The 57,130-nt window shown below is 52.8% G+C and carries 54 protein-coding genes and 3 tRNA genes (2 of these 57 only partly in view); 17 read left to right on the top strand and 40 right to left on the bottom strand.

Annotation, left to right across the window (positions count from 1 at the left end; all coding sequences use genetic code 11):
* The 10 genes from lpxI to WHS46_04290 form a co-directional block, all read right to left on the bottom strand.
* Nucleotides 1-896 carry the 5' end (the start) of a UDP-2,3-diacylglucosamine diphosphatase LpxI gene (lpxI, locus tag WHS46_04335; GenBank protein MEJ5347900.1) on the bottom strand. Its footprint begins 994 nt before the window's first position, so the window shows 896 of its 1,890 coding nt (coding positions 1-896); it begins with the start codon at nt 894-896; its stop codon lies beyond the left edge, outside the window.
* Nucleotides 897-949: 53 nt separating this feature from the next.
* Complete coding sequence (gene lpxA / locus WHS46_04330; GenBank protein MEJ5347899.1) at nt 950-1,723, bottom strand: acyl-ACP--UDP-N-acetylglucosamine O-acyltransferase; 774 nt, start codon at nt 1,721-1,723, stop codon at nt 950-952.
* Between the two features lie 45 nt (nt 1,724-1,768).
* Nucleotides 1,769-2,197: a 3-hydroxyacyl-ACP dehydratase FabZ gene (gene fabZ / locus WHS46_04325; GenBank protein MEJ5347898.1), complete on the bottom strand. Its 429-nt coding sequence runs from the start codon at nt 2,195-2,197 to the stop codon at nt 1,769-1,771.
* Complete coding sequence (gene lpxD, locus WHS46_04320) at nt 2,181-3,284, bottom strand: UDP-3-O-(3-hydroxymyristoyl)glucosamine N-acyltransferase (protein MEJ5347897.1); 1,104 nt, start codon at nt 3,282-3,284, stop codon at nt 2,181-2,183. Before lpxD ends, fabZ begins: the two co-directional genes overlap by 17 nt.
* A gap of 5 nt (nt 3,285-3,289) precedes the next feature.
* On the bottom strand, nt 3,290-3,814 hold the full coding sequence (locus tag WHS46_04315) for an OmpH family outer membrane protein (GenBank protein MEJ5347896.1): 525 nt from the start codon (nt 3,812-3,814) through the stop codon (nt 3,290-3,292).
* A gap of 154 nt (nt 3,815-3,968) precedes the next feature.
* The gene (gene bamA, locus WHS46_04310) at nt 3,969-6,626 is read right to left on the bottom strand and encodes an outer membrane protein assembly factor BamA (protein ID MEJ5347895.1); all 2,658 of its coding nucleotides are present in this window, start codon (nt 6,624-6,626) and stop codon (nt 3,969-3,971) included.
* Nucleotides 6,627-6,667: 41 nt separating this feature from the next.
* Nucleotides 6,668-7,372 (bottom strand): ABC transporter ATP-binding protein, encoded by a 705-nt coding sequence (locus tag WHS46_04305; GenBank protein MEJ5347894.1) that lies wholly within the window; start codon nt 7,370-7,372, stop codon nt 6,668-6,670.
* Nucleotides 7,365-8,612, bottom strand: a complete 1,248-nt coding sequence (locus WHS46_04300; GenBank protein ID MEJ5347893.1) for a lipoprotein-releasing ABC transporter permease subunit — start codon at nt 8,610-8,612, stop codon at nt 7,365-7,367. Before WHS46_04300 ends, WHS46_04305 begins: the two co-directional genes overlap by 8 nt.
* Nucleotides 8,613-8,622: 10 nt before the next feature.
* Nucleotides 8,623-10,116 (bottom strand): lysine--tRNA ligase, encoded by a 1,494-nt coding sequence (gene lysS, locus WHS46_04295; GenBank protein MEJ5347892.1) that lies wholly within the window; start codon nt 10,114-10,116, stop codon nt 8,623-8,625.
* Between the two features lie 127 nt (nt 10,117-10,243).
* On the bottom strand, nt 10,244-10,408 hold the full coding sequence (locus WHS46_04290; GenBank protein MEJ5347891.1) for a hypothetical protein: 165 nt from the start codon (nt 10,406-10,408) through the stop codon (nt 10,244-10,246).
* 511 nt (nt 10,409-10,919) lie between these two features.
* Here WHS46_04290 and WHS46_04285 point away from each other — a divergent pair.
* From WHS46_04285 to WHS46_04245, 9 genes are all read left to right on the top strand, one after another.
* Nucleotides 10,920-10,996, top strand: a tRNA-Arg gene (locus WHS46_04285).
* 808 nt (nt 10,997-11,804) lie between these two features.
* A complete protein-coding gene (locus WHS46_04280; GenBank protein ID MEJ5347890.1) occupies nt 11,805-13,076 on the top strand; it encodes a double-cubane-cluster-containing anaerobic reductase in 1,272 nt (423 codons plus the stop codon).
* 454 nt (nt 13,077-13,530) lie between these two features.
* Nucleotides 13,531-14,295: an acyl-CoA dehydratase activase gene (locus WHS46_04275; GenBank protein ID MEJ5347889.1), complete on the top strand. Its 765-nt coding sequence runs from the start codon at nt 13,531-13,533 to the stop codon at nt 14,293-14,295.
* Nucleotides 14,296-14,431: 136 nt separating this feature from the next.
* Nucleotides 14,432-15,433 carry a hypothetical protein gene (locus tag WHS46_04270; GenBank protein ID MEJ5347888.1) on the top strand — a complete coding sequence of 334 codons (1,002 nt, stop codon included), beginning with the start codon at nt 14,432-14,434 and terminating at the stop codon, nt 15,431-15,433.
* Between the two features lie 218 nt (nt 15,434-15,651).
* Entirely contained in the window at nt 15,652-16,980 is a 1,329-nt protein-coding gene (locus WHS46_04265; protein ID MEJ5347887.1) for a (Fe-S)-binding protein, read from the top strand.
* 293 nt (nt 16,981-17,273) lie between these two features.
* On the top strand, nt 17,274-18,116 hold the full coding sequence (locus WHS46_04260) for a phosphate ABC transporter substrate-binding protein (protein MEJ5347886.1): 843 nt from the start codon (nt 17,274-17,276) through the stop codon (nt 18,114-18,116).
* A gap of 17 nt (nt 18,117-18,133) precedes the next feature.
* Entirely contained in the window at nt 18,134-18,973 is an 840-nt protein-coding gene (locus WHS46_04255; protein ID MEJ5347885.1) for an ABC transporter permease subunit, read from the top strand.
* A complete protein-coding gene (locus tag WHS46_04250) occupies nt 18,970-19,851 on the top strand; it encodes an ABC transporter permease subunit (GenBank protein ID MEJ5347884.1) in 882 nt (293 codons plus the stop codon). The genes WHS46_04255 and WHS46_04250 overlap by 4 nt, the downstream gene beginning before the upstream one ends.
* 6 nt (nt 19,852-19,857) lie before the next feature.
* Nucleotides 19,858-20,562, top strand: a complete 705-nt coding sequence (locus tag WHS46_04245; GenBank protein ID MEJ5347883.1) for an ATP-binding cassette domain-containing protein — start codon at nt 19,858-19,860, stop codon at nt 20,560-20,562.
* 325 nt (nt 20,563-20,887) lie between these two features.
* On the opposite strand, the gene selB is transcribed toward WHS46_04245, so the two are convergent.
* The 5 genes from selB to WHS46_04220 form a co-directional block, all read right to left on the bottom strand.
* Nucleotides 20,888-22,849: a selenocysteine-specific translation elongation factor gene (gene selB, locus WHS46_04240; protein MEJ5347882.1), complete on the bottom strand. Its 1,962-nt coding sequence runs from the start codon at nt 22,847-22,849 to the stop codon at nt 20,888-20,890.
* Nucleotides 22,767-23,435, bottom strand: a complete 669-nt coding sequence (locus WHS46_04235; protein MEJ5347881.1) for a hypothetical protein — start codon at nt 23,433-23,435, stop codon at nt 22,767-22,769. Before WHS46_04235 ends, selB begins: the two co-directional genes overlap by 83 nt.
* Before the next feature lie 40 nt (nt 23,436-23,475).
* Nucleotides 23,476-23,937, bottom strand: coding sequence for a hydrogenase iron-sulfur subunit (locus tag WHS46_04230; protein ID MEJ5347880.1), 462 nt, complete (start codon nt 23,935-23,937; stop codon nt 23,476-23,478).
* 57 nt (nt 23,938-23,994) lie between these two features.
* Nucleotides 23,995-24,086 (bottom strand) — tRNA-Cys (locus tag WHS46_04225).
* 394 nt (nt 24,087-24,480) lie between these two features.
* A complete protein-coding gene (locus WHS46_04220; GenBank protein ID MEJ5347879.1) occupies nt 24,481-24,825 on the bottom strand; it encodes a CGGC domain-containing protein in 345 nt (114 codons plus the stop codon).
* A 434-nt stretch (nt 24,826-25,259) separates the two neighbouring features.
* On the opposite strand from WHS46_04220, the gene WHS46_04215 reads away from it, so the two are divergent.
* The 4 genes from WHS46_04215 to WHS46_04200 all read left to right on the top strand — a co-directional run bounded on the left by WHS46_04215 (nt 25,260) and on the right by WHS46_04200 (nt 30,222).
* A complete protein-coding gene (locus WHS46_04215) occupies nt 25,260-27,284 on the top strand; it encodes a TonB-dependent receptor (protein MEJ5347878.1) in 2,025 nt (674 codons plus the stop codon).
* A 70-nt stretch (nt 27,285-27,354) separates the two neighbouring features.
* Entirely contained in the window at nt 27,355-28,425 is a 1,071-nt protein-coding gene (locus WHS46_04210; protein ID MEJ5347877.1) for an ABC transporter substrate-binding protein, read from the top strand.
* Nucleotides 28,415-29,419 (top strand): iron ABC transporter permease, encoded by a 1,005-nt coding sequence (locus tag WHS46_04205; GenBank protein MEJ5347876.1) that lies wholly within the window; start codon nt 28,415-28,417, stop codon nt 29,417-29,419. The genes WHS46_04210 and WHS46_04205 overlap by 11 nt, the downstream gene beginning before the upstream one ends.
* The gene (locus WHS46_04200; GenBank protein MEJ5347875.1) at nt 29,416-30,222 is read left to right on the top strand and encodes an ABC transporter ATP-binding protein; all 807 of its coding nucleotides are present in this window, start codon (nt 29,416-29,418) and stop codon (nt 30,220-30,222) included. The genes WHS46_04205 and WHS46_04200 overlap by 4 nt, the downstream gene beginning before the upstream one ends.
* 127 nt (nt 30,223-30,349) lie before the next feature.
* On the opposite strand, the gene WHS46_04195 is transcribed toward WHS46_04200, so the two are convergent.
* From WHS46_04195 to WHS46_04100, 20 genes are all read right to left on the bottom strand, one after another.
* A tRNA-Cys gene (locus tag WHS46_04195) sits at nt 30,350-30,424 on the bottom strand.
* A 39-nt stretch (nt 30,425-30,463) separates the two neighbouring features.
* Complete coding sequence (gene pgsA, locus WHS46_04190; GenBank protein ID MEJ5347874.1) at nt 30,464-31,090, bottom strand: CDP-diacylglycerol--glycerol-3-phosphate 3-phosphatidyltransferase; 627 nt, start codon at nt 31,088-31,090, stop codon at nt 30,464-30,466.
* Nucleotides 31,087-31,707, bottom strand: coding sequence for a lytic transglycosylase domain-containing protein (locus tag WHS46_04185; GenBank protein ID MEJ5347873.1), 621 nt, complete (start codon nt 31,705-31,707; stop codon nt 31,087-31,089). Before WHS46_04185 ends, pgsA begins: the two co-directional genes overlap by 4 nt.
* A gap of 32 nt (nt 31,708-31,739) precedes the next feature.
* A complete protein-coding gene (fsa, locus tag WHS46_04180; protein ID MEJ5347872.1) occupies nt 31,740-32,399 on the bottom strand; it encodes a fructose-6-phosphate aldolase in 660 nt (219 codons plus the stop codon).
* Entirely contained in the window at nt 32,396-32,659 is a 264-nt protein-coding gene (locus tag WHS46_04175; GenBank protein MEJ5347871.1) for a hypothetical protein, read from the bottom strand. The genes fsa and WHS46_04175 overlap by 4 nt, the downstream gene beginning before the upstream one ends.
* Nucleotides 32,656-33,192 (bottom strand): 2-amino-4-hydroxy-6-hydroxymethyldihydropteridine diphosphokinase, encoded by a 537-nt coding sequence (gene folK, locus WHS46_04170; protein ID MEJ5347870.1) that lies wholly within the window; start codon nt 33,190-33,192, stop codon nt 32,656-32,658. The genes WHS46_04175 and folK overlap by 4 nt, the downstream gene beginning before the upstream one ends.
* Before the next feature lie 48 nt (nt 33,193-33,240).
* Entirely contained in the window at nt 33,241-34,407 is a 1,167-nt protein-coding gene (locus tag WHS46_04165) for an LL-diaminopimelate aminotransferase (protein MEJ5347869.1), read from the bottom strand.
* A 16-nt stretch (nt 34,408-34,423) separates the two neighbouring features.
* Nucleotides 34,424-35,230, bottom strand: coding sequence for a 4-hydroxy-tetrahydrodipicolinate reductase (gene dapB, locus WHS46_04160; GenBank protein MEJ5347868.1), 807 nt, complete (start codon nt 35,228-35,230; stop codon nt 34,424-34,426).
* A 20-nt stretch (nt 35,231-35,250) separates the two neighbouring features.
* Nucleotides 35,251-36,126 carry a 4-hydroxy-tetrahydrodipicolinate synthase gene (dapA, locus tag WHS46_04155; GenBank protein ID MEJ5347867.1) on the bottom strand — a complete coding sequence of 292 codons (876 nt, stop codon included), beginning with the start codon at nt 36,124-36,126 and terminating at the stop codon, nt 35,251-35,253.
* A gap of 32 nt (nt 36,127-36,158) precedes the next feature.
* Nucleotides 36,159-37,019 carry a diaminopimelate epimerase gene (gene dapF / locus WHS46_04150; GenBank protein ID MEJ5347866.1) on the bottom strand — a complete coding sequence of 287 codons (861 nt, stop codon included), beginning with the start codon at nt 37,017-37,019 and terminating at the stop codon, nt 36,159-36,161.
* 9 nt (nt 37,020-37,028) lie between these two features.
* Nucleotides 37,029-38,279, bottom strand: a complete 1,251-nt coding sequence (lysA, locus tag WHS46_04145; protein MEJ5347865.1) for a diaminopimelate decarboxylase — start codon at nt 38,277-38,279, stop codon at nt 37,029-37,031.
* A 36-nt stretch (nt 38,280-38,315) separates the two neighbouring features.
* Nucleotides 38,316-39,404 (bottom strand): hypothetical protein, encoded by a 1,089-nt coding sequence (locus WHS46_04140; protein MEJ5347864.1) that lies wholly within the window; start codon nt 39,402-39,404, stop codon nt 38,316-38,318.
* 58 nt (nt 39,405-39,462) lie between these two features.
* A complete protein-coding gene (gene argH / locus WHS46_04135) occupies nt 39,463-40,881 on the bottom strand; it encodes an argininosuccinate lyase (GenBank protein MEJ5347863.1) in 1,419 nt (472 codons plus the stop codon).
* Nucleotides 40,874-42,094 (bottom strand): argininosuccinate synthase, encoded by a 1,221-nt coding sequence (locus tag WHS46_04130; protein MEJ5347862.1) that lies wholly within the window; start codon nt 42,092-42,094, stop codon nt 40,874-40,876. Before WHS46_04130 ends, argH begins: the two co-directional genes overlap by 8 nt.
* 124 nt (nt 42,095-42,218) lie before the next feature.
* Entirely contained in the window at nt 42,219-43,133 is a 915-nt protein-coding gene (gene argF / locus WHS46_04125; protein MEJ5347861.1) for an ornithine carbamoyltransferase, read from the bottom strand.
* A complete protein-coding gene (locus WHS46_04120) occupies nt 43,130-44,326 on the bottom strand; it encodes an aspartate aminotransferase family protein (protein ID MEJ5347860.1) in 1,197 nt (398 codons plus the stop codon). The genes argF and WHS46_04120 overlap by 4 nt, the downstream gene beginning before the upstream one ends.
* Nucleotides 44,323-45,234: an acetylglutamate kinase gene (gene argB, locus WHS46_04115; protein MEJ5347859.1), complete on the bottom strand. Its 912-nt coding sequence runs from the start codon at nt 45,232-45,234 to the stop codon at nt 44,323-44,325. Before argB ends, WHS46_04120 begins: the two co-directional genes overlap by 4 nt.
* Before the next feature lie 36 nt (nt 45,235-45,270).
* Nucleotides 45,271-46,647, bottom strand: coding sequence for an ATP-dependent protease ATPase subunit HslU (gene hslU, locus WHS46_04110; GenBank protein ID MEJ5347858.1), 1,377 nt, complete (start codon nt 46,645-46,647; stop codon nt 45,271-45,273).
* A 4-nt stretch (nt 46,648-46,651) separates the two neighbouring features.
* Nucleotides 46,652-47,215, bottom strand: coding sequence for an ATP-dependent protease subunit HslV (gene hslV / locus WHS46_04105; GenBank protein MEJ5347857.1), 564 nt, complete (start codon nt 47,213-47,215; stop codon nt 46,652-46,654).
* A gap of 191 nt (nt 47,216-47,406) precedes the next feature.
* Nucleotides 47,407-48,390, bottom strand: a complete 984-nt coding sequence (locus WHS46_04100; protein MEJ5347856.1) for a tyrosine-type recombinase/integrase — start codon at nt 48,388-48,390, stop codon at nt 47,407-47,409.
* A gap of 342 nt (nt 48,391-48,732) precedes the next feature.
* Here WHS46_04100 and fusA point away from each other — a divergent pair, with 342 nt between their 5' ends.
* The 3 genes from fusA to WHS46_04085 all read left to right on the top strand — a co-directional run bounded on the left by fusA (nt 48,733) and on the right by WHS46_04085 (nt 52,062).
* Nucleotides 48,733-50,820, top strand: coding sequence for an elongation factor G (fusA, locus tag WHS46_04095; GenBank protein ID MEJ5347855.1), 2,088 nt, complete (start codon nt 48,733-48,735; stop codon nt 50,818-50,820).
* 258 nt (nt 50,821-51,078) lie between these two features.
* Entirely contained in the window at nt 51,079-51,537 is a 459-nt protein-coding gene (locus WHS46_04090) for a hypothetical protein (GenBank protein MEJ5347854.1), read from the top strand.
* A gap of 24 nt (nt 51,538-51,561) precedes the next feature.
* Nucleotides 51,562-52,062 carry a MogA/MoaB family molybdenum cofactor biosynthesis protein gene (locus tag WHS46_04085; GenBank protein MEJ5347853.1) on the top strand — a complete coding sequence of 167 codons (501 nt, stop codon included), beginning with the start codon at nt 51,562-51,564 and terminating at the stop codon, nt 52,060-52,062.
* A 68-nt stretch (nt 52,063-52,130) separates the two neighbouring features.
* Here the strand turns inward: WHS46_04085 and WHS46_04080 are convergent, their stop codons facing one another.
* The 4 genes from WHS46_04080 to WHS46_04065 form a co-directional block, all read right to left on the bottom strand.
* Nucleotides 52,131-52,532, bottom strand: a complete 402-nt coding sequence (locus WHS46_04080) for a hypothetical protein (protein ID MEJ5347852.1) — start codon at nt 52,530-52,532, stop codon at nt 52,131-52,133.
* On the bottom strand, nt 52,520-53,020 hold the full coding sequence (locus tag WHS46_04075) for a Mut7-C RNAse domain-containing protein (protein ID MEJ5347851.1): 501 nt from the start codon (nt 53,018-53,020) through the stop codon (nt 52,520-52,522). The genes WHS46_04080 and WHS46_04075 overlap by 13 nt, the downstream gene beginning before the upstream one ends.
* An 82-nt stretch (nt 53,021-53,102) precedes the next feature.
* The gene (locus WHS46_04070; GenBank protein ID MEJ5347850.1) at nt 53,103-53,906 is read right to left on the bottom strand and encodes a hypothetical protein; all 804 of its coding nucleotides are present in this window, start codon (nt 53,904-53,906) and stop codon (nt 53,103-53,105) included.
* Nucleotides 53,903-55,609 carry a tetratricopeptide repeat protein gene (locus WHS46_04065; GenBank protein ID MEJ5347849.1) on the bottom strand — a complete coding sequence of 569 codons (1,707 nt, stop codon included), beginning with the start codon at nt 55,607-55,609 and terminating at the stop codon, nt 53,903-53,905. The genes WHS46_04070 and WHS46_04065 overlap by 4 nt, the downstream gene beginning before the upstream one ends.
* A 102-nt stretch (nt 55,610-55,711) precedes the next feature.
* Between WHS46_04065 and amrB the strand changes: the two genes are divergently transcribed.
* Complete coding sequence (gene amrB / locus WHS46_04060; GenBank protein MEJ5347848.1) at nt 55,712-56,932, top strand: AmmeMemoRadiSam system protein B; 1,221 nt, start codon at nt 55,712-55,714, stop codon at nt 56,930-56,932.
* A 150-nt stretch (nt 56,933-57,082) separates the two neighbouring features.
* Here the strand turns inward: amrB and epmA are convergent, their stop codons facing one another.
* Nucleotides 57,083-57,130, bottom strand: partial view of an EF-P lysine aminoacylase EpmA gene (epmA, locus tag WHS46_04055; protein ID MEJ5347847.1) — the final stretch only. It continues 882 nt past the right edge of the window; only the last 48 of its 930 coding nucleotides appear in the window; the start codon falls outside the window, past its right edge — the gene reads right to left on this strand; it ends in the stop codon at nt 57,083-57,085.

Raw genomic sequence — 57,130 nt, 5'->3', positions numbered from 1 at the left:
GGCTTAAGGGGCCGAAGGGTTTCGGATGTGGTGGAACCGGAGGCGTTTTCCTTAGAAGTTTTTGCATCCGCTGTGGCTAGAGGGTCAGAGATGGCCACAAGGCTCATGCCATAACGATCGGCGGCTTCCACCACCTTTTCTCGATCAAAGATCAAGGTTTTACCAGCTTCCACCACCAGAACACGGGCCTTGACCGAACGCATGGTTTCAATGGTCTGTAGACCGACCGCGGGAACATCAAAGCGCAAATCCTGAATAGGCTTGCTGACCTTGATCACCACAGCTCCTTCTCGGCATAGACGCCCTCCACGAAGAATGGTCTCGTCTGTTCCATCGATACCCTCCACGGCCAGCACCGCCTGATCCTTAACGACCAAGCATTGACCGATGTCCAAGTGTCCCACAGCCTTGGCCATTTCCCACCCGAATATCACATCTCGCTGTTCTCGAGCGTTGAGATGCCGCCGCGTCAACAATCCTTCAGGGGCCAGAAGCCCAGGAAGAAACAGAGTGGAGGGCTCAACACGAATCCCCTCCTTTTCCAACTCCGCGGCCAGGGCCCTTAGAAGGTGATCGTCTTTCTTGTTGCGCAAGGCCGCCAATAGCTTGAAGGCCCTCCAATCCGGTCGAATCTTGGTGTAAAGCCGCGTCTTGTTGATGGATCCGGCCATAGCGACCCGCTGAATGTCCGCCTTTTGAAAAATGCGAATGAGCTTGTTGAGCTGGCCCAGTTTGAGGCTATGAAAAGAGTCGACGCGGGTTGCAAGGGCCGGGTCCGTTTCTCCGTCAAACCCTACGGCCACCACCCTGTAGCCTGCTTCTTTGGCGCCTTCAGCAAAAAGGAGCGGAAACTGCCCGCCCCCTGCAATAAGTCCGATGAAAGTATCGTTTGGCATAAGGCTCTTGGTCTCTAAGTTGATCCTTTTTGTGTCCCAAGGTTCGGGGCTTATCAGCGTGTGATCCCTCTCTGAGTGCCTTCGATAAATCGCAGAAGGATTTCCACCTCCACCACGTTGCCAACTTCTCGGCGCACTTCTTCCATAGCTTCCGACAGTGTCATGGCGCTACGAAAAATGATTTTGTAAGCTTTTTTCAACCCGTGAATGGCTTCGCTGGAAAAGCCCTTTCTTTTCAAACCTACCAGGTTAGGGCCGTAAAGCTTCGCAGGATATCCAGTAGCCAGCATGTACGGAGGAATATCTTTCTTGACGCCGGCTTTGGCTCCAATATAAGCGTGCGTGCCGATTCGAGAAAATTGATGAATGGCCGCGAGACCTCCGATGACGGCATCGTCTTCGATGATCACATGTCCCGCCAGCATAGCCGCGTTGGCCATAATCACTCGGTTATGCAAAATGCAATCGTGAGCCACGTGCACGTAGGCCATGATCAGATTGTAATTGCCGATTTGTGTTACGCCTCCGCCATGTTCCGTACCCCGATGAATGGTGGCGTATTCTCGAATGGTGTTACCGTCTCCTATGACGAGCCGGGTGGGGCTTCCTTTGTATTTCAGATCTTGGGGCGGAAAACCCACGGAGACAAAAGAGCTGATGCGATTGTTACGACCGATTTCGGTCCAGCCGTCGATAACCGTATGGGAGCCGATGGATGTGCCGGAGCCGATCCGCACATGAGGGCCGATGACAGCGTAGGGACCAATCGTCACGTCGTCGGCCAGTTCCGCCTTGGGATCGACAAGAGCTGTCGGATGAATGTCCATGGGAAGGTTGCGTCCTCCTTTGATCGAGATTCGATCTTGAGCTTTCTAAGGTTCAATGGTTGCCAGCAGTTCACCTTCGGCTGCCAGTTCATCGCCCACGTAGGCTTCCCCTTTCATCTTAAACACAGGACCTTTGCGTCGTAAAAGTTTCATTTTCAAAATCAATTGATCTCCGGGCCGAACAGGTCTACGAAACCGCACCTTGTCCATACCCATGAAATACACGGGGCCCCCAGAGCCCACCTCTCCGAGTGCGAAAGCCAGAACACCCCCCGTTTGCGCCAGGGCTTCCATGATGAGCACGCCGGGCATGACAGGATGGCCTGGAAAATGTCCTTGAAAGAAGGGTTCATTGATGGTGACGTTTTTCAGCCCCGTGATCTCTTCGTCGCCCATTTCCAGAATGCGATCCACCAGGAGAAAAGGGTATCGATGGGGCAATTTCCTGAGGATTTCTTCAGCATTCATTTCCATGGCTCGCGTCCTCGGTTGGGTTCCGGGTTCTCGTCAAGGCTTCTTCCAAAAAACGCACACGTTCTTTAAGCGATGCCAGTTCTTGCTGCCATCGAGGCAATCTCAACCATGCCGCGTAATGACGAAGCCACTGTTTGTGCGGCATGGCGGGAATACCCAGAAGATCCTGGCCGGGTTCCACTGAATGGGAAATGGCGGATTTGGCTCCGATGCGGACACGGTCACCGACGGTAAGATGCCCCGCAATGCCGGCTTGACCTCCTAAAACCACGTGACTTCCAAGTGTGGTACTGCCGGCGATGCCAACTTGAGCCACAATGATACTGTGCTGACCGATGGTGACATTATGGGCGATCTGCACCAGATTATCGATCTTGACACCTTCCTGAATCCAGGTGCGTCCAAAGGTGGCTCGATCCACGGCGCAATTGGCTCCGATTTCCACATCGTCGTCGATTTGAACGATACCCATCTGAGGAATCTTTGTGGAACGCCCCTCAGCGTCCTGGGCGAATCCGAAACCGTCACTTCCGATGACCGTTCCCGAATGAACGATGACTCGATTCCCCAGTCGGCATCCGTCGAGAATGGTCACATGAGGGTAGATCAGACATTGCTGCCCAATAGTCACGTTGGCTCCCACGTAGGTATGCCCATAGAGGCGGGTCCCGGGACCTACGCAAGAGCCGGGCCCCACATGCACCCAGGGACCGATGGCGGCCTCAGGATGCACCAGCGCTTCCGGGGAAACCAAAGCACTGGGATGAATGCCGGGATCCAGAGCAGGGGGATTGTAAAAGAGCTGGGCGGCTTTGGCCATCGTCCAATACGGGTTCCGGGACAGCAAGACAGGACGCCCGATGTCTTCCAAGTTTGGATCCACGATGACCGCGGCGGCGCGGCTTCCTTGCAGTTTAGCCTTATATTTAGGATTCGCCAAAAAGGTAAGATGCGTCGGGCCAGCCGCTTCCAGAGGGCCGACGCCGTCAATCCACACATCCCCGTCTCCCTTGAAGGGTACTTGAAGAAGATGCGCGATTTCCGAGAGCCGATAACCTTTTTTGTCCACGCCACAGGGCCTTTTCATGAAGACTAGCGCTTCGCCATGTCCAGTTCTTTGATGATGGTTTGCGTCAAGTCCGTCTTTTCATTCGCGTACACCAAACCAGCTTTTTGCACTTCAAATATGTAATCGTATTTTTCTTTCTTGCCGATGTTCTGGACAATGTCCATAACCTTATCGATGAGAGGCTTGCTCAGTTGCTGGGAGAGTTTGTTAAGCTCCGCATTGCTTTCCATGAGCAGCTTTTCACCTTCCATCTGCATCTTGCGAAGTTCTTCGGCTTTCTGTTTCTTGGACTTCTCATCCATCATCTTTATTTGTTTTTCATAGGATTCTCTCGATTCCTGGAATTCTTTTGCCTTGGCTTGCACTTCGGCTTCCAATTGGCTCTTTTTGGCGTTGAATTCCTTTTTCACTTCCTGGCCCCACTGGGAACGTTCCAAAACGGCTTGCAGGTCGAAGTATCCGATTTTGAGATCCGCCCCGTGGGAAGGTGTGGTCCATGCAGAAAAGGCAAGCAAGCACAACATGGCGGTGAACAGACGATGTTTCATAAAGGTTTAAACCTCCTTGGTGAAAAAAGTTGAGTGCATGAAAGACCCCATAGGTTAATCGCTGGAGCCTTGAAGCCCCATGGGGGCCGACACATCGGTCCGCCCCTACAGATTTTGGCGGACACGTGGGTCCGGCCCTGCTACCCCGTGAATCTTAGAAAAACACGCCCATGGAAAATTGCCATTTGCTGGCATCTTCTCCCGGTTTTCGATCCGGGTTGTAACCCCATTCGATGCGAAGCGGTCCCATGGGAGAATTCCATCGCACACCGGTTCCAACGGCGGTTCGAAACTCACCGATATCAAAGTTCTCGCCTTTGTCAAAGGCGTTCCCGGCATCAAAAAAGAGCACACCTCGCATACCTATCTTTTCGACCAAAGGAAAGAGCAATTCCAAGTTCACCTGGCCGAACTTGATGCCGCCGATTGTGTCTCCCGTTGCCTCGTCTTTGGGACCCACATCTCCCCAGTCAAAGGCGCGAATCGAGTTGATACCGCCCAGGAAGAATCTTTCATAGATGGGGACAGGTTTGTCCGAGTCCAACTCAAAAAGGTAGCCGCCTTTCACGTGAGCGAATCCGACAAATTTCCAGAATATGGGGAAATATCTTCCATATCCGGCCACGACGCTCAGAAAATTGGAATCACTTCCTAAGTAAGGAATGGAATACTCCGTTGAGATGGTGAGAGTGGATCCTCGAGTGGGCAGGAAAGGATGATCCGTGCTGTCTCGCTCAATGGAGGCCATAAAACCGCTTTTAATCTGACGACCTTCTTGGTCTTTGATGATCAAAGCGGCGTCTTCATCCACATCGGAAACTTTAGCATTTTCAAAAACATAAGCCAGATGCCAGCGGCTCCAGGTGCCAAAGGGATGGCTGATTCTCAACTTTCCACCCGCGGCGTCTTTGGTAAAGTCGTTGTATTCCCTGTACCAATCGTAGATGTCAAAGCCGGCGGAGAGAGGGGTGTCAAACAACCAAGGTTCGGTGAAACTCAGGGAGTACCGCGATGTTTCCCCACCCAGATAGGCCTTAAGCGCCAGGTATTGACCACGACCGAAAAGGTTGCGTTGCATAATGTTGCCCCCGACGAAAACCCCGTCTTCCGAAGAATAACCGCCTCCCACACTGAGGGCCCCCGTGGGCTTTTCCTTGACTTTCACATTCAGGTTCATGGCTTCAGGGCTGGATCCTTGAGACGTCTGAATGTCCACTTCTTCAAAGTAGTCCACACGTCGAAGGTTCAATTGGCTGCGTTCCATGGCCGATGCACTGAAGCGGTCTCCTTCGGCCAATTGAATTTGGCGACGAATGACATTGTCTCGGGTTCGCGTATTTCCCGTGATGGTAATCCTTTCTATGTGAACCATGGGCCCTTTACGCAGTTGATAGACCACGGATGTTGTGAGCTTTTCAGCGTTTTTGGTAACGGATGGATCGACTTCCGCGTAGGCATACCCCGCATCCATAAGGTGTTTGGTGAGAGTGTCCAAGTCTTTTCGAAGTTTTTCACGGCTGAAATATTTATTTTCCTTAAGTTCGAGTTTTTCGACGACCTTTGGAGTAGAGTCCAACAGATCCCCTTGGACATTCACGGTAGCCACTCGATAGCGCTGACCTTCCACGACGGGTACGGTCACATGAAAACCGTCCTCCTTCTTTTCCACAGAAGGGGTGCCCACACGAGCGTCCATGAATCCGTTATCGTGATAAAAAGCGGTCACACGGTCCAGATCGGTATCCAACACTTCTCGATCCAAAACCCCCTTGTCAGAAAACCAGGAAAAAATTCCACGGGACTTGGTTTCCATCACACCGCGAAGTTTGCGGTCTGAAAAATGATCGTTGCCGGTAAAGTCGATGTGTTTCACATAAATCTTTTTGCCTTCTTTGATACGAAAGGTCACAACGGCCTTGCGAGGGTCCTGAGGAAAATCGATGGAGGGAGTCACTTCCGCGTTGAAGAAAGCCTTCTGGTGATAAAGTTTCACAATGCGGTTGGCGTCGTCATTGACCACATTCATGCGTAGGACCGTAAACGGTCTTGTGGAAATAGCAGCAAGAATGTCTTTTTCTTTGATCTTGTCGTTTCCTTGAATCTTGACTTCCACGACGGAAGGCTTTTCGCGCACAACGAAGGTTACCTTTTTGCCTCTGTCCGTATCTGTCACGTCGGCGGCTACGGTTTCAAAAAAGCCCATTTTGTAGATGGTCCGAATGTCTTCCTGAAGGGTATCGTCGCTTAGGAGTTCCCCTTTTTTTGTTTTTACCTGAACCAAAACGGCGTCAGGTTCGATCCTTTCCGTACCCCGCACCGTAACCTCGGCGACCACAGCTTTGGCGAGCACATGCACGGTCACTTGTTGAGCCATTTGTTGGGTGGCTTCCACCAAATTGGCCAAATCCCCTTCTGCAAAAAGGACTCGAGTCGGAACCAGCCCTTCAGCGTCCACCAATCGCCCGTCCAGGCTTGCTTTTTCCCCCAACTGCGTGAGGCTTCCCCAGATGAGGTATCGGGCTTTAAGACGTTTCGCCACCTCAACGGCTTGAGTTTCACTGGTTACAGGTCGGTTGCCTGTGGCGCGTTGCACCTCAGGAAGAGGCACCAGATCCACACCGAGGTTCAAAAGATTTTGCGCCACCAGTTCTTGAAGGCTCGTGCTCAATTGAGGTTGAGGCTGGGCTGTGTGGATGGCAAAGGGAGCCACAGCGACCACCACACGCTCAGGCGTGGCTGTTTGCTGTCCCTGAGCGCTCAGAGCCCACACCAGCAGTAGTCCCAAAGCATAGCCGAGCTTTTTGAGCATCATGAACCTCCTCATGGGTGTTCGAAGAAAGCCCCTTTGCATCCTCAATGAAAAGTTTCCAGCGGCCGAAGCTGCCCGTCCGAAAGCTGCAAAGTGCGATGCATAATGGCGGCCAGTTCCTGGTTGTGAGTGACCACGACCATGGTAATACCCAAGTCCTGGTTCAAGGCCACCAATAGATCATGGAAACGCCGAGCCGTTTTTGTGTCCAGATTTCCGGTGGGCTCATCCGCAAGGAGAAGGGACGGTCCCAAGACCAAGGCCCGGGCAATGGCTACTCTTTGTTGTTCTCCTCCAGAAAGTTCCGCAGGTTTGTGAAAACGCCGATGGCTCAGCTGGAGCTTGTCCAGAAGATCTTCCGCGCGTTCTCGAAGATTCTTTCTGGAAAGGCCGGCAATCAGTCCAGGCATCATCACGTTTTCCAGAGCTGTGAATTCCGGTAGCAGGTAATGGAATTGAAACACGAAGCCGATATGTCGATTGCGGAAGGCGGCCAATTGGTCTTCCGGCCAAAGGAACACATCGTTTCCCCCGAAAAGAACCTTACCGGCCGTTGGTCGATCCAGAGTTCCAAGAATGTGCAACAGCGTGGATTTGCCCACTCCGGAAGCTCCAACCACCGCTACCATTTCCCCTCGAGAAACGGTCAGGTCCACATCCCGAAAAAGCTCCACTCGGTGCGGGCCATTGTTGAAAACCTTGGAAATGCCCACAGCGTGAATCTGCAAACCCTGCGCTCGCTCATTCATAGCGCAACGCCTCCGCGGGGTGGAGCTTGGCGGCCTGTTTGGACGGGTAAAAGGTTGCGGCTAAACAAATGACTACGGCGGCACACGCGATGATGACCACATCCATGGGTTCCATGAGCACAGGCAGTGTGGAAATGTAATAAACGTCCCGGGGGAGTTCAATGAACTGGTAGCGTTTGAGAAGTTCACATAGGGTAAAGCCGCCCACAAGCCCGAGAACGGTTCCGACGACACCGATGAGAAGCCCTTCGAGCACGAAGATACGCCGCACTTTGTGCGTGGTCGCTCCCATGGCCTTAAGGATAGCGATGTCTTTGGTTTTTTCCATGACCATCATGATTAAAGAACTCACGATGTTAAAGGCCGCCACCAGAATAATGAGTGTCAAAATGATAAACATCACTACCTTTTCTAATTTGAGCGCCGAAAAGAGGTTGTGGTTCATTTGCATCCAATCTCGAACCCAGTAGGGATAACCCAGTTTTTTTTGCAGTCGCTCGGCCACCTGGGAGGCTGCGTAAATATCCTTGACCTTTACCTCGATGCCGTTGACGGCATCACCGATACCCAAAAGCTTTTGAGCGTCCTGCAGATGAACGTAGGCCAAAGTGTTGTCATATTCATACATGCCGGATTTAAACAGTCCGACCACTCGAAAGAGCTGGCTTTTGGGGACTCGCCCTGCCGGTGTGGTCTGGCCCGTCGGGGAAATCAAGGTGACATAGTCGTTGGTTTGAACACCTAAACGTGCGGCTAGTTCCACGCCAAAAAGGATTCCTGGTAGGGAACGTTCCGATGTGGAAAGGGTTTGCCGAGGGGTCAGCAGGCTGGCAAGTGTTCCCTGAAGAAGACTTTGTTCCAGACGTGTCACCTTGGAAGCCGTTTGCGGGTCGATGCCGCGAAGAATGGCGCCTGAAATGGATTTTCCGGAATTGACCATGACCTGTGTGAGCACGAAAGGAGTAGCGGCTTCAACCCCGTCTTCATGCTGTATTTCCTGCACCAGATCGCCGTAAGATCCGAAACTTCCTTGAAAATGGCCGACGACAGCATGGGACGTGACCCCGAGGATTCGATCCCGCAAATCATGCTGAAAGCCGTTCATGACCGCCAAAACCACAATGAGTGCCATAACACCTACGGCCACGCCGGCTACTGAAATGAGGGTAATGAGTGAGATGAAAGCGTGCCGCCTTTTAGCCAACAGGTAGCGGAGGCTGACAAAAAACTCAAAGTACATACCGACTCCGCTATTGCTTCTTTTCGGGGCGAAGATGAGGAAACAAAATAACATCTCGAATACTTGGGGAATCGGTAAAAAGCATGACCATGCGATCGATACCTATCCCTTCCCCGGCGGCCGGCGGCATGCCGTATTCCAGGGCCCGAATGTAGTCTTCATCCATCAAGTGCGCTTCCTCGTCTCCGGCATCCCGTGCTTCCACCTGACGCCGAAACCGCTCCCTTTGATCTCGAGGATCATTGAGTTCCGAAAAGGCATTGGCCATTTCGCGTCCGGCGATAAAGAGTTCAAAACGATCGGTAAGATGGGGTTCTTGATCATTTTTACGGGACAAGGGGGACACTTCAAGCGGGTAGTGGGTGATAAAGGTGGGCTGCACCAGTTTGGGTTCCACCACAAGGTCGAAAATTTTGGTCAACAATTTACCGTGGCCCTCGTACTTTTCCACGGGCAGTCCAAGAGATCGGGCCGCTTCGGCGGTAGCCTCTGGATTTTCAACAGATTCCTCCGAGAGGCCTCCGATTTCGACAAGAGCTTTCGAGAGTCGATAACGGCGCCACGGGGGTGTAAGATCGATGGGGGTTCCCTGATAGGTCAGCTGAAGGCTTCCGCCGTTCACCTGTCGAGCGACATGGGTGAAGAGTTCCTCGGTGAGCGCCATGAGGTCTTCGTAAGTGGCATAGGCCTGGTAGAATTCCAACATGGTGAATTCGGGATTATGCTGCGTGGAAATGCCCTCGTTTCGAAAGTTGCGGTTCAACTCAAAGACCCGCTCAAAGCCGCCCACAAGAAGTCTTTTAAGGTAAAGTTCCGGAGCGATACGCAGATAGAGATCGATTCCCAAAGCATTATGAAAGGTTTTGAAAGGCTTAGCGGTAGCCCCACCAGGAATGAGCTGCATCATGGGTGTTTCTACTTCCAAAAAACCGCGGCTGGAAAGGAATTGCCGCACCGCCTGAACAATCTGGGTTCTCTTGACAAAAGTGTCTCGGACCGAAGGATTGACAATGAGATCCACATACCTCTGACGGTAACGGGTTTCCACATCCTTGAGCCCGTGGTACTTTTCAGGAAGCGGTCGAAGATTCTTTGTGAGAAGCACCACCTCCTGGGCCAGCAGCGTCAGTTCTTGGGTCTTGGTGCGAAAAAGAATGCCGCGAACGCGAATGATATCCCCCAGATCGAATTTCTTGACCAGGGCATAGGCTTCCTTGCCCAGCGTGTTTTGCTGGCAATAAACCTGAATGCGGCCGGATCCATCCTGAATGTGCATGAAAATGGATCGCCCAAAAGAGCGTAGAGCCATGATGCGTCCGGCCACAAGAAAAGGGGATGGCGGGTGGATTTCCAGTTCTTCTTGGCTTGTGTGGGCATAATCATTGACGATGGAGCCAATGGCATGATCGACGGCATATCCGTTTGGGTAAAGGCAGATGCCTTCCCGTTCCATTTCTTCCGCTTTTGCAAGGCGCTCTCGCAGTACCTGACTGAGTTCCTCCATGAAGACTGTTGTCCTTTCCCCTTGAGCGATAAACGGCCGCTCCAGCGGCCGAAAAATGCGGGTGAACCGTAGATGATTTATGCCGTGGCGTCAAGCACGGACCGTGCCGAGGCCGCAAGAAGAGAGCCTATTTACGGGCTTTGTGTTTCATGAGAGCAGAAATACTGAAAGCCCCGATGAGGACACTGAGGATCAGCAACGCCCAATCACCATGCTGCCATAGTCGCTGCACACCCAGCGCGAAAAGGATGACGCCGCCTCCCAAACACATCCATGCGGTACTTCGATTCATGGCCCCCTCCGTGACGAATCTTGCCGCCTCCTGACACGCGCTTTTTCCACCATCCACGTCACGTACCTGTATCTATTTTTCAAAGCCATGGCAAAGAAAAAGGAATTGCGGACCGCCGGCCCGACATTTATGCGGGTGGGATGCCAGCACTCTCAGAAAGAACTTCGTTCTGACATACGCTCTTAGGAGCGAGTCCGAAAATCTAAAATCATCGATGCGGCGAGTGCTTTTTCTGCACAGGGGCGACGTGATGCGTCGCCCATACAAGGTGGGTCTTGCCATACCTAAAGGGGAAGACGGAGGGGGTGCCTAGCCCGTACATTTTGAGGTGGAATGGCTTATCGTAGGTACTAGGACAAAGTCTAGGAGGGTATCAGGCAAGTTTGAGGCTTCCTTATGAGGCGCTGCACGGTCGGCTCGTAATACTATTGACAGCATCGGGGCTTTACGTAAAGTAGGGCGCATCATAATTTGAGGCCGAGGCACGCCCTCGGCCTTTGGGTACACATGGGCGCCTGTAGCTCAGGAGGACAGAGCAGCGGACTTCTAATCCGCGGGTCGGGGGTTCGAATCCTCCCAGGCGCGCCAGAAAAATTAAGGGGCTGTGGTCACGTGAGTTAACCCCTTTTGTCAATCGGCTTTCCTTTAGAATATAAGCTAAGTTTCCCATAATTCTTTCGTGAATACCACCTCATTCTGCAATTTTGCAGAGGTCAAGCATCAGACTCCAAAAGCTTTGTTTGGAGGCATGAGGACCCGTTTCCTTCAAGCCGACGGGCTTCGCTTCTTTTGGAAGAAATCGTTTTCAGTCTACCGACGGTTATCGAAGACCCGCGAGCCTGCGCATGGGAAAAGCCATGTTTAACCGCAAAGGCACACTAAGGAAACCATCTTGCCGGAGCAACGACACGGCTCCGCACCTTCCCCGACAGTTCACCGTGAAAGGTTAAGGTGGGCCAGGTGGGAGTAAGCGACTTTAAGATCCAGAGGATTACGGCGCTTCGGCTCTTTAGGGAGACGGTGTGAAAGAAAATTTGACCCTGGAAGTGTGGTTCCCCCTCCGCACAAAAAAGCGGGCTGGAGACCCGCTCCTTGGTTGAAGAGCCAGTTTTAAGGTTTGTAGGGGTTGGCGCAGCCTTGCCCGCCCTTTGAGAGACCTTGATGCCGCGATCTTTGTCGTTCCTACAGTGTCTCCTGGGTTTTCTTCGGCGGGATTCAGCCGGAATTTGATGCAGAAGTTGTATAGGAATCCCCGATCCGTGGCATCCAGAAAATCCAGGATTTCCTATTTGTTTGCCGATGGTGCATGTCTTACAAACAAAGCACTAAAAGATTACTGGGACAATCTATCGAAAATCGAGAAGGCAAAGCACGGAAACTGTCGAGGAGGAGTTGAATGACGGGACGGTACGAAGCCATGTGGGAAAAGTTGAATCTCGATCTGGATGCTCATGCATCCCTGCTGGAGGTTTTAGGAAAGTTTTATGGAGATATCTACCTGAACCAGCAGGGACGACTTCGAGGCATGGAGTATTTGGATTTTGTCCTGTCCGAGATTCACGGGTTGCGTATTCAAGAACTGCAGGAAGCACGCGCTCAAGGACGAAAGGTTATCGGGACCTTTTGTGTTTTTGTTCCTGAAGAAATCGTGTGGGCCGCCGATGCTATTCAGGTAGGGCTATGTGCAGGAGCGGAAGCCGGAACGGAAGCCGCCGAAAAGATCCTTCCTCGTAACACGTGCGCTCTTATCAAATCTTTTGTGGGATTCAAACTCTCACGTCTGTGCCCTTTCATTGAATCGTGCGACATGGTGGTGGGAGAAACAACGTGTGACGGCAAGAAGAAGGCTTATGAAATTTTTTCAGACTATGCGCCGGTTTACGTGATGGAAATTCCCCAGATGAAGGGCGCCGCCGACAGAGCGTTATGGAAAGAGGAGGTTTTGCGTTTCAAGCAAGCCGTAGAGAATTTGACCGGCGTTACAATCACGGCGGAAAGATTACGGAAAGCCATTGAGCTTATCAATCGGCGTCGGCGGGTGCTTCAACGGCTTAATCAATTGCGGGCCGCTAAGCCTGTGCCTATTTCTGGTCGCGATGTGCTGCTCATTAACCAAGTGAGTTTTTACGACGACCCGGAGCGATTCACCCAGAAGATCGAAGAGCTTTGTAACGAATTGGAAGAAAAAGTTCGGCGCGGTGAAGGGGTGGCGGATGGCGCCGTTCGAGTTATGCTCTCCGGATGTCCTATGGCCATACCCAACTGGAAACTTCCCTATATCATCGAATCCTCCGGAGCCGTGGTGGTGGGTGAAGAATCCTGTATCGGGACTCGAAACACTCGGGATCTCGTAGACGAATCGGGCACGACGCTTGAAGAACTTCTCGACGCTCTGGTGGACCGCTACATGAAAATCGATTGTGCGTGTTTTACACCCAATACGGAGCGGCTGGACCATATCGTGGACATGGCGCGGGAATTGGAGGTAAAGGGCGTCATTCATTATGGTCTATCTTTTTGTCAGCCCTATGCCATAGAGAGCTACAAGGTTGAAAAGGCTCTTAGTAAGGCGGGCATACCCATGCTGGCCATCGAAACGGATTACAGCATGGAGGATGTGGAGCAGCTGAAGACAAGGGTGGAAGCTTTCGTGGAAATGATTCGGTGAAACACCATTTATGAAGGTATGAGAATGGGGCGTGTTGGAACCCGAGGAGGAGACCGAAACGAGCCTTCTTCATCGGGAGACTTCGACACTTCGATGGATATGAGGGTTTTGTAGACGCCGCTTCAGGTAAGAATATTTCAGATCGAAGCTGAGGGCGGGGATGTTTGCGTGACCTTGGGACCGGTAAAGTTAGGTCACAGGTTTCGAGGGAGGAGGGGCGGACACATCGGTCCGCCCCTACATGCAGAAACACTGGTCCGACCCTATAGGTGGCTGACCATGGGGTAGACATGTGGACTTACGCTTACAAGCTTTTGATGGATCCACGGTTGTGTTTCGAAGGGTTCTTGTTGATGGGAGTAGCAAGTTCTTGAGATCGAATCTGGCGGCGCACTCCCTTTTCCCTTATGTCTTGATGCCTTGGTGAATGACTTGGAAAGGAATGTCTATCACCATGGACGTGCCGATTGTTGGAATTGATGTGGGAAGCCGCTCTATTGAACGGGTTGTTTTGGACGCAAAGTCCGGAACGTGGACCTGGGAAAGAACGCTGACGACCTTTGACCCGGTGGCCCAATGCCGTCGATTGCTGGCCGACGTGGACGGATGGCCTGTGGTAGCGACGGGATATGGCCGGAGGCTGGTGTCGGAACATTTTCCCCATCTTTCAGTTCAAACCGTCACCGAAATCCAGGCCTATGCGCGTGGAGCCCACTATCTGTACCCGGAAGTCCGAACCGTTTTGGATATCGGAGGCCAGGACACCAAGGTCATCGCCCTGTCTTCAAAAGGTGCCGTCCTGAAATTTGAAATGAACGACCGATGCGCCGCAGGAACCGGAAAATTTCTTGAATTCATGGCCACGTCTCTTCAGGTTCCCTTGGAAGCCTTTGGTGATTTTGCCCTTGAAGCGGACAAACTGGTTGAAATCAATAGCATGTGCACCGTGTTTGCCGAATCTGAAGCGACGTCTTTAATGGCCCGGGGTGAAAAACCACAAAATATCGCGATGGCCCTTCATCGTGCTGTGGTCAAACGCACTCTGGCCATGCTGAGGCGCGTGGGAGGTGATCCACCCGTGCTTTTTGCCGGAGGCGTTGCCCACAATCGGTGCATGGCTCACCTTTTGAGTGAGGCTCTGAGCGGCGGATTGATCGTAGCTGAAAACCCTGATGTTATCGGTGCTCTAGGGGCCGCGCTGACGGCATCTTCTGCGTGATTTTGTACCTTTCATGGACCCCCGCTCCCTCATAGATTTCGGTTGCCTGCTTATCGGCCTTCTTCACTTGACGTAGCAAGCTGAAAGAAATAAAAATTAAGTCTATCAACGGATCGGATTCTTAAAGGGAATAACCATGCCCCACAGCCTGGAACAGGGACTCACACCAGAACTTTATAAAACGATCCTTGCCATCGTAGACGACCGGGTGCGAGAAATCCGGGTTGCCCGCGAGGAGTTCGAAGATCTTAAGCAGGTGGTTCGAGAACTGGCCCAGGCTCAAGTCCGCACCGATCATTCCCTCAACCGGCTTGTTGAAAAAGTCGAAGAACTGGCCGAAGCTCAGAAACGTACTGAAGCTCGAGTCGAAGAACTCGCGGAGGCTCAAAAGCGCACGGAAGCCCGAGTTGAAGAGCTAGCCGAAGCTCAGAAACGTACCGAAGCTCGACTAGAGGAGTTGGCGGAAGCTCAAAAGCGTACCGAGGCCCGCATCGAAGAACTGGCCGAAGCTCAGAAGCGCACTGAAGCTCGAGTCCAAGAACTCGCGGAGGCTCAAAAGCGTACCGAGGCCCGGGTCGAAGAACTAGCTGAAGCTCAAAAGCGCACGGAAGCTCGACTGGAGGAGTTGGCGGAAGCTCAGAAACGTACCGAAGCTCGAGTTGAGGAGCTTGCGGAAGCGCAGAAGAAGACGGAAATCAAGCTGGCCACACTCACCGACGAACATCGAAAAACCAGAGAAATGCTCGGGGGCTTGTCCCACACGGTGGGATATCGTCTGGAAGATGAAGCCATCTGGGCCCTACCGCAGCTTTTGAAACGAGACTTTGGCATGAAGATCGAAACTCCGTTGGTGAGGACCTTTTTGGAGACAGCCCGCAATCATTACATGGAAGTGAATATATGGGGATCCGGCGTTATAAACGGCCGGCGCATGGCTATCCTCGGAGAAGCCAAGACCCAGCTCAAGAAGCATGATGTGGACGAGTTCCTCAAAACCATCGCGAAGGTTCGGGAGATTTCGAGAATGGAAATTTTTCCGGTTCTCGTAACCTACCAGGCGTCCCCTAAAGTCAGACAAGCTGCCGAAGAAAAGGGAATCAAGATTTACTTTTCCTACGAATTGCGTCTTCCTCAATGATCCTTAGAATGAGCCGGACAGACGAAATTCACCATCAAGATCCCTTCATGGTCCTTTTTCGCCGATAAGAGCGTTGTGTTTTCATCGAAACTTCCTATTTGCCCTTCACTTGTAAACCGTTTACACCTTTCGCGAATTTCAAAAACCTTAGTTTCCGGTTGTTAAAAAAGCCGACCACAGCGGCAGCCTCTCGTCACGGCAAGCAAGGAGGATAACCCATGGAAGCCCTGACACCGCGGAAACTTCAAGACGACGTTCGCCAGTATCTCAGCCAGTTTGATTTGAATCTTTGTCTCACCTGCGGCACCTGTACCAACGGGTGTCCCATCACGGGCAATCCGAGCATGGAAGGGTGGGACACTCGCAAGGTGATTCGCATGTTAGCGTTGGGGCTTTTGGACGAAGTGGTCCATTCCAAGTTCCCATGGATTTGTACCGGCTGCGGCCGCTGTGCCCATGCATGTCCCATGGGTATTGATATCGTAGCCATTTTAGCCCACATGAAGCATCTTCGACCTCGAGACCAGGTGCCCGGCATATTGCACAAGGGTGTGGAAAACGTGCTGGCTACCGGCAACAATATGGCCATTCCCAAGGAGGACTATTTCTTCCTGATGGCGGATTTGGGGGCGGAGCTGGCTGCAGAAGAATGTCCCGGCTTTTACGTACCCGTGGACAAACAAGGCGCGGATATCCTCTTTTTCCCCAACAGCAAGGAAGTCTTTAGCGACAACGAAGACATGAAATGGTGGTGGAAAATCTTTTACGCCGCCAAGGAAAACTGGACCATCCCCTCAGAGAACTGGGAGGCGGTGGACTGGGGGCTTTTTACAGGAAACTATGAAGCGACTAAAATTCTTGCCAAACGAAAAATCGAACACATGAAACGTCTGGGCGTGAAGCGCATGATCATGCCCGATTGCGGAGGAGGGTCCTACGGTTGCCGCAAGGGACTCAAGGTGTGTTCCTTGGAAGATCCGAACAATCGCGTGGATTACATTTATCTCTACGATTATTTGAAAGAAATTATCGAGACGGGTCGAATCCGTTTAGATAAGAGCCGCAACGCGGGGAAGATCTTCACTTGGCACGACTCATGTAAACACGGTCGAGAACTGGAACGTAATTTCGGCAAAGGCTATTATGAAGAGCCACGTTGGATCATTCAACAATGCGTGGACCAGTTTGTGGACATGGAGCCCAATCGAAGCGGCAATTATTGCTGCGGGGCGGGCGGAGGCAATTGGCCCATGCCGTATGAGGAAGATTCCGCCTGGCATGGGCGATATAAGGTGCGCCAAATCAAAAACAGCGGAGCGAACGTGGTCGTGGTGGGGTGTTCCAATTGCCGAGATCAAATGATGAGAAGACTTCCGAAGTTTTATCCTGAGGATGCCCACTACGAAGTCAAATATATTTGGCAATTGGTGGCCGAAACTTTGGTCCTGGAACCCTGGAGTGATGAAGAGGTGGCCCGTGCCGAAGAAGAGGCCAAGGCCCAATGGGAACGACTGGGCGTGGACTTCGGCATGGAAGAAGAAGAATAGACCTTTGACGGGAATCGGTTGCGTGGACGGCCCGCATGGTACCCCGGCCATGAACGGAACGCGGAACGGCTCCTCCGTGTTCTCTCCCCTGACCGGGCCGTCCACAGTCCCTTCATCGAATATCTTTAAATAACAAAACTCAGTAGGCACGATCTAAGTTTTGAGCTGTCATCGGCGTTCTCCATCGTTTTTGTTTTTTCCCTTCGGCATTTCCTATTTGTGATTCACCGGCAAAAAAGGTTTCATTTTCATGAGTTCTTCACAAAACCAAAGGAATCTCATGGAGGGACATCATGATTCGACGCAAACTTTTTGTGCTGTGTTTTCTGGCTTTTACAGCCTGTGTGCTAGGGATGCGCCTCACGGCTCACGCCGATGCGTACGAAGTGTTCAAGGGATTGGAGGGAACTCTTAAAATTTCTGGTGGCACGGCGCACATTCCCGTGATGCAGGCGTTGGCTCAGGAAATCATGACCCGATACCCTTCCATTCGCATCAGCATTGCCGGGGGTGGTTCCGGTGTCGGCATCAAGCAGGTTGGGGAAGGATTAGTGGATATCGGCAATTCCGGGCGCAAGCCGACGGATGAGGAAGTCGCCACCTACGGTTTGAAGGTGTACTGCTGGGCCATGGACGGTGTAGCCGCTGTGGTGCATCCCAAAAACCCCGTGAAGTCTCTCACTTCTCAGCAGTTACAAGACATTTTTTCCGGAAAGATCTTGAACTGGAAGGAAGTGGGAGGGCCCGATCAGGCCATTCACGTGGTCACTCGAGATGAGGCCAGTGGAACGCGGGAAGTGTTCTGGGAGAAAGCCCTTCAGAAGGGTGCCATTCGAAAGGATGCGGATGTGGTGCCTTCCAATGGCGCCATGAAAACGGCTGTTGGGACGGATCCAGCCGCCATTGGGTATATGTCGGTGGGATACGTGGATGAGACGGTGCGCGCACTGGCTTTAGACGGTGTGGAAGCCGGCGTCCAGACCGTGCTTTCTGGGAAATACCCTGTGGCCCGAGGCCTCTACAGCAACACGAAGGGGGAACCATCGCCATTGGCCAAAGCGTTTCTTGATCTCCTCTACACTCCCGAAGGCCAAGCGGTTATCGCCGCCAAAGGATACATTCCCGTCGCCAAATGAGCCATCGTGAACATTGGATGCGAACTTTCCTGGCGGCGGCCACTCTGGCCGCCGCCGTCCTTCCTTTGGCCATATTGGTCTTTGTGACCTTGTTGGCTCTGCCCCTATACAATTCATTTTCTTTCGCGGATCTTCTGACCGGCCATTGGGACCCCATGCATAGGGGTTATGGAATCTTTCCCATGATGGTGACAAGCTTTCTTCTGGCGGTTTCAAGCTTGGCCGTAGCTTTCCCAGTCAGTTTAGGTTGTGCCGGCTTGATTTACGGCTTGGCGCCGCCTGTTGTAGCGGGTCTGCTTAAGCGTCTCGTGCAGGTCATGACGGGATTTCCCACCGTCGTTTACGGCTTCGTAGGCGTGTTTGTGCTGGTTCCCGCCGTTCGTGAAGTTTTTCAGCAAGGTTCCGGTCGGTGTCTTTTGAGCGCCCTTATTCCCCTTTCCCTCATGATTACTCCCACCATGACCCTCTTTTTTGCCGATGCCTTTACCGCCATCCCCCGGGAAATGCTTTTGGGGGCGGCCGCCTTGGGGGCGGATCCTGTGCAGCGTTTTGTGTTGGTAGTGATCCCATCTGCCGGAAGAGGTCTGGCCGCCGGAACGGTTCTATCTTTTGGTCGGGCTTTGGGGGATACCCTTATCGCTTTGATGCTTGCGGGAAACGCAGCCCAGGTGCCCTCAGGTTTTTTGGAATCGGCAAGAACCCTCACCGCCCATATTGCCCTTGTGATCGCTGCGGACTTTCAGAGCCTGGAATTTGCCTCCATTTTTCTCTGTGGCATGGTGCTCTATATCTTGACGAGCTGCGCAGCCTTGTTGGCCTGGAAGATACGTACTTCTTTTGGACAGGGAATGTCATGAAACCGTTTTGGGCATGGCTGGTTCGGGGGTTTTGCTGGATCAGTGGATTCTGGCTTTTTTTCGGTGCCATCGTGGTGGTTGGGTACGTGGCCTGGCGAGGAATTCTTCACGTGACCCCTGCATTGCTTTTTGGGTCCGTTTCCCCATGGGATGCGCTTTTGAACCGCGTGTCCGTTCTCAACGGCTTATGGCCGGCTACTGTGGGAACTCTTTCTCTAGTCCTCGGGGCCGTAGGTCTGGCGGCTCCGTTGGGTTTGGCCGCCGGGATTTATCTGGCGGAGTTCTCCCGAGGCCGAATCAAGGAGATTTTGACTGTCTTTTTCGACGTGCTTGCGGGCGTTCCGTCTGTGCTGGTGGGGCTTTTCGGCTTCAGTGTTTCCCTGATTCTCCACAAAACCGTTTCGCCGCGTTTTGGCCCTTGCCTCTTGGTGGCTGTCTTCTCGCTTATGATCTTGGTGCTTCCGTATGTCATTCGAGCTACTCAGACAGCCCTTGAGGCCGTCGCACCGCATACGCGCCTTGTGGCCCTGAGCCTGGGGGCCGATCGAATCCAAAATCTTTTGTGGGTTCTTCTTCCTTCCAGCCTGCGGGGCATCGCCAGCGGTCTTCTTTTGGCTATCGGCCGATGCGCTGAGGACACGGCGGTGATCCTGCTCACGGGCGTTGTGATATCCGCCGGTGTCCCTCGCTCCCTGCTGGATCCTTTTGAAGCCCTTCCTTTTTACATTTTCTACGTATCAACCCAGTATGCATCCCAGGAAGAACTGAATCGGGGATTTGGAGCGGCATTGATCCTTCTGGGAGTCAGCGTGACTTTGTATACTCTAGCCTATACGATCCAACGACTCGTAGGCCATTGGGCTCTTTACCGAGCATGAGATGAGATGGGTTCCATCGTCAAGATTCGCGTAAAAGACCTGAACTTTCGCTATGGTTCTCGAACGGTGCTTCGTCATGTCACCACCGTTTTTTACGAACACGCGCTCACAGCGGTTGTAGGAGCGTCGGGCTGCGGAAAGAGCACTTTTCTTATGACTCTTAACCGCTTATGGGAAGAAATTCCCGGCGCTCATGGTGAAGGAGATGTTTGGATTCGTTTAGATGGCCAAGAACAACTGGTTTCCGCGCCATCCTATTCTGTAACGGAGCTTCGAAGAAAAGTCGGCATGGTTTTTCAGACACCTAATCCTCTGCCCATGAGCATTTACAAGAATGTGGCTTTCCCTCTAAAAATTATTGGCGAAAGGAATAAGCGAGTCGTGGCTGACAGGGTGGAAGACGCTTTGCGCCAAGCTTTCCTATGGAACGAAGTGAAAGACCGCCTTTACGAAGATGCCCGCCGCCTTTCCGGCGGACAACAGCAACGGTTGTGCATCGCTCGAGCTCTTGCGGCCCAACCGGAAGTTCTCCTCTTGGATGAGCCGACCTCCTCTTTGGACGGGAGGGCCTCAGCCATCATTGAGGAACTCCTGGTTAGCCTCAAGGGACGATGCACCCTGATTGTGGTGTCCCATTACCTGGAACAGGTTCGGCGATTGGCGGATCATGTGTATGAAGTGACGGAAGAAACGTTAAGATCTCTTTCCTAAGGAAGCTATCCGAGAACTCGCAAAACCAAGGTCTTGAACCCCACTTCGAAATGAAGGCGAGGCGGCGCCTCGTCCCTGGAACCGCTGGAATCGGTCATTCCCTGGAAACGCAAAGCCTGAGGCCCGCTTATTTTGCGGGCGGGATACCCGGCCTTCCCAGAAAACAAAAGTTTTGAGATGTAAGGGCACGGCGCGCCATGCCCCGACGTCCTGGCCTGGAATGGCTCATCCTAAGTTCTCGACTGTGCACCCAAAACCTTTATCAGGGCTGAAAAGATCGCTTAAATAACCTAGCAAAGGTTAGGCCTTGAAGGTGTGCCGGTCCCTAAATCTTGGTTTCGGATTTTGCCATACGCCAGAACTCCTTGCTGTAATCTTCCGCCAGAATACGCTCGTCGCCTCGGCGAACGGTGACGCCGATATCATCCAGATGTTCCAAAAGGGCCATCGCCCTGTTTCGACCATAACCTAATACCGCCGAGCAGTCGCTCAAGCGTATGGCTCCTTTAGTCCGAATCCACGAACAGACTCGCCTCTGCGCCTCCATAAAGGCTTCTCGAGTCATATAACGGCCGTCTCGAAATCGGGTCAAAAGCTTTTGGGCAGCAAGATAATCCAACATTCTTTGAATCTCTAAACGATCAAATCGTTCCTGCGTCATATCACCAATGGTCCCTGCCGCAAAACTGCTCAGTCCTTCTCGGCGCACAAGATTGAAAATGGCTTCCATCATTTCTTTTTGGCGCGGAGACCATTGGCGCACTCGGTGTGGAAGTCTGTATCCACCTTCACCCCGCTCGACAAGATTCCGGTCGCACAGATCCGAAATGAGATGTCGCGTCAAGTCCGGGTCCAATTTCATATCCACGCGGGCTCGCAATTCTTCTGCCGTCACCCACTCTTTGAGCGGGTTTGATGAAAGAATATCCACAAGAGCCTCATGAAATTTTCGACGCAAAGCCGTGTAATCCTTTTTTCTAATGTAGCGATGCTCCCCTATGTTTACGAGCTGATCCTCTTGAACCCAGCGCTCCAAAACCCGTGCAGTGTCATCGAAACGAAACCCTGTAGCCAGAGCCGTTCGAGAAGCTGAAAGAGGGGTGTAAGGATTTCTCAGAAAAAGGTGTTCCAGGGCCTTTTCCAGGTCCCTGCGTTCGAGGCACTGAAGGTATGGCAGCATGCGGGACGCTTTGGCACCCCGAAGTTTTTCCCCTGTAGGCTCTAAGATGCGACCTCCACCGGCCACGACGTAATCATCGAGGAAGGTGAGAACGAAGCGATCCCCGGCCAGGCATGGAAGAGGGCGTTCCAGCCGAATTTGAGCGATAACGGTGCAGCCGGGAGGGACTGAGGCCGTTTCCAGAAAGATCACTCTTCCTTGGATACACGCTGTTCCCATATGCAGGCGAATTTTCTGCTGATGGACGAGTCCTCGAGGAGCATGGGGAAGCAGTTGAAGGACCACGTTCGCATAAGGAACACAGTCAACCGTTCCAGGCTGGGCCAGAAGCATGCCAGGAGAGACCTCATCCAGGCTGAGATGATGAAGATTGACACCCACACGTTGCCCCGTAAAGGCTTCCTGGACCTTGACATGGTGCCATTCCAGGGAGCGAGCCCGTGTAAGTTTTCCTGAGGGAAGAAGGGTGAGAGGATCGTTTTCCCGAAGCACTCCGGAGATGAGGGTGCCGCTCACCACCGTGCCATGCCCAGGCACGTTGCGAACACGGTCAATCCAGAGTCGACAAGGTCCAGGGGAATCGGTTTCTTTCAGCCTCTGGCATAAGTGCTCGAGCTCATTTAAAATGTCCGCGATGCCTTGACCATCAACGGCCGAAAAAGGAATGATTGGGCTTTGGTGCAGAAACGTTCCTGCGATCAATTCTTCGATTTCTAGACGAGCGTATTCCAGGGTTTCTTCATCCACGCGATCAGACTTGGAGAGAACCACCATACCGGCTCGGGCACCGAGCAACTGCAAAATATCCAAGTGGTCTTTGGTTTGAGCCATAACGCCGTCGTCAGCCGCCACCACAAGCACGGCTCCTTCGACACAGCTTAATCCTCGAACCGCATTGCGCAGGTAATCCTTGTGACCCGGCACATCCATGAGCGATAGGAGCACACCGGACGGAAGGCGAAGGGGAGCCACACCCGGTTCGATACTCAGACCGCGCTTTTTCTCCTCGGGCATGCGGTCTGTATCAACGCCTGTTAAGAGGCGCACCAGAGTCGTCTTGCCGTGGTCGACATGGCCTGCAATGCCGATCGTAACAGTCCTTGTCATGTTTGGAATCCCCTTTGGGCAGACTCGTTCCTTGTGCATCCGCCGCTATGACCAATCCTTCAAACCTTTTGACTGCCTCCGGCAGCCAGCGGCGCATGAGCACGTTTTTTTCCAATCCCGAAGCGGCCTGATAAGCTTCATGGGCAGGATGGTGCGGTGTCGGGACGGGCGTCTGCATGAGGTTTGGATAATCGTAAACGGATGGATCCAAGACCTGTTCAATCAGTGGTCTCGTGGCGGAAGCCATGGGTTCTGTCCACTCGATTCTTCGGCAGCATTCAAAGCGGGCCTGATCCGAGAAATAAAAGTACGCATTGAGAAGATGAGACAAATCTTCGGGGGGCTGCGACTCCAGCTCGTAACCATAGCCAAGGCCCAGAGCGCCCATAAGAAAGTCGTAGAGGGCGAGCTTGCTTCGTGCTGACTCCCGACAGAAAAAGAGTAGGACGGTATCGGGAAGGTCCTTCCAGCTCGTCCCGGCATGAAGACACACAGTTTCGCCGAAGAGACTTCGCCAGAGCCGATACGCACGCTCCGCCGCTTTTTGATGCACCCAAGAACTAAAGTTGACGACGATGCCCATCATGCGGCTCCTTTGCCTCGGTGTTCTTGGCCACCATGGCAAGCTATTGCTTCCGGAGGAAAATGGGGCCGAGTCTTTTGATCCGCTCGACCATTTCTGTGAAACAACGGGCCAATTGCGGTCCCATGGAAGCCGAATTGTGCACCATGCCGATCCGCTCAGGATTCTCTCCAAGTTCTTCCAGAATCTGCCGTGCCCGTGCCACTCGTTTCGCAGCCTTGAGGTTTCCGCTGACGTAATGGCATTCTCCAGGAAGACAACCGGAAACCAACACCCCATCCACTCCGGCTTCCAGTGTTTTGAGAAGGTGGAGCACATCGATGCGCCCGGTGCAGGGAACCAGCACAATGCGAATGTTGGGGGGATAGTTGAGCCGCATGGCTCCCGCCAGATCGGCCGCCGCGTAGGAACACCACTGACAACAGAAACACACGATCACCGGCTCAAATGGCTGCAAATGAAAGGGCTCTTGGTCGACGCTTGCGAAAGGGGCGGCGAGATCCATAGAAACCTCCGTAGAGCTGCGTATCACAAGTGGCTGCGCTCTGCAGTCATCTTCAGATGGAGGGGGCAAGGGGAATCGAACCTCCTCCCGGCTTATGAGGCCGAGCCAACGGGTTTGCAGCCCGCGGGGCGCCCAGCGCCGTTGCCCCCTCAAGCCCCTGCCAGGTGGACGGGTTACGGTCATGCAGTGTTGTTTTGTGGGGAAAGCATAGATGAAATGGTAAAGCGCGTCTTCCAGACCGGCCCACTGCCTACCTGGCACGGGTATGTGTTAAAACACCACGTCAGGTAAAGCCCAAAAGACGCACCATGAAGGACTCCTCGTTTCTTATTCAAGGGACCGGCTTTATATAGCCGGCTTCATGCGATAAGTCACATAGGAAATACTAATAGATAAAGCGTCGTGCCATTGCTGGAAATTTTTCCTGAGAACACCACCAAGTAGGATTTGAGGGCTGCTTTGCGTGATGTGGCGGCGGACGACATTGGGTATGGATCAAAGAGGTCGCCGCCGCACGCGCGAGGGAAGGGACCTCCAAAGGAATCAATGATAATCGTGGGTTCCTAGAATGACAGGAAGACCTGTCTTTGCCTGAAGGATTTCCGCTATCTCTTGCCCGGACGTGTAAGGACAACCAGGTTTGGCGTTCACGAGACAAGAACTGAGGTAAATGGCATCCGGCTTGATTTCCGAAAGCTTGATGGCCATGCCTACATTGGCGGCTAGGGTGCGCCCTGGACATTCGCACCTCATAAAGGCCGTCACCTGAACCGGTTCGTCGAATTTTCCTTCTCCCAAGGCGGCGGCCTTGAAGCACCGCCACTCGCCCGGACATCCGTACCCGTTGTCCATGTATGCGCCACAGCCCACCACGGTGACCTTCTTCATCGCTTTTCTCCTTTTTTCTTTTAAGCGGCTCTATCTTGTTTGATGCATCATGTGCAAGATCCCTTCCCTATGTATGAAATTGAGACATGATATTCCCTATGTCTAAAAACCATGTCTTTCGCTGAGTAGCTTATTTCACAAATAGCGACGTAAGGCAAGATCTCCTAGCCTTTCCGCGGTTGGTTTATAGGCCTTGACGACCGAAACCATCTTTGCTAACCAGAACCGACCTGTTCCAATAAAACAGCCGGTTCTTGAAAGGGCCGGAATCTGAGATGTCATGCCCCGAAGAGGAGGGGCATGCCTTGTTTTTCCATAATTCCTTTTCTTACTCATAAAACCAGGGCCACGAAGGCTCCTTTTTGCGTAGTCGTGTTGCTTGCTGCGTCAAGCGGCACGGGTAGTCTGACTCTATTTTCCATGAGGAGGAAGGTATGAGCAAAAGGGGCGGGTGTGAGTTTTTGTGTGTGGCATTGGCTTTGACATTATGGGTGGTTCTGGAGCCGGCAGGCGTGAACGCGAACGAAACAATGGAGCCCGTGGTGGTGACGGCCTCCAAACTCCCTCGCACGGCCGGCAATGTCACCCAAAAGGTGGACATGTTGGATTCTCAGGATTTGTCGGTCATTGTTTCGGGACACCGAAACATCGCGGACTATCTCATTTACCAGTCGGGAGTTTTCAGCAGTGTCCTTTCTCGTAACGATGCCAATTGGGGTTCTGTGGGAGGCCTTTCTCAGAAGTATAACACCTACATGCTGGAAGGACTTCCCATTGATGTTTTCGTTGAACCTCAAGCCCTGGAACTTTTGACCTTTGATCGCATCGAAGTTCAGCGTGGTCCTGCCGCCGTGCTCTATCCCAATTACCTTGGAATGGATTTCGCCGGGAATCAAAGTCCGCTTACCGGCACAACCAACATTTTGTTAAAGGAGCGTTTCTCAAGACCTGAAACCTTTATCGATACTTCCTATGGTTCCTACGCAACCTTTGGCGGCCGGATACTGCATCAACAACCCCTTGGAAATGTTCATTTCTTTCTGGGAGCCAGTGTTGAAAATTCCGATTACACCAATTACGGCACCAAAGATTCCTGGCTCAACATGATCGATGATCCCGAGTACCAAAAGACCAAGTTTTACGGTAGGACCACATGGTTCATTAACGGGAACGAAAAGCACAAAGTCTCTTTTTTTGTAAACCACACCAATCACCAAGGGGATGCGGGTCGTCCCAACAGAGGGTTTGATCATGAGTACTGGACAATCCATTCCGCTTATCAACTGCCGCTGAGCGACGCCTTTACCCTTTCGGCCAAGCTGGGTTATCGCAACTACGATCGTTCCTGGGAAGAGGACAATTATCCGACAAATCTTTCCCTTCGAGAAAAAGGGGGTGTGCGTCAGGCGATCGTTCCTGGAGATTTTTCTATCGCTTTTGAACATTGGCAAGGCAGCTTGCTGACGATAGGTACGGATTTTCAAACGGCCTCTTATAAAACTTACACAGATTCAGGGGCTCGTTTGGTCTCCAACGATGCCGACGCGGTCCAATACGGAGTATACGCTCAGGAGGAATTGGTTTGGGGTCGTACCGTGTTTCGATTGGGAGGTCGTTACGCCTACACAAAACACGATATAGACCTTTTAGGAGGAAAATCTCCTGAGGATGAATCGGCATCTTGGGATAAGTGGCTTTGGAGCGCGGGCGTGCGCCATGCCTTTTGGGATGATTTCGCCGTGTACGCCAATGTGGGAACCAGTTTTGTGGCCCCTTCGATTCATTCCGTAGGCGGCACGTTGCGATCTTCAGATCGGGGTGTGCCCGGAAAGGACGGGCGGTTACCCAATCCCGACCTGAAACCTGAATCGGGAGTGGGATTGGATCTGGGGGTGGACTGGAAACCCTGGAAAAATGTGGGCTTTGGTGTGCGTGGGTTCTATAACATGGTCGATGACCAGATCGTGCAGGTGGTCGTGAGTCAAAAGCCGTCTCAGGCTCAAGACATCAATGCAGGAGATACCAGGTCCAGGGGTTTCGAACTGGAAGCACATTACAGCCCTGTTTCTTGGATGCGCTGCTTTGCCAACTACACGTATACGGACACGGAAATTGAAAACAAAAAGGATCCGGATATGGACGGCGCGGAAGTCCCGTTCGTTCCCAAAAACATGGGCAATATTGGAGTGGACTTGAATCTGCCGTATGACCTCAAGGTCAGTCTTTATCTCCATCTTGCTGGAAAAATCTACGACAGTACTTCCAAGCAAAACCGAAACCAATTTTCCGGTTATGAAGTCTTGAACGCTTATGTGGAAAAAATCCTTCATAAAAAAGACATCACCACCTTGTCCTTCTACGCACAGTTCTATAATCTCACCGACAATGAGTTTGAAATGCCATGGCAATTCCAGGATCCAGGATTTGCGTTTACGGGAGGTTTCAAGTTTGTCTTCTAAGTTTCGGCGGAAAGACCCTTCGCGGCTTCGAGGGGCCTTCCCCAATGCTCACCTTTTGAAGACCAGCTCTATGAAGCCTCGCTGGTATAACCTGAGACAGTCCGTTTCAGCGGGGCGTCTTTTATTTATCTTTCTATTGACTGCTTTCTTCTTTCTGCTTTGGGAAGAAGGCTTCGCAGGCCCCAGTGCTGCAGAACCGGTTGATGCCGTCGATTTTCGGGGGCGACGCGTTGAGTTGCCTCAACCGGCTCAAAGAATTGTGTGCCTCATTGAAAGTGCCCTTTCGGCCTTATACATGCTGGGTGTAGCGGATCGTGTGGTCGGGATTTCCACCAATGTCTATGATGGAAGTATCAGACCCTACTACGAAGCGTTGGACGAAAGGATTCGATCCAGGGCCTTGGCGGCTCCGGGCAACTGGGATTTTATCAACGTGGAATCGGTGGTCGCACTACAGCCTGACCTGGTCATTCTTTGGGCTCATCAGACGGAAGCCATTCGATCCTTGGAAAGCCGAGGTCTCAGGGTTTTTGGCGTGTTCATCGAACGGTTTTCTGACGTGCACCGTGAAATTGAGGCTTTGGGAAGGCTCACGGGTTCCGAGGCTCGAGCCCAGGAGCTGAACCTCATGGTAGAAGAGGAAATGGCATGGGTTCGGCGTCTGATCGCTACTCGCTCGGCAGACTCGCCACCTGTCGTCTATTTCATGTGGGCGCAGGGAGATCTGGAAACCTCAGGCGCCCCATCCACTGTAAACGACCTCATTGAAGCGGCTGGTGGTCGGAACGCCTTTGGAGATCTCCCTCACGAACACGCGGTGGTTCGCTGGGAAAAGGTGCTTCAAGCCAATCCCGATGTAGTGGTCATGTGGGTCAACAGCCAGCGCAACCCTTCGCACATCCTTGCGGATCTCCGATGGCGCTCCGTCAAAGCCGTGCAGAATCGACGCGTGTATGAATTGCCGGACATTTTCACCTGCGATCTTTGGACCCTGAAATATCCCATCGCCGTGATCACACTGGCCCACTGGCTTTACCCCGAGGTCATCTCCCACGAGGATGTTCGCCAAAGGCGCCGTGTTTTTCTTGAGAGACTTTATAACTCCAAAGCTGTGGGATCCGTAGCCGATCATGTGTTCTAGAACGCGACGGTTTCTTGTCTTTGGTGTCCCGTGGCCTCTGGTGTTTGCTTCCTTGCTCATTGGTCCGTCCGATGTGTTTTCGGCTCAGGATGTGGTGGAATTTCTCAAGGCTATGGTTTTGGGAACCCCGAAACCTGAAAACGCCGATCTGGTGCGGGCCATTCTCTGGGATATTCGTATTCCCCGTGTGCTTCTCGCCTTTCTTGTAGGGGGAGCCTTGGCGTCTTCTGGAGCCACTCTACAAGCTATATTTCGTAATCCCCTAGTTTCTCCTTATGTTTTGGGACTATCTTCGGGCGCTGCTTTCGGCACGGCTTTGGCTCTGGCCACATCTATCCTTCCTGTTTATCCATCGGCTTTTCTTTTTGGATTGGGGGCTGTGGGGTGCAGCTACTTTTTAGGACGCATCGGGAAAACGGTGAGCCCCGTGACCTTGGTGCTTTCAGGCATTATTGTATCCGGGGTTTTTACCGCGCTCCTGACGGTGATCCAATTCCTAAGTGACCCTTTCAAACTTCAGTCCATCGTTCATTGGACCATGGGTAATATGCACAATGCGGATTGGAAAAGGCTAAGAGATTGTCTTCCGTTTCTGGTTCTGGGTTACCTGGGAATGTTCCTGTTGCGTTGGCGCATGAATGTTTTGGCTTTGGGGGATCAGGAAAGCTGGGCCGTCGGGGTTCATCCTGAAAGAGAAAAGCTGAAGATGCTTATTCCTGCCACCCTGGCGGCTTCTGCAGCCGTGGCGGCGGCCGGGGTCATCGGCATGGTGGGTCTTGTGGTTCCCCACATGGTGCGGATGATTCTTGGGCCGGACAACCGTCTAGGCATTCCCGCCTGCATGCTTTTCGGTGGAGCTTTTCTTTTGTTCATGGACAATCTGGCGCGGTCCCTCACCGCCTTTGAACTGCCCATCGGCATTTTCACGACGCTTGTAGGAGGTCCCTTTTTCATTTTTCTGCTCCGTCGAACCCAACTGGGCTGGCATGCATGAAAACGATGCAAAAACAAATCTTATCAAACCAAGATTCGGAAGCACTTTTGGTTCATAAGGTAACCTTTGCCTACGACGGCTTGGAAGTGCTTCGGGATGTGACTTTTCGTGTAGCGCCGGGAAGCTTTACCGTGGTCATGGGACGAAACGGCAGCGGTAAATCCACACTTTTTCGTATCATTGTAGGTCTTCTCAAACCGTTGCAGGGTTCCGTGACCGTTTTCGGACACAACCTTCATGACCTTGATTTTCGGGATCGAACACGGATTGTGGGCTTTTTGCCGCAGCACCATTCCGCGATTTTCCCGTTTCGAGTGCTCGATGTGGTTCTTACGGGTCGAGCGGCCCATGTGGGCCTAACGCCAAAAGCCAAAGACCGTGAAGCCGCCTTGGAGGCTCTGGCACGGCTAAAAATCGAGCACCTGGCTCGAAAGCCCTATACGGATCTTTCCGGCGGGGAACAGCAGTTGGTGCTTATCGCGCGGGTTCTGGCTCAAAAACCTCGCCTTCTTCTTTTGGACGAACCCACATCGCATCTGGATTTTGTCAACGCCAACCGTCTTCTTGAACTCATTCGGAATTCTCTGTGCCCGGAAATGACCGTTGTCGCCATTTTGCATGATCCAAATCTGGCGTTTTGGCATGGAAACGATTTTCTCTTTCTTGTCGACGGCCAAGTCCTCACTCCGGATCCCGGAACAGTGCCGTGGTCTTCCACGCTGCTTCAGCGCGTCTATGGCATGGCACTTGACACCCTATCTTGGAAGGATCGCGCCGTGGTGGTACCTGCAGTTCATTCCTGATGGCGTTTGGGGTGCCTTTCGGCTTCTTGAAAGGGGAGGGAATGGCAGGGGACTCACCTAAGGAAAACAGCCGAGAAAGGAAAGATAAAAAAGGGCCGATCGTTAAAAAATCGGCCCTGGTTTTTTCTGGAGGCGGCAACCGGATTCGAACCGGTGAATAACGGTTTTGCAGACCGCTCCCTTACCACTTGGGTATGCCGCCGCAGCTGTATCCTCTGCTTAACGGAAACAGGCTCTCGTGTCAAGAATCAGTTTGCGCGGTTCCTTGAGGGGTGGCTCGTGCCGGAGAAGCATGAACGGCTTTGGCCTTACGGTAGAAATCCACAAAGTAAGCTCCCGCCGACCAGTATCCAAAAGCTAAAGAGATCCACAGAAAAGCCGTTCCCGTGAGCCACAAGGCATGCTGAAACCTTTCCAGGTGAAGAAGGAGACACAAGATGGCCACGGTTTGGGAGACCATCTTGTTCTTGCCCATGCGGCTGGCGTCCAGAATCAATCCATGGCCGGCGGCAATAGAACGTAGCCCGGTGATGATGAATTCTCGACCGATGATGAGAAAAACCATCCAGCCGTGAACCTTACCCAGTTCGATGAGCATGATGAGCACGGCGCAGGTAAGGAGTTTATCCGCCAAAGGGTCTAGAAGTTTCCCGACGGAAGTCACAAGGTTGTGGCGCCGGGCCAAAATGCCGTCCAGATAGTCTGTCAAAGATGCCGCCACATACAAAACAAAAGCCGCATTGAACTTGTGTCCCGACGCAGGGGGCATCAAGATCATGATGATGACAGGAATGGCCAAAACCCTCAGGTAGGTCAGAAGGTTAGGCAGAGCCGTCAGGTTTTTTCGGGAAAAGTCGTCTCGAATCATTGCCTCTTGTACTGCATGTAATGGCGCAGCACATTTCGAAGGTATGCGTTCGTTTCAGGAATAGGTGGAATGCCTCCGTAAAGTTCCACCGTTTGTGGACCGGCGTTGTAGGCCGCCAGCGCCAGCAAAAGGCTGTTGTCAAAACGCTGGAGCATTTCCTTGAGGTATCGTGTTCCTCCGAAGATGTTTTGCATGGGATCAAAGGGATCTGAAACCCCCATTTCCCTTGCCGTTTGCGGCATCAGTTGCATGAGTCCCATAGCGCCTTTGGGAGAGACCGCCCTCGGGTTAAAGTTGGATTCCGCCTTGATGACCGCTCGAATCAATCGATGATCAATGCCATGCATTTGCGAAGCCCTGAAAATATGCACCTCGTAAGGCGAGTCCATTGTGCGCAGTGGTTGCGTAACCTGGGGTAAAGGCGGCAGGGAAACCTTCTGGAACCGCGGACTGGTTGGAACGTTGGTGAAATGGACCACACCTTTTTCATCCACGTACTTGTAAATCGCTCCGGCATAAGCGCTTTGCCCCGTGGTGCCTTTCAGGAGCACCACGGTGAGTACGAAAGCCAAGACGTGTGGGGAGAGGCGAAAATGTGCTGCGCTTGAATTCAACATCTTCGTCCTCCTCATCTTTAAGCCGAACCGGTCTATCTTTTCTCGACTTTTTCCCAATCCTTCAAGAACTTTTCTAATCCCACATCCGTCAAGGGATGGCGCACCAGCTGAGCGATGACGGCGTAAGGGATGGTGGCGATATCGGCGCCCATGCGAGCCGCCTCCAGAACGTGGATTGGATTTCGAATACTTGCCACAATGATTTCCGTATCAAAAAGGTAGTTGGAAAAAATGTCCACAATCTGAGACACCACCTGCATACCGGAGGCGGCGATATCATCCAAACGTCCCACAAACGGGCTGACGTAGGTCGCCCCTGCTTTAGCCGCCAACAAGGCTTGCAGAGGAGAAAAGACCAATGTCACATTGGTCTTGATACCTTCATCGGCACAGACCTTGACCGCCTTGAGTCCTTCTTCGGTCATGGGAATCTTGACCACCACATGATCGTCGATAGCCGCCAGTTCCCGGGCTTCGGCGATCATTTCCTGCGCCGTGGTGCTCACCGCTTCCGCGCTGACGGGAGCCTGCACAATCTCGCAGATTTTCTTGATGTGCGCTCGAAACTTTTCACGATCCGCGATGCCTTCCTTGGCGATCAAGGACGGGTTGGTGGTGACACCGTCCAGAACACCCAGCGCGTGAGCCTTTTGAATTTCATCCAAATTTGCCGTATCGATAAAAAACTTCATCTCTTTTCGGTCTCCTTTCTTCGTCGATCAAGGTAGGCGTCACGGCATGATTCGCTGCAAAAAAATACGGCCTTTCCGTCAATCCACGCGGACACCCCTTTATTTCTCAAAAAATAGGCCCCGCACTCCGGGTCCTTGATGAGTTCGGCTTCTTGGGAATCCTTGACCTCGTTGTTCGAACCTCCTGAACTTCCCAGCCGAGGTTTGAGGTATCGATACACGGCGTAAATGATCAGGGCAAGAATCAGAAGCCGAATCATAGGCTTTTCCACCGCTGAACGTCCTGGGCCTGAACTTCGGGTCGATGCAACAATTCCCGCACCGAAACACCCAAAACGGGATGCACGTAGTCCGGGCACACTTCGTAGGCAGGTTCCAGAACGAATCGACGTTCGTGAGCTCGAGGGTGAGGAATAACCAGGTCTTTCGAATCCATCACGAGATTCCCATAGAAGATGATATCCAGGTCCAGAGGGCGAGGTCCCCAGCGGGTGGTGCGCACCCGCCCGAAAGTCTTTTCCACATCAAGAAGCGCCCTTAACAGATCCCGAGGGCTCAAGACGGTTTCCCCCAGAACCACCCCGTTAATAAACCACGGTTGGTTCGTATACCCGATGGGTTCCGTGCGGTACAAAGCGGAGGTCGCAAGGAGCCGAAATCCTTTTAGCTGCCTTAGGATTCCAACGGCTTCACGGCAGTTTCCTTCGGCATCTTGGGTAGGGTTACCCACATTGGCCCCAAAGCCGATGAGCGTTAAGATACCGGATGTGCAAGGTTCGTCTCGGTGCGGCATGGGGTCTTCTGTCTTGTTGCGTTGCCGGCGATTTCCTTTGTGTCGGGATTACCAACGAAGTTTGAGAATGCGATCGACGGCTTCGCGCAAACGTGCCTTGTCGACAGTTAGAGCCATGCGCACATAGCCCTCACCTGGTGCGCCGAATCCACTTCCCGGCGTGGTGACGATCCCGGCTTCCTTGAGCAATTTCGCCGTAAAATCCGTGGACGACAAGCCCTTAGGAGTGGGACACCACACATAAAAGGTGGCCTTGGGAGGCTGCACCTCAAGTCCGGCGCGACGAAGCCCTTCGATGAGAATATCCCGTCGTTCCTGATAGATCGCCTGCATTTCCTGAACACATCTTTGGTCGCCGTCCAGAGCTTCCACACCTGCGAGCTGAACTGCGTTAAAGACACCCGAGTCCACGTTGCTCTTGATCTGGGCCAGCCCGGAGATGATCTGGGCGTTGCCGACGGCGAAACCGATTCGCCATCCGGTCATGTTGTAAGTCTTGGACAGCGAATGGAACTCGATCCCCACATCCAAGGCACCCGGCACTTCCAGAAAGCTCATGGGACGATAGCCGTCAAAAGCCATTTCCGAATACGCGGCATCGTGACACACGATGATTTGGTACTTCTTGGCGAAAGCCACCACCTTTTCGAAGAAGGCCGCATCAGCGACAGCTCCCGTGGGATTGTTGGGATAATTGATGAAAAGCAGCTTTGCACGTCGCGCCGTCTCTTCAGGGATGGCATCCAAATCCGGAAGGAAATGGTTTTCTTTGAGCAAAGGCATCAGGTGCGATGTTCCGCCCGCAAACATGACCGCCACCTGATAGACGGGATAAGCGGGGCTGGGAACCAGGGCCGTATCCCCGGGATTGATGAAAGCCAAAGGCAGATGGGCAATTCCTTCCTTGGATCCGATAAGCGTGAGAACCTGTGTGGCAGGGTCCAGATCCACTTGAAAGCGTCGCTTATACCAGCGGGCCACCGCATCCCGAAAGGCATTCATTCCCGAATACAAAGGATACTGATGGTTCGCGGGATCCTCTGCAGCCGTTTTGAGACGTTCGATGATATGGGATGGCGTCGGCAGATCCGGATCTCCCACGCCCAGATTGATTACATCCACACCCTTGGCCTGAAGTTCGGCTTTAAGGCGATCGATTTCCTTAAAGAGGTAAGGGGGAAGATTTTTCACACGATCCGCAAAATCCACATTCATGAGTGCCTCCGCTCCATCAGTCTGCAATCCCCAAGACATCAAGCATACTGTACAAGCCCGCCGGTTTTCCCACCACCCATTTGGCGGCGGTGACGGCACCACGGGCGAAGTTTTCCCGGCTGTGGGCACGATGGGTCACCTCGATACGTTCTCCCATGCCGAAGAAAAACACGGTGTGTTCCCCCACCACGTCCCCGCCTCGCAAGGTCTGAACCCCGATGACGTCTCGAGGCCTTTCCCCGATAAAGCCGTGACGGCTATACAGCCCTACCTGATCCAAGTTTTGCTCTCGTGCCTGAGCCACCGCTTCGGCCAATCGAATGGCCGTTCCGCTGGGTGCATCTTTTTTGAAACGATGATGCACTTCCGCAATTTCCACATCATAGTCAGGGCCCAAGAGGCGGGTAAGGTCCCGAACGATTTTAAATAACACATTGACGCCGACGCTCATGTTCGGGGCCAGCACACAAGGAATCTTCCGGGTAAGTGTTCGAATCTCTTTCATGTGGTCCGGACTAAATCCCGTGGTGCCGATGACCATGGCTTTACCGGCCGCCGCTGTCGCTTTGAGATGATTCAGGGAAGCTTCCGGGGCTGTGAAATCAATCAAAACATCGCAGCGCTGAAGGACGCTTTCCACCGAATCTTCCACGGCGATACCCATGGGTTGAGTTCCGCTCAATTGTCCGAGATCGCATCCCACGGCGGTATGCCCCGGTCGTTCAAGACCCCCGACCAGTGTAATGCCTTCTGTTTGGCTCAGGATTTGCCCGATGCGCGATCCCATCCGGCCTCCGATGCCGGCTACCGCTGCTTTGACCATGGCGGCTCCTTCCTTGGATCCTAGATCAGACCATAATCTCTCAGGGCTTGTTCCACTTTTGCCTTACTAGAAGCACCCAAACTGACCAGCGGTAAACGGACCTCATCGCTGGGAATCTTTCCCATCATTTTGAGAGCGGCTTTCACCGGAGCGGGGTTGGTTTCCACGAACATGGCATGGCATAGGGGTAAAAGCTTGTAGTAAAGCGTTTGAGCTTCCTGAAAACGGCCTTCCAAGTAATGGGTACACATGTCGGCCATATCCCGTGGAGCGATATTGGAGACCACGGAAATAACCCCTTTACCGCCCACGCACATGAGAGGAAACGTGAGGTAATCTTCCCCGGAAAGAACGACGAAGTCTTTGCCACATAGACGAAGGATGTCCGTAATCTGTTTCATGGAGCCCGTAGCCTCTTTGACCCCCACGATATTGGGGATTTGAGCCAAACGCGCGATGGTTTCCGGTTCCATGTTGACGGCGGTACGACCCGGAATGTTGTAAAGAATGATGGGAAGATTTACCGCTTCGGCCACCTGTTGAAAATGCTGGTAAAGACCTTCCTGTGTCGGCTTGTTGTAATACGGTGTAATCATAAGGGCTGCATCGGCACCGCATTCTTTGGCATGCTTGGTCAATCGAATGGCTTCCGAAGTGTTGTTGGATCCAGTGCCCGCGATGACCGGGACACGTTTTTTAACCTGATCCACGGTGATTTCCACGACGCGTTCGTGTTCTTCATGGCTCAGGGTCGCCGATTCCCCTGTGGTGCCGCAGGGGACAATGCCGTGCGTGCCGTTTTCGATTTGAAATTCAATAAGATCCCTCAAAGCCGGTTCATCGATGCGCCCGTTTTGAAATGGCGTGACAATGGCCACAAAGGCTCCTTGAAACATGATTCCCTCCTTGTTTCTAGGACTACGGAATCTTAAACATTCTGACTCTTGGATGCCGCACCGAGCGTCTCATTCCACAAAAGGCCTTCGTAAACCACTTTGGCATCCCCCTCAAGAAAGACATCACGAAATTCCCCGCCACTTTCTTGAAAATGAATCACCAGTGTTTCACCGCTTTGGGTTTCCACCTGCACGGGAGGTCGCACAAGGCCTTGAGCGGTAGCAATTAGAGCCGCAGCAATGGATCCGGTACCGCAAGCCAAGGTTTCATCTTCCACGCCACGTTCATAAGTTCGGATCTTGAGTTGGGATGGTCCAAGAACGGTGACGAAATTGGCGTTGGTACCGGCTGGGGCGAAACGGGAATGGTAACGCAGAGCCCGTCCGATGGAGAAAACGTCAAACTGGGAAAGTTGATTTGGGGAATCAAGAAAGAGCACCACGTGAGGCACCCCTGTGTTGATAAAATGGACGCGCAGCGATTGCCCCTGTATCGAAACTTCCAGATTCGGTTCATAGCCGTGAGGAGGGGTCATTTGCACGCGCACACGTATGCCATCCACCTGGGCTTGAATTGTTCCGGCAAGAGTTCGAAAGGTCATGGTGTTTCGGGTCACGATGCCTTGAAGGTGAGCGAATCGAGCGGCGCAACGCGCGCCGTTGCCGCACATTTCCGCTTCACTGCCGTCTGCATTGAAAAAACGCCAGGAAAAATCGCATTCCGAATCGCTTTCAATGAGAATGACACCATCGGCGCCGGCTGAGAGCTTCCTTCGGCAGACCGCTTTGACAAAGTCCCGGCTTCCTTCTAAAGGGATCATACCCTGTCGGTTGTCAATGATGATAAAATCGTTTCCGGAACCGGTCATCTTAAAGAAGGGAACACGCTCCATGGCGCAGCCTCACCATTGGGGAATGTTTTCCAGCCGAACCAAATCTTCCCAAGTTTCCCGCTGACGAATCACATGAAAGGTTTCACCGTCCACCAACACTTCCGCGGGACGCCGTCGAGAATTGTAGTTGGAAGCCATGCTGAAACCATAAGCACCGGCGCTCATCACCGCCAAGAGTTCTCCCGGTACCACTCGTGGCAAGGTCCTGTCGCGAGCCAGAAAATCACCGCTTTCACAGATGGGCCCGACCACGTCCACCGGGATTGATTCTCTGTTTGAAACCATCACGGGTTGAATATGGTGGTAGGCTCCGTAAAGACTTGGACGAATCAGATCATTCATGCCCGCGTCCACGATGACGAAATGCTTGCTTGGCGTGGTTTTGGTAAACAGCACGCGGGTCACCAAAATGCCGGCATTCCCCACAATGACTCGGCCTGGTTCAAAAACCAAGGTGCAGGAAAGCCCGTTCATTTCTTTGAGGATCGCCTGGGCGTATTCGACGGGATGGGGCGGTTCCTCATCAGCATAGGTGATTCCCAAACCGCCTCCGAGATCCAGATAGTGCACCCCAATTCCCAAAGCGTATAAGCGTTCCATAAGGACGCGAAGCCTTTTCAGGGCGTCCACAAAAGGTCGTATGTCGGTCAATTGGCTGCCGATATGGCAATCGATTCCCACCACCTGAATATTGGGAAGCCTCGTGGCGTATCGATAACTTTCAATGGCCTCTTCCACACGAATGCCGAACTTGTTTTTTTCCATCCCCGTCGTAATGTAAGGATGGGTTTTGGGGTCCACGTCGGGATTCACCCTGAGTGCAATGCGAGCGGTACGTCCCAAGGCTTGAGCTCTCTGGCTGATGGCCTCCAGTTCTTGGCGTGATTCGATGTTGAACATGAGAATGTCTGCGGAAAGGGCCTCATCGATTTCTTCCCGAGTCTTGCCGACGCCCGAATAGACGATCTTGGCTGAAGGAATGCCGGCTCGTCGTGCTCGGTACAGTTCCCCTCCCGAAACAATGTCCACACCGCCGCCCAAGGATCCAAAAAGAGACAGAATCGCCAGGTTGGAATTGGCCTTGACGGAATAGCAGGTCAAATGAGGAATATGGGAAAAAGCTCCGTCAAAGACCTGAAAATGGTGCGTCAGCGTGGCTCGGCTGTAGATGTAAACCGGTGTTCCCACTTCCCGAGCGATGGTGTCCACGGGGACATCTTCCCCGTACAATCTTCCGTCACGATACTCGAAATGGTGCATGTTTTCTCCCCAAACAACCCGTCATCGACGATGATCCTATTTAAACCGAACGTGGCGCACTTCCGCCCACTTGGAAAGAAGCCCTTCCTTATAAGGTGCATCGGGGCTGACCGATGAAACGGCATAATGATAGACCTTGTTGGGTTCCACCTTGGTGTCCGTGAAAGGAGGGTTTTTAAGAGGCTCCGCGGTGAGGCGAATAATAGTTTTGCCCTCTCGCCGATACACATGATACCCGGCCACAGGAAGAGGACATTCCGTCCAGTGCACTTCCATTTTTTCGCCAGCGGGAACAGCCCAAACGGTCTTAGGCGGCGGAGGGGGGACCTTTTCGGGGGCTTTGGTAAAGGTGCTTTCCGTCCACGGCCCGAAAACATCGGCATCCAGAACTCGACGGGCCGATCGTACTCGATACTGATAAAGCCGTTGCGGCTCCACGGAGGTATCCAGATAACTGTTTCCCTGAAACAATTCCGGATTCAAGGGCTCCCAGTCCAGTCCTTTCAAACGTCTCTCGATAAGAAAGAACAATTGCGGATCCGGCATCTTGGCTGCCGCTGTCGGGGCATCCCAACGGACCAGAAGGCCTCGGGAATCGGCAAGTGTTTCCACTTTCTTGAGGGGTCGCGGCTCCGCGGTTACATGGACACGCACTGATGCCGAAAGGGATACGAGCCGTTCCTTCTTGTCCATAATGCCGATCCAATAACGATAAACCTCCTCAGGTTTTGCGGATGTGTCCGTCCATCGGACCACGTCTTGTTGCACTTGCCATGGGCCGTGGCTCGAAGGATCGATGCGCACCAGGGTTTCTACAGCTTCCGGAGGGCATTCGCTGCACTGAGCCCGTTGCAGATCCGAGTGTTCCCGTTGCACGACAAACAAAAGATCCCCGGGCTGTCTCTTTTGCTGAAAGATCTGGGGAATGGGCCAGGAAAGTTCCACATGCCCGTCCACCACTTGGGCTCGAATGTTGACCACCTGAGGCGGCTTTTCAAGGCCTGTGGGCCATGGCGACGTTTTTTTTCCGCAGGAGCCTGCCGCAAAAACCAGGGCGAGCATTAAGGGAGTGCGAAACAGCCACGTCCTTCCGGATTTGCCGAGATTTAAAGGACATACGCGCATGATGGCATCCTCTATCATGACCGCCTCGGGCGCTCAACAAATACCGAAGCCACCGAGCTCAAGACATATGCGGTGCATCGGCATGGAGACGCTCAAGCCGTTTCGTGGTCTCAACACGCACCGCACCGATGGCTTCCCGGACCCTTTGTGGGCTTGTCCCTCCTAAGGACAGACGCCGTTCGACGGCGCTTTGCAATGTGAGCAGCCCGAAGAGATCCGCATCCAAAGCCTTGTGAAACTTCTTGAGTTCCTCCACGGTACAGTCCGTGAAATCCTTACCGAGTCTTTCGCAATGGTGCACCAGTTGTCCGACCACATGATGGGCTTTTCGAAAGGGAACACCTTTGCGCACCAAGTAGTCCGCTATCTCCGTGGCCAGGGCATAGCCCTGAGCCGCGGCGGCTTCCATGCGTTCCTTGTGAAACTTGAGTTCTGGAAGCATCTTGTTGAAGACGGCCAGAGTCTGACGCACCGTATCGGCCGTGTCGAAAGCGGGTTCCTTGTCCTCTTGAAGATCTCGGTTGTAAGTCAGGGGTAGGCTTTTGGTAAGGGTGAGTAAAGCCATAAGGTTTCCATAAACGCGGGCGCTTTTCCCGCGCATGAGTTCCGGAACATCAGGGTTTTTCTTTTGAGGCATAATGCTGGAGCCGGTGCAGAAGGCATCGCTGATCTCGATGAATCCGAATTCCGAAGTGGACCACAGAACCAGTTCTTCCGCAAAACGGCTCACGTGCATCATCAGAATGGCCGCAGCCGCACAAAATTCAATCAAATAATCACGATCACTGACGGCATCCATGCTATTTCGCGTAATCGCCGAAAAACCCAAGGCACGGGCGGTCCTTTCCATGTCGATGGGAAAGGTGGTGCCTGCAAGAGCAGCACTCCCCAGAGGAAGCACGTTGATCCGTTCATAACACTGAGCAAGACGCGCTTCGTCTCGAAGAAACATTTCCACATAGGCCATGAGATGGTGGGAAAGGAGCACAGGTTGTGCATGCTGCAGATGGGTGTAACCCGGCATGATGATGTCGATGTTCTTTTCCGCCAGCTCGGTCAAAAGACTCACGGTTTCCAAAAGAAGCCGCCGACATTCCAGAACCACATCCCGCATGTAAAGCCTAGTGTCCAAAGCCACCTGATCGTTTCGGCTGCGGGCGGTATGCAACTTTCCGCCTACCTCGCCGATCTTTTGCATGAGCCTTTGCTCGACGGCCATGTGAATGTCTTCCTGGCCGGCATTGAGAGGCAATTCCCCCCGTTCAATTTCCCGAAGAATTTCCCCTAAACCTTGGATAATCTGGGACGCTTCTTCATGGGCAATGATGCCGCATTCGGCGAGCATACGGCAATGGGCCATGCTCCCTTGAATGTCGTATCGATAGAGACGTCGGTCAAAGTGAATGGATGCCGTGTACTCTTCCACCAGAGAATCGGTGGGCTGTTCAAATCGGCCTTGCCACATCTTTTCAGACATGTGTTCGTCCTTGTGCGCGGCTTTTCACCAAGTTTTGGACTCGAAGGCGTAATCCCTGCAATCGAATAAATCCAGTGGCGTCGCTTTGCCGATACACATCTTCTTCTTCAAAGGTGGCCAATTGCGGATCATAAAGGGACTGGTTCGACTTTCTGCCGATGACGGTGCAGTTTCCTTTGTAGAGCTTCAAGCGAACGGTGCCCGAGACATTTTCCTGGGAAGTGTCGATGAGGCTTTGCAAAGCCACCCTTTCGGGCGCATACCAAAAGCCGTTGTAGATCAGTTTGGCGTACTGAGGAATGAGAGAGTCTCTAAGGAACATCACTTCCCTATCCATGGTAATGGATTCCATGGCTCGATGCGCGATACGCAAAATGGTTCCGCCTGGCGTCTCATACACACCTCGCGATTTCATGCCCACAAACCGGCTTTCCACCACGTCCGCTCGTCCGACACCATGACGACCGCCGATGCGGTTAAGGGTCTGAAGCAGAGTTGCCGGTGTCATGGCCTGCCCGTTGATTGCGACAGGATCCCCTCGAAGGAAGTCCAATTCCAACACTTCCGGTTCGTCCGGGGCTTCACGAGGGTCCACTGTAAGGGTGAACATGGACGGGTCAGGTTCCCTCCATGGATCTTCCAAAATGCCTCCCTCGTAGCTGATATGCAGCAAATTTGCATCGCAGCTATAGGGCTTTTCGGGAGTGACAGGGACGGGAATACCGTGTTTATGAGCAAAATCCAAAAGGGCTTGGCGGGATTTGAGGTCCCATTCGCGCCAAGGGGCGATGACTTTAAGATGGGGAGCCAGGGCGGTGTAGGTGAGTTCAAAACGCACCTGATCGTTGCCTTTTCCGGTGGCGCCGTGACTGACCGCATCGGCGCCTTCTTCCTGAGCGATTTCCACTTGTCTTTTGGCTATGAGGGGCCTGGCGATGGCCGTTCCCAAGAGGTACTGTCCTTCGTAAATGACGTTGGCTCGAAAAGCGGGAAAGACAAAATCTCGAACGAATTCTTCTCGAAGATCCTCCACACGAGCCTTGACGGCTCCAGTGTTCAGGGCCTTTTGTTCGATGGCCTTGAGGTCGTCCCCTTGGCCCAGGTCGGCTGCAAAAGCCACGACCTCGCAGTCATAGGTTTCAATAAGCCACTTGAGAATGATCGAAGTGTCCAAGCCTCCGGAATAGGCCAAAACCACTTTGCTTGTGCCCATGATCGTACGGTTCTCCTTACCATGTGGGTCTGGGTTCTCTATCGTTTTTTTCTCCTTGTAGTTTCGTAAAACCCACCGAGAGACGTCCTACATAACGGATGATTGCGCATTTTGACAAGAGATACTACGATGTGAGAAGCCATCGAAGCAGCGCGGCCTGTGCGTGCAGCCGGTTTTCCGCTTGATCAAAAACAACCGATTGCGGCCCTTCCAGAACGTCTTCCGTAATTTCTTCACCTCGATGGGCCGGAAGACAATGAAGGACGATAGCATCCTTGGGCGCTTTGGCCAACAAAGCGGCATTCACCTGGAACGGCTGAAAGACCTTGCGACGTTTTTCCGCTTCGTGTTCCTGTCCCATACTGGCCCAAACGTCCGTATTAATCACAGTCGCTTCCTTGACGGCCGCCCCAGGGTCCTCGTACAAGCCAATGTCAGCGATCCCTTCGCGACGGGCTCTTTCGAGCACCTGAGCTGACGGCCAGTAACCTTCCGGACAGGAAATGTTCAATCGAAAACCCAAACGCGCCGAAGCGTTGATCCAGGAATGGGCCATGTTATTTCCGTCTCCGATCCATGCCACCACTTGGTCATCGACTCGCTTTTTCTTTTCCGCCACAGTCATGAGATCGCTCAAAACCTGACAGGGATGACAGAAGTCCGTCAACCCGTTGATCACGGGAATGGAAGCGTAGCGTGCCAGAGTGACCACGTCCTGGTGATCGTAGGTTCGCACCACCAAGGCATCCAGATAGCGGGACAAAACCCTTGCCGTATCCGAAAGAGGTTCCGCCCGTGAAAGTTGGGTATCCTGAACACTCAAGAAGGTGCAGGCTCCGCCGAGCCGATGCATGGCGCATTCAAAAGAAACCCGCGTTCTCGTGGACGGTTTGGTAAAGAGGAGCCCAAGGGTTTTTCTTTGAAGCACAGGTTCCAGGGATCCTCGAGACCAGTCCTTTTTCAGCTCAAGGGCTTGATCGATGAGGAAAAAGATCTCATCTCGAGTCACATCCCAAAGGGAGAGAAAATCTTTTTTCATGGTGTCCACTCCTTGAGCACCGTGTCAAGCACATCCACAAGGCGGTCGATCTCTTCCTTTTCGATAACCAAAGGCGGCACGAAACGAAGTACCGTTTCATGAGTGCAATTGATCAAAAAACCCCTGCTTAGGCATTTCTCTACCAAGGGCTTTCCGGGTCCGGCCAGTTCCATGCCCAGCATCAATCCTCGGCCTCGAACGTCCATAACCTTTTCCGAATGCCGTGCTTGAAGCTCTCTAAGTTTTTCCAAAAAATACTGTCCCTTCTCCCGAACGGCGGCGAGGAAGGGCTCTTGAGCGATGATTTCCAAAACCTTGCCGGCGGCGGCCGTAACAAGCGGAGTGCCCCCAAAAGTGCTGGCGTGACTTCCCGGCGTAAACGCTTGGGCCGCTTGTTCCGTGGCCAGCATGGCCCCGATGGGAAGCCCGTTCCCCAAGGCTTTGGCCAATGTCATCACATCGGGAGAGACCAGAAATTGCTCGTAGGCAAAAAGGGTTCCCGTGCGTCCCATGCCCACCTGTACTTCGTCAAAGATAAGCAACACGTCCCGCTCCGTGCACAGGGCTCGAAGCTCCCGGAAATACTCGCTATTTCCAATTCTTACGCCGCCTTCACCCTGAATGGGTTCCACCAGCACGGCACACACTTGGGGGGTCATGGCACGGCGTACGGCCTCGATATCGTTATAGGGCACAAAATGAAAACCCTCCACAAGGGGTTCGAAACCTTTGTGCACCTTTTCCTGGGCCGTGGCTGAGAGAGTGGCCAAGGTACGGCCGTGAAAAGAATCTTCCATGGTGATCACATGAAATCGCCCCGGCCCGTATTTATCGCGGCTGTACTTTCGAGCAAGCTTGATAGCGGCTTCGTTGGCTTCCGCACCGCTATTGGCGAAGAAGACTCTGTCCGCAAAGGAATGGCGCCGTAGTGCGTCGGCCAGTTCCACCTGAGGGCGTGTGTAAAACAGATTGGACACATGCACCAGGGTTTCGGCTTGACGACAAATGACTTCGGTGACTTCCGGATGACAATGGCCGAGGTTGCACACGGCAATCCCCGCCACAAAGTCGATGTACTCCTTGCCGTTGGTGTCCCACAGCCGGCTGCCTCGGCCTTTTTCCAAAACCACGGGGTAACGCGCGTATGTGGAACAAACGACGTGATCGCACAATTCCATTACGGCCTGTGTCATGAACGGATCCTTTCCTTGAATCTTCTGGAGGGTCGAGAAGGGATGATTTCTGTGCCGATTCCCGAGTCGGTAAACAGTTCCAAGAGGACGGCATGGGGAATACGTCCATCAAGAATAGCCACCTTTTTCACGCCTCCCTGAACAGCATCCATGGCGCACTGCACCTTGGGAATCATCCCCCCTTTAAGCACCTCATCCTGAATGAGTTCCGCCGCTTCAGCCACGGTAAGGCTGGAAATGAGTTCCCCTGAAGCGTTGAGCACGCCGGGAACATCAGTCATGAGGACCAGTTTTTCGGCGAAAAGTGCCGCCGCCACCTTTCCGGCCACCAGATCCGCGTTGATGTTGTACGTTTCCCCGGCTTTTCCTACCCCTACAGGCGCAATGACAGGAATGACATGGCTTTTTTCCAAAACTTCCAGAATTTCCACATTGACTCGTTCCACTTCTCCTACCAGGCCGATGTCTATGATTTCCGGCGGCTGATCATCCCCTAGGTATTTGAAAAGGTGCATCTTTCTCGCTTCAATGAGCATGCCGTCCTTGCCGCTCAACCCAATGGCACGCCCTCCATGGCGATTGATCAGAGCCACAATCTCCTTGTTCACCTTCCCGGCCAGGACCATTTCCACCACATCCATGGTTTCTTCGTCGGTAACACGCATGCCTTCGCGAAAATCGGACTTTTTGCCCACTCGGTCCAACATACGTCCGATCTGAGGTCCTCCGCCGTGGACCACCACAGGGTGAATGCCGATGTATTTCATGAGCACCACGTCCTGAGCGAAGCTCTCTTTTAAAGCTTCGTCTTTCATGGCGTGGCCTCCGTATTTGATCACCACCGTTTTTCCCGAAAACTGACGAATGTAGGGTAGGGCCTCGATAAGTAACGCGGCGGCATCTCGCATCACGGCTGTCTTCCTCCTTGCCGAGTCAAGCTCTGTCTAGAGAATATAGCGGCTTAGATCTTCGTCCTTGACGATATTCTCCAAGGTTTGTTTCACGTAGTCTCGAGTAATGTGAAGGGTTTGTCCTTTGAGTTCCGGAGCATTGAAGGAAATGTCCGAGAGCAGCTTTTCCATGATGGTGTGTAACCTTCGAGCTCCGATGTTTTCCGTTCGTGCGTTCACCTGATATGCGATTTCCGCGATTTCTTCGATAGCCTCATCGTCAAAAACCAAGGTCACGTCTTCCGTGGCCAGAAGGGCGATGTATTGTGTGATCAAAGCATTTTCCGGTTCCTTAAGGATGCGCACGAAGTCTTCTTTCGTGAGGGACTGAAGTTCGACACGAATTGGAAAGCGACCTTGAAGCTCGGGAATCAGTTCCGAAGGCTTGGCGATATGGAAAGCCCCGCTGGCGATAAACAAAATATGGTCTGTGCGCACCATGCCGTACTTGGTGGTGACCGTGGATCCTTCCACAATGGGTAGAAGGTCACGCTGCACACCTTCTCGAGAGACATCAGGTCCATGGGTGCCTTCACGCCCGGCGATCTTATCGATTTCGTCGATAAAAATGATGCCCGAATGTTCCACCCGTTCAATGGCTTGCCGGATGACCTTGTCCATGTCGATGAGTCTCTGGGATTCCTGTTCCACCAAAATTTCACGAGCTTCGGGAATTTTTACCTTGCGCCGCTTCGTGCGTCTGGGAAGCATCGAGCTTAGCATTTCGCGAAAGTTAAAATCCATTTCCTCCATGCCGGCGCTGGCGAAAAGGTCAAAGACAGGTACGGAACGATCTTCCACTTCCAATTCCACATAACGATCGTCCAGAGCCCCTTGGCGCAGCATTTTTCGAAGTTTTTCTCGTGTGGCATCAACTTTTTGGGCCTCGTCCACATCCTGCCTCGTTTCCGCCGCATCCTGGGCTCGACTCTGTCCCGACACACCTCGTCTTGACGGGGGCAGAAGAATATCCAAAAGCTTTTCTTCCGCCAGTTCCTCCGCTTTAACCCGGACGGCTTCCATCTCTTCTGATCTCACCATGTTCACCGCCAGATCGGTGAGATCTCGAATCATCGATTCCACATCCCGCCCGACATAGCCCACCTCGGTGAATTTACTGGCTTCCACCTTAAGAAAAGGGGACTGGGCCAGCCGGGCCAAGCGTCGAGCGATTTCGGTTTTCCCTACGCCTGTGGGGCCGATCATGATGATGTTTTTGGGGGCGATTTCATCACGCAGGTGTTCCGGTACCTGTTGGCGGCGCCATCGGTTCCGCAAAGCAATGGCTACCATGCGCTTGGCCTCTTTTTGGCCGATAACGAATTTGTCCAGTTCGCGCACGATTTCCGCAGGCGTCAAGGGCTGCTGCATGGTGTCACAACTCCTCTATGGTAAAGTTTTCATTGGTGTAAATACATAACCGAGCGGCGATCTTCATAGCCTCTTCGACGATCGCACGTAAGGGAAGATCCGTGTGCAGAAGAAGGGCTCGAGCCGCCGCGAGGGCATAGGGCCCTCCCGAACCCACGGCCGCCAAGCCGTCATCAGGTTCGATGACATCGCCTGTGCCGCTCAAAATCAGGCATTGCGTGTGATCCGCCGCGACAAGGAGTGCTTCCAGACGTCGCAGCGCACGATCCATTCGCCAATCCTTGGCTAGTTCCACGGCGGCCCTTTTGAGATTACCGTTGTATTGCTCGAGTTTGGTTTCCAGCCGCTCAAAAAGCGTAAAGGCATCAGCGGTCGCGCCGGCAAACCCGGCCAAAATCTGATCATGGTACATTTTTCGCACTTTACGAGCCTGTTGCTTCATGACCGTGTCACCAAAGGTAACCTGGCCATCTCCGGCCATAACCACGTGATGGTCTCGATGAATGGCCAGGATGGTCGTTCCATGGCATCGAGCCCATGGAGTGTGCGATGAGGGTTGTGGAGTCATGCATCTCCTTTCCGGCATCAGGGGCCAAGGCCTTGTTCGAGAAAGATTTCTTTCTGGGATCGCGACCGTGCCGCCTGCATCGTAAGCGGTCGAAGGCCGCCTTCCATGAAACATTCGCGTAGAGGCGAGGCGGCGCCTTGCCCCTAACTAGAGCCTTCGATGCAGGGTCTTTTTCGTTCCCGGCCGGCCTCCTAAGGTGTTTCTTTGCGGCTTCGAGGATGTGCCGCGTCATAAACACTCATTAAATGGTCCAGATCGACCTTAGTATATCTCTGCGTGGTGGAAAGACCGGCGTGCCCCAGCATTTCCTGAATACTTCTGAGATCCGCCCCGGAACTTAAAAGGTGCGTGGCAAAACTATGGCGAATACCATGGGGGCTTAAAGGGCGCCATTGGCCGGCATCCCGAAGTCTTTCCGTCAGAAGACGACGCACGGAACGATCCGACAACCGAGTTCCTCGAACGTTGAGAAACAAGGCTTTCGCATCGTACGGCCCACGCCACTGGTTGTAAAAGGCTTTGAAGTAGCTGCCGATGGCTTGCAACGCTTTGGACCCTATGGGCACAATGCGTTCCTTGGATCCTTTGCCCAATGTACGCACCAAACCCTCCTGCATGTCCACATGGTCGCGGTTGAGTCGAACCAGTTCTCCAACACGCAGCCCGGTGGAGTAAAGCGTTTCAAAAAGAGCCCAATCTCGCACTCTGGTCCAAGGGGCGGAGGGGGCTTGGGCTTTTTTTTGCAAGTCGTTAAGGAAACCGACCATATCATCCACATCAAGAAAGGACGGGAGCGTGACATTTACTTTAGGAGAACGCAGGGATCGAACGGGATTGGATGTCAGTTCATACCTTTCTGTCAAAAATCGAAAAAAGGATCGGTATGTTGCCAGGGAACGCGCCTGACTGCTCTTGGCGAGACGTGGATGCCTGTGAAAAACAAAGCGGCGTAAGTTCGTTTCGGAGAGGTCTTCCATCTCAAGACGCGACCGCCCCAGAAGTTTTCCGAGATAAAGAAACCACTGGGCCAGGTCGGCTCCATAACTTTTTACCGTAGCCTGGCTCAAAGCCCTTTGGGACGCAAGAAATTCCAGAAAATTATTAAGCGCCGAAACCGCCGGCCCCTCAAGGTCCTCAAAGACCCGTTGGAGCAGAGACGCCGATGGCTTACTCATGGAAACGCTCCTGCATTGGCCCGGAAAAGATTGCACCGTCGAAAAACTATAAAAAATCAGAAAACTCTCTCAAGAGAAAGACTTTTCTTGCTTGGCCGTAGAAAAACCCCGCCTTGACTCTTTCCCATGCCAACTCGGGATTGTTCTTGACTTTTCAGCCGGGCTTCATCTATGTACGTCACTTGTGCTTTTCCTCGTAAAGTCCGCGGCGACACTGACCGTTTTCGCCACAAACACCGCAACGGTTCGGATTCGGCCGGTGATACGCCGTTTTATGGTTTTCGAAAAGCATCGAAGACATGGCTCCAGATTACGGGGCACAGGCGCAGAAAGGAATGACACATGAGCGAATCTGTCGGCAAGGTTCGAACGTTTGCCATTATTTCCCATGGGGGAGCGGGCAAGACCTCCTTGGCGGAGGCTATGCTCTTTACGGCGGGTGTGACCACACGCTTGGGCAAAGTGGATGACAACACTTCGGTCATGGATTTTGAGCCGGAAGAGGTGAGCCGTAAGATCACCATCAGCACGGCCTTCAATACCTTTCCATGGAAAAAGCATTCCTGCACCGTCATCGACACTCCGGGTGATTTCAACTTCATTGCAGAAACAAAGAGTTCCCTGCAAGGGGCGGATGCGGCTCTGGTGGTCGTGGATGCCATCGACGGTGTCAAGGTCCAGACGGAAAAGGTCTGGGAATTTGCAGAAGAGTTGCATTTGCCGCGTATGATCTTTGTGAGCAAGATGGACCGAGAACGGGCCGATTTTGTAAAGACGGTGGAAAACATTCGGCATCAATTAGGTTCTCGATGTGTGCCCTTGACCGTGCCTATCGGCAGCGCGGAGAACTTTCAGGGGGTAGCAGACGTCCTTACAGGCAAAGCCTTTATATACAACCAGGGTGACACTGGCAAATTTGAAATCAAGGAGGCGCCTTCGGATGTTCTGGAATTGGCGGCTCAGTACAAAGAAATGCTTGTGGAAAACGTCTGCGAAGCCAACGACGCTCTTTTGGAAAAGTATCTGGAAGGCCAGGAATTGACTCAGGAAGAAATCATCGGAGGATTACGTGGGGCTGTCATCGCCGGGCGTTTGATCCCTATCGCCTGCGGTTCCGGCGTCGGCAATGTGGGCACGGCGCAGGTGCTGGACATTATCGTGGACTGTTTTCCGTCCCCTTTGGATCGAGGAGCCAAGAAGGGTAAGTCCCTGGATGGCGGCAGCGAAGTGGTACGAGAACCCGACCCTACGGCGCCCTTTGCAGGCTTGGTTATCAAGACCATCAGCGATCCTTATGCCGGACGTCTTTCCGTGCTACGCATCTTTTCCGGAACCATGAAGCCCGATGCCACCGTTTATAACAGCACGAAAAAATCCAAGGAACGTTACGGGCAGTTACTGCGCATCAAAGGAAAGGCGCAGGAAGGGATTCAGGAAGCGGGCCCCGGCGACATTGTGGCCGTTGCTAAACTCAAGGAAACCACTACGGGAGATACTCTTTGTGACGAAAAGAATCCCGTTGTGTTTCCTTTCCCCGAACTACCCGCTGCCGTTTATTCTTTGGCCATCGAACCCAAGAGCAAAGGGGATGAAGAGAAGATTTTCAGTTCGCTGGCCCGGCTTATGGAAGAAGACCTGGCGCTCAAGCTGGAACGCAATGATGAGACCAAGGAAATGATCCTTTCGGGCATGGGTGAAATCCACATCGAAGCCACCATCGACAAGCTCAAACGTAAATTTGGCGTCGAGGTCAACCTGCGTCTTCCTAAAGTGCCCTACAAAGAAACCATTAAAGGGAAAGCCCGGGTGCAAGGCAAATATAAGAAACAAACCGGAGGACGTGGCCAGTACGGAGACTGCTGGATCGAAATGGAACCCTTGCCCAGAGGAGAAGGCTTTCAGTTCGTGGACAAGATCGTGGGGGGTGTGATCCCCAGACAGTACATTCCGGCCGTGGAAAAAGGTATTGTGGAAGCCGCTCAGGAAGGTGTTGTGGCAGGGTATCCCGTGGTCGACTTCAAGGTGGATCTTGTCGATGGGTCTTACCACGCCGTGGATTCGTCGGAAATGGCCTTTAAGATCGCCGGGTCCATGGCCTTTAAGAAGGCTGTGGCGGACGCCAAGCCCACTTTGCTGGAACCAATCGTACATTTGGAAGTGATCATTCCAGACGATTGTCTCGGGGATGTCATCGGAGATCTCAATTCCCGGCGCGGGAAGGTCCTGGGAATGGACAGTCAGGGGAACAAGCAGATTGTGCGAGCCCAAGTGCCTTTAGCGGAAGTGCTGAAATACGCGCCGGATCTGAGATCCATGACGGCGGGCCGAGGCATGTTTTCCATGAAATTTTCACACTACGAAGAAGTGCCGGCTCAACTTCAAGAAAAGATCATCGAAGCGGCAAAAGCGGAAAAAGCGGAAAAGGGTTAATGAGTTTGCTGCGTCGTTTCCCTGGTTTTTTCGAAGCGTTTCGTGGCGCCAAGGAAGCGTGAATCCTCCTTTTGAAATGCTAAGCGGAACCCAGGTGCGGGTTCCGCTTTTCTTTTCCGCTTTGCACCCAAGACGCCTTTTCCTTATCCGCAAAGTTCCGTATAAATACCCCATGCAGGCGCGTGTAGCTGTTCGCGGGTCTTGTGAAACGTCAAGAAGGTTTGAGGAAGACTTTCAGACTTACGATGGAGAAGATGCATGACAGAGGAGTCGAAGACAGCGTCACGGGAAACCCGCGAAAGGGACCGACTTCCCCTGGCCATGAAGATCCAGAACATGACCGTTTCTGAACGCATCAAAATGGCTCTTGTTGGCAACAAGGAAGCACGGACCCTTCTCATTCAGGACCCTAACCGTGTGGTGCAGTTGGCCGTCTTGGACAACCCCAAAGTCACACAGTCGGAAGTGGTGGGGTTTGCCAATTCCAGAAATATCAGTGACGAGGTCTTGCGCAAGATCGCCGAAAATCGAGAATGGTCCAAACTCTACCCCGTGCGCTTGGCTTTGGTAAAAAACCCCAAAACCCCTGTAGGTATCGCCCTCAAAATGGTTTCCACACTCATCCCTCAGGATTTGAAAATTCTTGCCAAGAGCAAGTCGATTTCCAGTGTGATTGCTCAAGCGGCTCAACGCCAGTTGCAACGAGCCCAAAAGTGAAAACATAAAAAGGAGGGCTTAAACGTGTCCTCTTTTCGAAAAACCATGGCTGTCATCACAGTCAGTGACAAGGGAAGTCGCGGAGAACGCGAAGATCTTGCAGGGGCGCAGCTCTGGCAACGGTTGCATTTAGAAGGTTTTATCGGAGTGTGGCGCACTGTGGTAGCGGACGAGTCCGCCGCCATTCAGCGTGCCCTTTTGGAAGCCGTGGAACACCATGGGGCAGCTCTTGTTGTCACCACAGGCGGCACCGGCGTTTCCCCAAGGGATGTCACGCCCGAAGCGACCGCCGCTGTTTGTGACCGGCTTGTTCCAGGCATGGCGGAAGTCATGCGCCTGGAAAGCCTTAAAAAGACGCCGAACGCCATGCTCTCTCGTGCCGTCGTCGGCATTCGAGGTCAAAGCCTGATCATCAATTTACCTGGTAGCCTCAAGGGATGCCTTGAAAACCTGGAGGTCTTGCTTCCTGCGTTGCCTCATGCTTTAGCAAAAATTCAAGGAGATTCCACTGACTGCGGCGGGTGAAAAGAAAAAAGGACGCGCTCCGGCGCGTCCTCTTTCTAAGCCTATCCATGAAGACCATCGTCAAGGCCTCAGTCATTCTCCCCTTCGCCGACCGTTCCCACCTGATTTCTTTTCGCCGCATAGCTTTCGCGAACGGCCCGTTTTTTAGCTTCATACTCGTTGCAGATCTCTTGAATCTCTTCGTCAATTTTTTTCACCTGGGCTTCGGCCTCGTCTACGTGTCGCATTTGGGTCATCACAGCGGGATCCGATATCAAGGACTCCTGCCCTTCCTTAAGCATGGCATAAACCACGGAACCCAATCCACTGTAAGCTTTGGTAAGGTTTTTTCGGCTCTTGTTCACCGCAAACCGCTTCATTTGGGTCTTCAACAGCTTCATTTTCCATAAATACACGATGGTCCCGTACTCCAAAACCCAATAGCCCATTTTGGTCAGTATGGAAATGACGCTTTGAATCACTCCGCCCATCCGTTCCTCCTTTCACCCGCATCCTCTAAATTCCAATCCATGATTCGTCGAAACCACTCCGCCATTCTGGCCAAATGGGACCCGGCCCAGTACACGCGCTTGCAGGAAGGGCATCGACTGAAGGAAGGCGCCGTGGCATAAATATATTCCGGCACACATAGCGCCACCTCTTCCTTTGCCACATCCTCCAGAACACTGTTGCACCGTATGCATCGACTGAAAGGGTCCGTCTCTTTTGGCTGAATCAGTCCGGCCTGAGCCAATTTGCGAAACTGTTCTTCAGGCCGAGTCGCCTCGCAGAAAAAAACACCAGGAATATGCCGCCAGCGCGTGTTGCCTGTGACAATAACGATTCCTTCGTCGCGCAAGGCTTGGATCTGAGAGGCGTTTTCAATGGAGCCGTAGCGTGCGTCATAGCCTAAGATACGTAAGCATTTTGCCACCTTTCCCAGCATGCGATCAACAAAAAATCGTTTTGGAGCTTTCATGGTCTCGCCCTCAGGCTTTTTCTGCCTGTCGAGAAATCGACGGCCTTTTTTCTTAAACGATAGCTAATGAGGGCTTTCGGGTTCAAGGTATTTCGACAACTTGAACGGTTTGGCCCAAAGGAGGAAGTTCAAAGTTTTCTGGGGAAAAAGATGCCGGCCGATCTAGGAACGTGCGGGTCAGTTCCACGAGCCCTGTAGGGCCATGAAAGGTCAAAGAGCTCGGAATATCGCGGTCGTTACCCTGAGCCTCGTAACGAAAAAGGACGGAAAGAGAGGTACCGGCTTCGGTAAAGTCCATGCCGCATAACCGTTCCTGATCGGAACACAGGGTTAAGAGTCTTCGCCATTGGTGTTGAGATTCCTTGGCAGCCAAAACCACCGTGCCGTCCTGAAGCCTTCTTGGTAAGGATCCTTCAAGAACTTTTTCAGACGGCAATCCTAGGAGGGCTGGAGCCAATTCTGTGCCGGCGAGTGCGATTCCAACCAGTTTTTCCAGCAATGCTTCATGGCGCGTTGAAGTGTAGACGGTTTTTTCCGGCACCACCCAAAGCGTGGCCCACGAGTCCTTAAGAAGAAAAAGCCCTTGAACTTGTCCCCACGTATTCAGAATTTCCACGCGCAGTTGATCCGGTAGGGAAGCGGTCACAAGGATTTTCGCACGCCAAACCCTTTCCAGAGAGTCCGTCCATTTGGCCTGATAACCGGCTTGAAAATGACGCCAACGCTCAAGGCGTTCCAGCATGGTCTGTCGCCATTGATCAGGAGTCCAGAACGTGACAGGTTCTTGATGGTCCTTGGATGTAAGGCGAGGCACCGCGCATGCGCTTATGAAAAGGGACATGGCGCAAAAGATCGCCACGGGCAGAAAGCGCTCAACACATTTCATTTTATCTGCTGTATTTTTTCTTGAATCGTAGCAGGCTTTTCATGTCCCTTTTCCAGGGACTTTTCATAGGCTTGTTGTGCTTCCTGCAATCGGCCTAAAGCCTTAAGAATGTCTCCATAGTGTTCCAAAATGATGGGGTCGTCAGGAACCAATTCCAAGGCCTTGCGAATGACTTCCAGGGCTTTGATATGGTTTCCCATGCGGTAGTGAACCCAGGCAAGACTATCCATGATGTAACCGTCTTGAGGCTCTTTTTCCAAGGCGCGTTCAATGAGTTCTTTGGCTTCCTCAAGGCGAACGCCTCTGTCTGCATACGTGTAGCCGATGTAGTTGAGGGCACCCGCATGGTCTCGTTCCAGACTGAGAACTTTTTGCATGACTTCCAGGGCTTCGTCTTTACGGTCCATGCGGTCCAAAACAATGCCCTTGCGGAAAAGGAGCACGACGGTTTCTCCTCCTACGGTGAGACCAGCATTGAGGGTTTCCAAAGCCTTGGTGAAATCTTTCGTTTCTTCATAGAGGTATGCCAGGTAAAGATAAAAATCCACTACTTGGGGTCTTATTCGAAGAGCCTTTTCCAGGCATTGAATACCCGATTTGTGATCGTTCATCTTGGCAAAAAGAAGCGCCAAACGCATCTGAGCCGGCTCCCACAAGGGGCTGTTTTCCGGAATGAGTCGAAGGTTGACCACGGCTTGTTCCAGATCGGCGCGTTCCCCTTTTTCTTCATAGGAAGCGGCCAAGTAGTAGAGGGCTTGATCGTATTGGGGGCGATCTTTCAAGAGAGCCTGAAAGTCGGAAATCGCTTCCTGGTACTTGCGCTGCTGAAGGTGAATGATGCCGATCTTCAACCGAGTTTCCAGATCCTCGGCGTTTTGTTGAGACAGCACTTCAAGCTGTTCCAGGGCCTTGTCGTAAAGCTGTTGACGAATGTACAAATTGCTCAATCGATGGCGCGCTTGGACATGGCCCGGGTTGATGCTTAGCAGACGAAGATAGGTGGCTTCGGCTTCATCAAATCTTTCGGTCACCTCGTAAATGTAAGCGAGGTCCAAAATCGCTCGATCGAAGAATGGATTGATTTGAAGTGTTTCCAGGTACGCTGCTTCCGCCTGGTCGTAAAATTTCATGTCCAGAAAAACCCTTGCCTTGTAGTAGTGCGCCAGAGGGTTGTCTGGAAGCAGGGTCTTGAGATGCTCCAAGGCTTCTAAGGCTTCACGAAATCGGTTTTCCTGGGCGTACAAAGTTCCCAGCAGAAGATACGCATCGTGGTTGGATGGATTAAGGGTGATCACTCGCCTGTAAGCATGTATGGCCTTATCATTGTGACCTGTACCGGCGTAAAGGCGGCCCAAAAGCACAAAGGCACTTTCGTAGTTCGGATCGACTTCCACCGCTTTTTCCGCCAGTTTCAGTGCCTCTTGCACCTTGCCCTGACGCACATACAGAACAGCCAGGTCCGTCAGAATGGTAGGGCTTTCAGGATCGAAAGCTAGAGCCTGTTGGTATGCCTTGACGGCCTCTTCGGGTTCATTGACCCGAAGATAGTATTGGGCTAACAGATAAGCCGCATAGGCCTGGGATTTGGGCAGTTCGGGCACGTCACCGGGAACGGTGGGTCCCGTTCGCAGACCTATGGTGCTGCAAGAACTAAGAAGCATTAGGCAGATGACCATCAAATAGGTATGCTGTGCGTGCCGCATGCGGACTTTGCCCTTTGAGCGTGAGAGATAAGTCGATCTGGGAGTTATGGACGTTGTCACGTATCACATTTGATGAGAACCGTCAACGTTGAGGCAGAACCGATGGAATACCCACGACTCCGTTTTGGTTTGGAAGCGGTTCCCGTGCAACATGCAGGGCGTTCTTACATCTTGTTGAGAGACCGCCTTGGATACAATGAGAAACCCCTGCTCCTTCATCCGGAGTTTGCCCCGTTTCTGGTCTTAATGGACGGGCGGCATTCCATTCGCGATATTCAGGCTTACTTCTTGCGCCGAACAGGCCAACTTCTCTACAGCGAACAGATTGAAGAGGTGGTTCGCCTACTGGATGAAAACCTCTTTCTCGACAATGAGCGTTTTGCCGATTGTGTGCAGAGGGAAACCCAGAAGTTTCGAGAAGACCCTGTGAGGCACATGCGCCACGAGGGAAAGAGTTATCCGAAGGAACCTGAGGAACTTCGGGCGTTTCTGGATGCCATGCTTCGGGCCGGTCTTCCCCTTGTTGAAGGCACCAGCCGTGAAGAATTGATGGGTTTGGTGGCCCCACACATCGACCTGAAGGCAGGATCGACTACCTTTGGCTGCGCTTTTGCAGCACTCACGCGTATGGAACCTCCGGACGTATGGATCGTCTTGGGGACAGGTCATGAACCCATTGAAAATGCTTTCGCCGTCACCCTGAAGGATTTCGAAACACCCCTTGGACTCGTTGCCTGTGATCGGGATCTTGCTTCAGAAATCGTTCGACGAGCCCCGCGGGACGTCCTGGCAGGGGAATATGCTCACAGCAGGGAACACACCATCGAGTTTCAGGCGGTCTTTCTCGCACACGTGCAACCCGAGGCTCTACTGGTACCTGTTCTGTGTTCTTTTGGAGTGGAAAAGTGGGACTCTCAAAAACCGGAGATAGACAAGTTTTGTGAGGTCCTGCGTCAGGTGTCGGAAGAGTCGCGGAAATCCGTGGGTTTTTTGGCCAGTGTGGATCTGGCTCACATCGGCCCAAGGTACGGTGACGATTTTCGGCCCAATCGTCTGACCGTGCAGGAACACATGGAGGCGGACCGAAAGCTTTTGGAGACGCTGGTAAATCCGCATTCCGAAGCCTTTATGGAAGAAATTCTTCGAGACGGCAACGGTCGTAAGGTTTGCGGTGTTCCTCCACTTTATGTGTTGAGCCGCGTGCTTCAGGGCAAAGCCCAAGGCCGAATCCTTCATCATGATCATGCCGTCGTGGATTCACAGGGATCTTTTGTCACCTTTGCAGCCATGGCTTTCGTGCCCTTAAAGTCGCCTGCATCCTGAAAACCGTTACGGCCCTCAATTCCAAGCCCCGCAGGACCGAACCCACACGCCCGCCCCAAGGTAAACCATCTGTAGGGGCGGACCGACGTGTCCGCCCTGTATCCCTTTCATGGAAACCTACATCTTCCCTGCACACTCTTCGCCGGCCTTTCACGGTTCATGTTCCGGGGAAAAGGTCGTCACATCGTCTAGGCTGGG

Origin of the sequence: Desulfosoma sp. (assembly GCA_037481875.1) — a bacterium.
Classification (GTDB): Bacteria; Desulfobacterota; Syntrophobacteria; order Syntrophobacterales; family DSM-9756; genus Desulfosoma.
The sequence above is the reverse complement of the archived record's forward strand: the minus strand, read 5'-3'. Positions and strand labels throughout refer to the sequence as shown.

Bases quoted from the DNA above. Each gene is read 5' to 3' on its own strand.
- lysA (MEJ5347865.1), bottom strand. From the start codon at position 38,279: ATGCACCATTTCGAGTATCGTGACGGAAGATTGTACGGGGAAGATGTC.
- WHS46_04270 (MEJ5347888.1), top strand. From the start codon at position 14,432: ATGCCCCACAGCCTGGAACAGGGACTCACACCAGAACTTTATAAAACG.
- fsa (MEJ5347872.1), bottom strand. From the start codon at position 32,399: ATGAAGTTTTTTATCGATACGGCAAATTTGGATGAAATTCAAAAGGCT.
- dapB (MEJ5347868.1), bottom strand. From the start codon at position 35,230: ATGGTCAAAGCAGCGGTAGCCGGCATCGGAGGCCGGATGGGATCGCGC.
- folK (MEJ5347870.1), bottom strand. From the start codon at position 33,192: ATGCCGCACCGAGACGAACCTTGCACATCCGGTATCTTAACGCTCATC.
- lpxD (MEJ5347897.1), bottom strand. From the start codon at position 3,284: ATGAAAAGGCCCTGTGGCGTGGACAAAAAAGGTTATCGGCTCTCGGAA.
- lpxA (MEJ5347899.1), bottom strand. From the start codon at position 1,723: ATGGACATTCATCCGACAGCTCTTGTCGATCCCAAGGCGGAACTGGCC.
- WHS46_04200 (MEJ5347875.1), top strand. From the start codon at position 29,416: ATGAAAACGATGCAAAAACAAATCTTATCAAACCAAGATTCGGAAGCA.
- WHS46_04165 (MEJ5347869.1), bottom strand. From the start codon at position 34,407: ATGAATGTGGATTTTGCGGATCGTGTGAAAAATCTTCCCCCTTACCTC.
- hslV (MEJ5347857.1), bottom strand. From the start codon at position 47,215: ATGACTCCACAACCCTCATCGCACACTCCATGGGCTCGATGCCATGGA.
- lysS (MEJ5347892.1), bottom strand. From the start codon at position 10,116: ATGGAGGAACTCAGTCAGGTACTGCGAGAGCGCCTTGCAAAAGCGGAA.
- selB (MEJ5347882.1), bottom strand. From the start codon at position 22,849: ATGACAAGGACTGTTACGATCGGCATTGCAGGCCATGTCGACCACGGC.
- dapF (MEJ5347866.1), bottom strand. From the start codon at position 37,019: ATGGAGCGTGTTCCCTTCTTTAAGATGACCGGTTCCGGAAACGATTTT.
- WHS46_04260 (MEJ5347886.1), top strand. From the start codon at position 17,274: ATGATTCGACGCAAACTTTTTGTGCTGTGTTTTCTGGCTTTTACAGCC.
- WHS46_04205 (MEJ5347876.1), top strand. From the start codon at position 28,415: ATGTGTTCTAGAACGCGACGGTTTCTTGTCTTTGGTGTCCCGTGGCCT.
- WHS46_04080 (MEJ5347852.1), bottom strand. From the start codon at position 52,532: ATGGGCGGAGTGATTCAAAGCGTCATTTCCATACTGACCAAAATGGGC.
- WHS46_04300 (MEJ5347893.1), bottom strand. From the start codon at position 8,612: ATGTACTTTGAGTTTTTTGTCAGCCTCCGCTACCTGTTGGCTAAAAGG.
- fusA (MEJ5347855.1), top strand. From the start codon at position 48,733: ATGAGCGAATCTGTCGGCAAGGTTCGAACGTTTGCCATTATTTCCCAT.
- amrB (MEJ5347848.1), top strand. From the start codon at position 55,712: ATGGAATACCCACGACTCCGTTTTGGTTTGGAAGCGGTTCCCGTGCAA.
- WHS46_04140 (MEJ5347864.1), bottom strand. From the start codon at position 39,404: ATGCGCGTATGTCCTTTAAATCTCGGCAAATCCGGAAGGACGTGGCTG.
- WHS46_04290 (MEJ5347891.1), bottom strand. From the start codon at position 10,408: ATGAATCGAAGTACCGCATGGATGTGTTTGGGAGGCGGCGTCATCCTT.
- WHS46_04220 (MEJ5347879.1), bottom strand. From the start codon at position 24,825: ATGAAGAAGGTCACCGTGGTGGGCTGTGGCGCATACATGGACAACGGG.
- WHS46_04130 (MEJ5347862.1), bottom strand. From the start codon at position 42,094: ATGGGCACAAGCAAAGTGGTTTTGGCCTATTCCGGAGGCTTGGACACT.
- WHS46_04210 (MEJ5347877.1), top strand. From the start codon at position 27,355: ATGAAGCCTCGCTGGTATAACCTGAGACAGTCCGTTTCAGCGGGGCGT.
- WHS46_04235 (MEJ5347881.1), bottom strand. From the start codon at position 23,435: ATGATGGGCATCGTCGTCAACTTTAGTTCTTGGGTGCATCAAAAAGCG.
- pgsA (MEJ5347874.1), bottom strand. From the start codon at position 31,090: ATGATTCGAGACGACTTTTCCCGAAAAAACCTGACGGCTCTGCCTAAC.
- bamA (MEJ5347895.1), bottom strand. From the start codon at position 6,626: ATGATGCTCAAAAAGCTCGGCTATGCTTTGGGACTACTGCTGGTGTGG.
- WHS46_04215 (MEJ5347878.1), top strand. From the start codon at position 25,260: ATGAGCAAAAGGGGCGGGTGTGAGTTTTTGTGTGTGGCATTGGCTTTG.
- WHS46_04305 (MEJ5347894.1), bottom strand. From the start codon at position 7,372: ATGAATGAGCGAGCGCAGGGTTTGCAGATTCACGCTGTGGGCATTTCC.
- WHS46_04070 (MEJ5347850.1), bottom strand. From the start codon at position 53,906: ATGAAATGTGTTGAGCGCTTTCTGCCCGTGGCGATCTTTTGCGCCATG.
- WHS46_04255 (MEJ5347885.1), top strand. From the start codon at position 18,134: ATGCGAACTTTCCTGGCGGCGGCCACTCTGGCCGCCGCCGTCCTTCCT.
- WHS46_04230 (MEJ5347880.1), bottom strand. From the start codon at position 23,937: ATGGATCTCGCCGCCCCTTTCGCAAGCGTCGACCAAGAGCCCTTTCAT.
- WHS46_04090 (MEJ5347854.1), top strand. From the start codon at position 51,079: ATGACAGAGGAGTCGAAGACAGCGTCACGGGAAACCCGCGAAAGGGAC.
- WHS46_04250 (MEJ5347884.1), top strand. From the start codon at position 18,970: ATGAAACCGTTTTGGGCATGGCTGGTTCGGGGGTTTTGCTGGATCAGT.
- hslU (MEJ5347858.1), bottom strand. From the start codon at position 46,647: ATGCAGCAGCCCTTGACGCCTGCGGAAATCGTGCGCGAACTGGACAAA.
- dapA (MEJ5347867.1), bottom strand. From the start codon at position 36,126: ATGTTTCAAGGAGCCTTTGTGGCCATTGTCACGCCATTTCAAAACGGG.
- WHS46_04100 (MEJ5347856.1), bottom strand. From the start codon at position 48,390: ATGAGTAAGCCATCGGCGTCTCTGCTCCAACGGGTCTTTGAGGACCTT.
- argB (MEJ5347859.1), bottom strand. From the start codon at position 45,234: ATGCGAGATGCCGCCGCGTTACTTATCGAGGCCCTACCCTACATTCGT.
- argF (MEJ5347861.1), bottom strand. From the start codon at position 43,133: ATGAAAAAAGATTTTCTCTCCCTTTGGGATGTGACTCGAGATGAGATC.
- WHS46_04280 (MEJ5347890.1), top strand. From the start codon at position 11,805: ATGACGGGACGGTACGAAGCCATGTGGGAAAAGTTGAATCTCGATCTG.
- WHS46_04245 (MEJ5347883.1), top strand. From the start codon at position 19,858: ATGGGTTCCATCGTCAAGATTCGCGTAAAAGACCTGAACTTTCGCTAT.
- WHS46_04075 (MEJ5347851.1), bottom strand. From the start codon at position 53,020: ATGAAAGCTCCAAAACGATTTTTTGTTGATCGCATGCTGGGAAAGGTG.
- WHS46_04275 (MEJ5347889.1), top strand. From the start codon at position 13,531: ATGGACGTGCCGATTGTTGGAATTGATGTGGGAAGCCGCTCTATTGAA.
- WHS46_04185 (MEJ5347873.1), bottom strand. From the start codon at position 31,707: ATGTTGAATTCAAGCGCAGCACATTTTCGCCTCTCCCCACACGTCTTG.
- WHS46_04315 (MEJ5347896.1), bottom strand. From the start codon at position 3,814: ATGAAACATCGTCTGTTCACCGCCATGTTGTGCTTGCTTGCCTTTTCT.
- WHS46_04175 (MEJ5347871.1), bottom strand. From the start codon at position 32,659: ATGATTCGGCTTCTGATTCTTGCCCTGATCATTTACGCCGTGTATCGA.
- WHS46_04265 (MEJ5347887.1), top strand. From the start codon at position 15,652: ATGGAAGCCCTGACACCGCGGAAACTTCAAGACGACGTTCGCCAGTAT.
- fabZ (MEJ5347898.1), bottom strand. From the start codon at position 2,197: ATGGAAATGAATGCTGAAGAAATCCTCAGGAAATTGCCCCATCGATAC.
- WHS46_04065 (MEJ5347849.1), bottom strand. From the start codon at position 55,609: ATGCGGCACGCACAGCATACCTATTTGATGGTCATCTGCCTAATGCTT.
- WHS46_04120 (MEJ5347860.1), bottom strand. From the start codon at position 44,326: ATGACACAGGCCGTAATGGAATTGTGCGATCACGTCGTTTGTTCCACA.
- argH (MEJ5347863.1), bottom strand. From the start codon at position 40,881: ATGTCTGAAAAGATGTGGCAAGGCCGATTTGAACAGCCCACCGATTCT.